The following is a 55992-nucleotide window of genomic DNA, read 5'->3' as shown; positions in this document are numbered from 1 at the left end:
CGGTCGTCGTGCGCTCGATCCGCTCGCGGTTCACGGTGATGAGCCGCTTCGCGAGCGCGATGGTGCGCACGAGGTCGCCGCTCCCGCCGACCGGGCGCGTGGGCAGCACGCCGCGCAGGAAGCACAGCTCGGCGCGGTAGACGTTGCCGAGTCCGGCCATGATCCGCTGGTCGAGCAGCGCGAGCCCGATCGGCCGCTCCGGATCGGCGGACAGGCGTCGCAGCGCCTCGTCCACGTCCCAGTCGGCGCCGAGCAGATCGGGGCCGAGATAGCCGACCACGTCCTCCTCGGCCGAGCGCGGGACGATCTCGAGGAGCCCGAGCTCGAAGCCGACCGCCTGCCAGTCCTCGGTCTCGAGGACGATCCGGGCCTGGAACGCCGGCCGGTGCCACTTCGGCCGCTCGCCCTCGCCGCGGGCGTAGAGGTGCCAGCTCCCCTCCATCTTGAGGTGGGAGTGGATCAGCGCGTCGCCGACCCGCATCAGCAGGTGCTTGCCGCGGGGGACGACCTCGTCGATCGTCTCGCCGGTGAGGTCGACCGTCGCGTACTTCGGCACGCGGACGTCGCACCGGGTCAGGACCTCGCCGTCCAGCGCCTCGGCGAGGTTGTGGGCGGATCGGTAGACGGTGTCACCCTCGGGCACGCGGGCTCCCTCCGGCGCTCACGAGCGCATCCTCAGGCCGCGCGGATTCGCGACGAAGCCGGCGGCGACGAGGGCGTCGCCGAAGGGCGTGCCGAGCGCGAAGACGCCGTCGATCTTCTCGACGGTCAGCTTCTCGACCCCGCGGGAGCGGACGAGCTGCGAGAGGGCGCCGGCCGCGTCGGCGAGGGCCGCCTCCTCGGCGGTGAAGGTGAGGGCGGTCTTGCCGCCGCGCTCGAGGTAGACCGCGAGCGCTCCGTCGACGACGGCGACCAGCGCGCCGGCCTTCCGACCGGGGCGGTGCCCCTCGCCCTGCGGCCACGGCAGAGCGGCGCCGAACGGATTGGCGGGGTCGGTCGCCGCCAGCGCGAGCACCGGTCGTGAGCGCTCCTGCGCCTCGTCCTGCGGGGCGAACGTGCGGAGCCGGTCGACGCTGCCGGCGGTGCCGAACTGTGCTGCTCCCAGCTTCTCGATGAAGTAGCCCCTCCGGGCGCGGCCCTGCTGCTCGAAGCCGCTCAGCACCTTGTAGGCGAGGGCGAAGCCGCCCAGGACGCCCTCGGCCTGCACGGAGCCGCGGGTGACGATCCCGTACCGCTCGAGCAGCGTCTCGCCGAGCGCGTGCCCGCGGATCGTCGCGTCCGACTCCGCGAGCGGCACGATCGACCAGCGGCCGCCGGCGGTCGGCGGCCCCACGCGGGTGGCCATCGTGGGGCGGGCGGTCATCCGGCCCCGGGGCGCGCGGGCGCGGGCGGGGGCGCGCGGCTGGCGGTGGGCGCCGCCGGTCGAGCCGACGAGGGTGCGCAGCGGCGCCAGGGTGTCGTTCGTGACGAGCCCGGCCCAGACCAGCTCCCACAGGGCCTCGACGAGGCCCGCGTCGTCGGTGGAGCCGACCGCGTCGGAGAGCTGGCGGAAGAAGTAGCCGCCGCCCGAGCCGAGCACGCCGACGATCTCCTGCTGGAGCTCGGTCAGGGTCACGGACTCGGCGGCGGGGACGGGGAGGGTCAGCCCTGCCGTGTCGGCGAGGTGGAGGCTCACCCAGCCGTCGTTGCCGGGGAGGGTGCCCGCGCCGGCCCAGAGGACCTCGCCGGTCGCGGTGAGCTCGTCGAGCATCGCGGGGGAGTAGTCGCGCACCCGGGCGGGCAGGATCAGCGACTCCCAGGCGGACGCGGGGATGGGCGCGCCGGCCAGCTGGTCGATCACGGAGGCCACGCCGTCGATACCGCGGAGCGAGCCGCCGACGTGCTGCCAGGCGGGGAGGAAGCGGGCGTACGCGGCCGCGTCCACCGGCTCCACCTCCTTGCGGAGCGCGGCGAGAGAGCGGCTGCGCAGGCGGCGCAGCACCTCGGCATCGCACCACTCGGTCCCGGTGCCGGTGGGGCGGAACTCGCCCTCCGAGACGCGGCGCTCGCCCGCGAGGCGGCGCAGGGTGTCGGTGACGACCGCGACTCCGAGGCCCAGGCGGGTGGCGACGGCGGCGGCGGTGAAGGGGCCGTGGGTGCGCGCGTAGCGGGCGACGAGGTCGCCGAGCGGATCGCGGACCGGGTCGATGAAGGCGACGGGGACGCCGATCGGCAGGGGCACGCCGAGAGCGTCGCGGAGCCGGGAGGCGTCCTCCATCGCGGCGTACCGCTGCTCACCGCCGAGGCCCACGGGCAGGACGCGCTTGGCCTTCACGAGCGCGGCCACGTCGGCCTCGAGCACCGCGCGCTCGATCGCGGGCGCCTTCGCGACGTCCGCCGAGGCGACCGACTCGTCGACCAGGCGCTCCCCGAGCTCGTCGAGCGTCAGCGGGCCGAGCAGCCGGAGCAGGTCGGCGGCGCCCTCGAGCCCGCGGAGGCGGCGCTCGGGCTCGACGCGCTGCAGCTCGCGCTCGATCTGCGCGAGGACGGCCGGGTCGAGCAGCTCGCGCAGCTCCGCCCGGCCGAGCAGCTCGCCGAGGAGCGTCGCGTCGACCGAGAGCGCCGCCGCGCGGCGCTCGGCGAGCGGGCTGTCGCCCTCGTACATGAAGGCAGCGACGTAGCCGAAGAGCATGGACCGCGCGAACGGACTGGCGGTCGGCGTCTCGACCTCGAGGATCCGCAGCTCGCGCCCGTCCAGCCGTGCGGCGAGCCGGAGCAGGGCGGGCAGGTCGTAGACGTCCTGGAGGCACTCGCGGACGGTCTCGAGGATGATCGGGAAGGTCGGGTAGGTGCGGGCGACGTCGAGGAGCTGCGCCGCCCGCTGCCGCTGCTGCCAGAGCGGGGAGCGCTTGCCCGGGTTGTACCTCGGGAGCAGGAGCGCCCGCGCCGCGCACTCGCGGAACCGGGCGGCGAAGAGGGCGGAGCCGCCGACCTCGCTCGTGACCAGCTGCTCCAGCTCCTCGCGCTCGAACAGGAACAGCTCGGAGCCCGGCGGCTCCGACTCGGTGTCGGGGATCCGCACGACGATGCCGTCGTCCCCGGCCATCGCCGCTCCGTCGACGCCGTGCCGCTCGCGGACGCGGGCGCCGATGGCGAGCGCCCACGGCGAGTGCACCTGCATCCCGTACGGGGAGTGCAGCACCAGCCGCCAGTCGCCCAGCTCGTCGCGGAAGCGCTCGAGCACGAGGGTGCGGTCGTCCGGGATCTGCCCGGTGGCCAGGCGCTGCTCGTCGAGGAAGGAGAGGAGGTTGTTGGTCGCGTACTCGTCGAGCCCGGCCGCCGTGCAGCGCTCGCGCGCCGTCTCGGGGGCGGCGGCGCCCACCTCGCGGGTGAACGCCCCGATCGCCTCGCCGAGCTCGGCGGGGCGCCCCTGCGAGTCGCCCTTCCAGAACGGGAGGCGCCCGGGCTCGCCGAACGCCGGCGTCACGATCACGCGGTCGTAGGTGATCTCCTGGATGCGCCAGCTGGTGGCTCCGAGCGCGAAGACGTCGCCGACGCGGGACTCGTAGACCATCTCCTCGTCGAGCTCTCCGACGCGGTTGCCGGTCGAGCCCGGCTCGCCGACCATGAACACGCCGAAGAGCCCGCGGTCGGGGATGGTGCCGCCGCTGGTGACGGCGAGGCGCTGGGCGCCGGGCCGGCCGGTGAGCGTGTTCGCGTCGCGGTCCCAGACGAGGCGCGGCCGCAGCTCCGCGAACTGGTCGGAGGGGTAGCGGCCCGAGAGGAGGTCGAGGGTCGCCTCGTAGGCGGAGCGGGGCAGGGACACGAAGGGGGCGCTGCGGCGGACGGTGTCGAACCAGTCGTCCACGTCGAGGCTCTCGAGGGCGGTCGCGGCGACGGTCTGCTGCGCGAGGATGTCGAGCGGGTTCGCGGGGACGGCGATCGCCTCGATCAGGCCCGAGCGCATCCGCTCCGTCGTCACGGCGGAGTGGAGAAGGTCGGCCCGGTGCTTGGGGTAGAAGGACCCGCGCGAGACCTCGCCGACCTGGTGGCCGGCTCGACCCACGCGCTGCAGGGCGCTCGCGACCGAGGGCGGCGTCTCGACCTGGACGACGAGGTCGACGGCGCCCATGTCGATCCCCAGCTCGAGGCTCGAGGTCGCGACCACGCAGCGCAGGCGGCCGGACTTCAGGTCGTCCTCGATGATCGCGCGCTGCTCCTTGCTCACCGAGCCGTGGTGGGCGCGGGCGAGCAGCGGCTCCTCGTCGGGCGCGGACTGCCCGCTGCCGCTCGTGCCCCCGGCCGCTCCCATCGCCTCGGCCGGGGAGCGGCGGACGGAGGAGGAGGCCGCCTCGGCGAGCAGGGCCCCGACGGCGACGGGCTCGCCCGCCTCGCGCGCCCGCTCCGCGGCGAGCTCGCGGCGCTCGGCGTAGATCTCGTTGAGCCGGGCGGTCAGCCGCTCGGCGAGACGGCGGGAGTTCGCGAAGACGATGGAGGAGGTGTGCGCGAGGACCCGGTCGACGATCGACTCCTCGACGTGCGGCCAGATCGACCCGCTCTGCGGACCGGTGGCCCCCATCGTCGATCCGTCCTGCGGAGCCGCCGTCCCCAGCTCGGACATGTCCTCGACCGGGACGACGACGCTGAGGTCCCACTGCTTCTCGGACGCCGGAGCCACGATCGCGACCGGGGAGCGGCCGGCGAGGAACCGGGCCACCTCCTCGCGCGGGCGCACCGTCGCCGAGAGGCCGATGCGCTGCACCGGCTTCGGGAGCAGGGCGTCGAGCCGCTCGAGGGAGACGGCGAGGTGCGCCCCGCGCTTGGTCGACGCGACCGCGTGGACCTCGTCGACGATGACCGTCTCGACGCCGCGGAGCGACTCGCGCGCCGCCGAGGTGAGCATGAGGTAGAGCGACTCGGGGGTCGTGATCAGGATGTCCGGCGGCGTCTTCTGCAGCACGCGCCGCTCGGCGGCGGGCGTGTCTCCCGACCGCACCCCGACGGTGACCGTGGCCGGCGCGCTGCCGATGCCCTCGGCGCTCAGCCGCAGCGCCGTCTGGGTGACGCCGACGAGCGGCGAGCGGAGGTTTCGCTCGACGTCGACGCCGAGAGCCTTCAGCGGCGAGACGTAGAGCACGCGCGTGCGGTGCTGCGGATCCTCCGGCGGCGGGCCCTGCACGAGCCGGTCGATCGCCCAGAGGAAGGCCGAGAGCGTCTTGCCGGAGCCGGTGGGAGCGACCACGAGGGCGTGCGCTCCACTCGAGATGGCCGACCAGGCGCCCTCCTGGGCGGCGGTCGGCGCCGGGAACGCGCCCTCGAACCACGCGCGCGTGGCGGGGGAGAAGCGCTCGAGGACGTCCGGCATGCATCCATCCTCCCTGCCACCTCCGACATTGCCGGGGCCGCGGCCCGGGGGCGAGCCCTTGACGCGGGGGAGCCCGCCCGTCAGGCGAAGCCGAGACGCACGAACGTGCCGATGTCGGCGAGCTCGGCCTGCCCGACTCCGTGGGCGACGCCCTCGTAGACCCGGGCGTCGAGCGCCGTGTGCTCCGGGAACCAGGCCGCCGCGTCCCGCACGAGCTCCTCCGGGATCACCGTGTCGAGCGTCCCGCGGCCCCAGAACACCGGCGGACGCTCGCGGGCGAGCCGCTCGTCCGCGTCGTCGCCCTCGGCGAGCGGGACCACGAACCCGGACAGGGCGACCGCGAAGGCGAAGCGGCCAGGCGCGCGCCGCAGCAGCTGCACCGCCAGCGCGGCGCCCTGGGAGAAGCCCAGCAGCCCCACCGGACCCGGGTGCTCCAAAGCGTCGAGCCACTCGATCACACCCGCCGCCGCCGCCTCGACGGCCTCGGGATCGGCCCGCGGCTCGTCAGGCACCAGCGGCACCCGGAGGGGCCACCACGCGTTCGCCCCGCCGCCCAGGGCGAGAGGCGCCCGGAGGGACGCGAGGACCGGCTCCAGCGGCAGGTAGGCGCCGAGCGAGAACAGGTCCCCCTCGTGCGAGCCGTAGCCGTGCAGCAGCACCAGGAGGGGCCTGCCGACGCGGTCGCGCTCGGAGGAGGACCACAGCACCGCGTTCGCGTCGATTCCCATCGCACCATCATCCCCCTGAGTGCGGGATCGCCGCCGCCGGTCGGAACACCAGCCGCGAAGGGTGAGAATGGCTGCATGAGCGTGCGCACCCCTGACCCGAACTCCGGGTGGCTGTCCGACGACGAACTCGCCGAGATCCGCCGGCGGCTCCCGCTGCTGTACGTGGAGGCCGTGCCCGTCCGGGTCGACGGGCTCGGGCAGGTCACCGAGGTCGGCGTGCTCCTGCGCGCGACCCCCTCCGGCCAGATCACCCGCACGATCGTCTCGGGCCGCGTGATGTACGGCGAGACGCTGCGCGACGCGCTGTTCCGCCACCTCGAGAAGGATCTCGGTCCCATGGCCTTCCCCCTCCTCCCGGCGAGTCCGCTCCCCTTCCACGTCGCCGAGTACTTCCCGATGCCCGGCATGGGACCGTTCACCGACGACCGCCAGCACGCGGTCTCCCTCGCCTACGTCGTCCCCGTCACCGGCACCTGCGACCCCCGCCAGGACGCCCTCGAGCTCACCTGGATGACCCCCGACGAGGCCTGCTCCGACGCGATCTCCGCCGAGATGGAGGGCGGGCGGGGCGCGCTGATCCGCGCCGCGCTCGCTTCCGTCGGCCGCCTGTCCTAGCGGCGCGGATCGGCCGCGGTGCTTCCTGCGCCGATAGCGGCGCGCCGCGGTCGGCTCGCAGGGACAGCAGGCCGGCTGGAGCATCGTGCGTCCGCCTGGACCGATTCGCCGGCACGCGACTCGGCCGTTCGGCTCGTGGATCCGGCATCCACGGGACCTCTGTGACCGGGCGAGGAGAGGCGGCGCCCCTGCCCGACGACGGCGCAGCAGGGGATCGCCTGATCAGGACGCGGTGAGGACTTCCGGAGCTCCCTGCGCGGGACTCCGCTCGAAGAGGTGAAGCGTGAACGACGAAGGGCCGGGGCCCGCGACCAGTAGTCGCGGGCCCCGGCCCTTCGTGATGTCGGCGTCCTGATCAGGACGAGCGTTGACGTGCGATCACCGAACGCTCAGCCCCCGGACCAGCCGCTCCCCGCGAGGCGAACGGTCGATCCGCGTGCGAGCGGATCGGCCTAGCCGGTCGCGACACGCTCTGCGCGTCGCGACCATGCTTGAAGCCGACCGCGGTGCGCCGTTCCGCGGCTGCCCGCGAGGCGAATGGTCGATCCGCGTGCGAGCGGATCGGCCTAGCCGGTCGCGACACGCTCTGCGCGTCGCGACCGTGCTTGAAGCCGACCGCGGTGCGCCGTTCCGCGGCTGCCCGCGAGGCGAACGGTCGATCCGCGTGCGAGCGGATCGGCCTAGCCGGTCGCGACACGCTCTGCGCGCCGCGACCATGCTTGAAGCCGACCGCGGTGCGCCGCTCCGCGGCTGCCCACGAGGCGAACGGTCGATCCGCGTGCGAGCGGATCGGCCTAGCCGGTCGCGACACGCTCTGCGCGCCGCGACCGTCCTTGAAGCCGACCGCGGTGCGCCGCTCCGCGGCGCACAATCGGACTCAGCCCTGCGCGCGGCGGCCGCCGCGGCGGGCGCCGCCGCCGGCGGACTCGCGGGCGGGAGCGGCCGAGGCCGCTCCGCCGGTCGCGGTGCTGTAGAACGAGCGCGATCCGCCCGAGGTCGAGGGGGCGCCGGCGGCCGAGCGGCTGCGGCCTCCGCGGGCGCCGCCGCGGGCGGGTCCCTCGGCGGCGGTGCGGTCGCGGCGGGGGCGGTCGCCTCCGCCGGTCGCGGCACCCGTCGAGCGTCCGCCGCGGGGTGCGGCGGTGCCCTCGGTGCGGGCCGCGCGCTTGCGCTGCGCGTTGGCGCCCTGCGAGCGTCCGCCCTGCGACTGGCCGCGGACGGGCTCGACGGCGGCGCTGGGGGTGACGTACGGAGCGACGTCGCCGACGAGCTTCGCGACGGCGGCCGAGTCGGCCGTCACCTGCTGGGGCGCGACCTGGATCGCGGCCTTGCGGAGGAGGGTCTTCACGTCGCTGCGCTGCGTGGGCAGGACGACGGTGACGACGTCTCCCTCGCTGCCGGCGCGGGCGGTGCGGCCCGAGCGGTGCAGGTACGCCTTGTGCTCCATCGGCGGGTCGACGTGGATGACGAGCTCGACGTCGTCGACGTGCACACCGCGGGCGGCGACGTCGGTGGCGACGAGGACCTTGACGGTGCCGGCGCCGAACGCGGCGAGGTTCCGGTCGCGGGCGACCTGCGAGAGGTTGCCGTGCAGGTCGACCGCGGGGATGCCCTGGCCGGTGAGCTGCTTGGCGAGCTTCTTCGCGTGGTGCTTGGTGCGCATGAAGAGGATGCGGCGGCCGGTGCCGGACGCGAGCGTCTTCACGAGAGCGTTCTTGGCGTCGAGGCCGTCGACCTCGAACACGTGGTGGGTCATCAGCGCGACCGGCGAGTTGGCCTCGTCGACCGAGTGGAGCACCTCGTTCTGGAGGTACTTCTTGACCAGCTTGTCCACGCCGTTGTCGAGCGTCGCGGAGAACAGCAGGCGCTGCCCGCCGCGGGGGGTCTTGTCGAGGATGCGCGTGACGACCGGCAGGAAGCCGAGGTCGGCCATGTGGTCGGCCTCGTCGAGGACGGTGATCTCGACGGCGTCGAGGTTCACGAAGCCCTGCTTCATCAGGTCCTCGAGGCGGCCCGGGCAGGCCACGACGATGTCGACGCCCTGCTTGAGCGCGGCGACCTGGCGCTGCTGCGAGACGCCTCCGAAGATCGTGGTGGTGACGATGCCGTAGGCGTCGGCGAGGGGCTGCATCGCGGCGGTGATCTGCGTGGCGAGCTCGCGGGTCGGCGCGAGGACGAGTCCGAGCGGGCGGCCGGGGCGGCGGCGTCCGCCGGCGAGCGAGCCGCCGAGTCGGGCGATCATCGGGATGGAGAAGGCGAGGGTCTTGCCGGAGCCGGTCTTGCCGCGGCCGAGGACGTCGCGTCCGCCGAGGGTGTCGGGCAGCGTGTCGACCTGGATCGGGAAGGGCTCGGTGATGCCGCTCGCGGTGAGCGCGGCCACGAGGGGGGCCGGCACGCCGAGGGCGCTGAAGGAGAGGGGGGTGTTCGACATGGAGTGGTGCCTTTCGGGGGCATCATGCCGATCGAGGACGCGCGGGCGGTGGCCGGGGCGCGGGTGATCGGCGTTCGGGCGAAGGTGACGGTGGTCACATCCGTTCGCCGTACGATTCGGTGCGCGCGGCCGGGGGCCTCATGCACGTGCGCCAGATGGTCGGGACGGATCCTCGACGGTCAGAGTCCTAGGGGACAAGGGGCGTTCTACGACGCGGGGGAGCGCAGTCGCTGCGCTCGCACCATCCCACTCTAGTGGATGCCGATCCATCCGCGCATCGCGGCCTGCACGCGGGAGCCGTCGCGGTCGCTCAGCTTGGTCCCGACGAAGTCGCCCGCCCAGTCCGAGGTCTGCACGCGGAAGGCCGGCTCCGGGTCGCGCAGGGTCTTCAGGATGACGGCGGCGACGTCGGACGGGTCCTGCGCGTGGGTCGAGGAGAAGGACGACGCGGCGCGGTCGAGGTAGGCGCCGAGCGCCGGCGAGTAGGGGCCGGCTTGCGCGAGCATCGCCGCCGCGTCGATGCCGACGTTCTCGACGAAGCTGCTGCGGACCGCTCCCGGCTCGATCAGCGACACGTGGACGCCGACGGAGGCGGCGACCGGGGCGAGCGCCTCGAAGAACCCCTCGACCGCGAACTTCGCCGCGCAGTAGTCCTCGTTGAACGGCTGCCCGATCGCGCCGCCGACGCTCGAGACGGTGACGATGCGACCGCGGGACGAGCGCAGCATCGGCATCGCGGCGCGGGTGACCGCGACGGTGCCGAAGAAGTTGACCTCCATCACGCGGCGCAGCTCCTCCGGATCCTCCAGCTCGAGGGTGCCGAGGTGGCCGGCTCCGGCGTTGTTCACGAGGGCGTCGAGACCGCCGAGCTCCTCCTCCACGGCGCGGAGGCAGCCGGCGACGGAGTCCGCGTCGGTCAGGTCGAGCGCCCGCAGGTCGAGCTCGACGCGGGCCTCGGCGGCGGCGGCGTGCAGGCCCTCCGCCCGCTCCGGATCCCGCACGGTGGCGACCACCCGCCAGCCCGCGCGCGCGGCCTCGATCGCTGTGGCGCGGCCGATGCCGGTGGAGGTTCCGGTGACGAGGAGGACGGGACGGGGCATGCGGCTTTCCTGCTTTCCGGCGCACGACGGCGCCGCCCGGAGGCTATCGGCCGCCCCTCCGAGAACGTCCAGGGTCGGTGTCAGCCCCGGTAGCGCTCGCCGACCGGCACCTCGACCGGCAGCCGGTTGCCCGCCTGGGCGAGCGGGCAGGCCCAGGCCGGGTCGTAGGCGCAGGAGGGGTTGTAGGCGAAGTTGAAGTCGAGCACCAGCGTCCCCGGGGCGGAGCCCGGGCCGAGGTCGGCGCCCTTCACGGTGTCCAGGAGGTAGCGGCCGCCGCCGTAGGTGCCGCCGGGTGTCCCCGCGAGGGCGTCCTTGACCGGCAGGAACAGGCCTCCGCCGTAGGACGCCAGGCGCCAGACGTCGAGGCTGCCGGTGTCCGGCACCTCGACCGTGCCGATCAGCTCGAAGGGCACGGTGCCGTCGGTGCCGGTCTCCACGTCCATCCGCCGCGCCTCCTCGGCCGGGGCCACCTCGAGCTCGAAGCGCCAGGCCGCGTCGTAGGGCGCGATCGGCAGCGAGCGGAAGTGCGCGCGGTCGGCCGGGAGGAGGGGGGTGGAGGGGTGCTGCGCGAAGAGCGCGTTGCGCCCGCGGATCCAGGACGCGTGCGCGGCGAGCAGGTCCACGTTCGAGAGCCGGCGCACCTCCGCGTAGAGGGCCTGGACGTGGCGGCGCCAGTCCGACACCTCGACCGCCGTCGTGAGGCGGCGGCGGGGCGAGACGCCGTCGTCGTCCTGCTCCTCCTCGTCGGCGGAGGGCCACTGGAGGCGCAGGAGCTCCGAGCGCGACAGCTCGGTCTCCTCCTCGGCGACGCCGTCGGGGCTCATGCGGCGGACTCCCCGCGCGGGCGGGTGTCGGCACCGAGATCGTGGCGCCAGGACGGGGCGAGGGAGCGGATGCGGATGCCGCGCCACTGCCAGAACGCCCACATCGAAGGCCAGAGCGCGGCCGAGGCGAGACCCGCCGAGAACTCGAGGCGGTCGCGGAAGAGCGTGCGCCCGTCAGGGAGCGGGGCCACGGCCATGCGGTGGTCCCACGCGGTGATGAGGCGGAGGGAGCCCGTGAGGGGCCCGCCGCTGTCGCGCAGGATCCGCACGTCGGGCATCGAGGGGACGCGGCGGTAGGAGAGGTCGATCTCCTGTGCGCCCATCGGCACGATCCCGAGGGCGTCCATCGCGACCTCGTGGGAGCCGAGCCCCCAGGTCGGGCGGAAGCCGCCCTCGTCCAGCGACGCGGCGGTCAGGAGCGGGGACATCACCTCCCGGAACACGGCCGGACTCTGCAGGGCGCGCCAGGCGGAGTCGGCGTCGGTGTCGAGCACGTGCTTGAGCATCACCTTCACGAGGGACATCCTCCTCCGCCCGCCCCTGCGCGGGAACCGGGTGCGCGCGGAGCCCCGGACGTGTATGCGCCTCCGGTGCTCGCTACCGTGTCAGGGTGACCGCTCCCGCCGCCTCCGTCGACCAGTCGACCTACCAGATCCGCTTCGAGTGGGGGGCCCGCGCCCTCCGTGTGCTCGCCCCCGCCCACGTCACGGTGCTCGTCGACGCTCTGCCCGGAGGCGAGAGCCCCGACCTCGGGGGAGTGGAGGGCCGCGTCGTCCGCGCGGGCCTGGCCGACCGCTCGGCCGTCGCCCGCTGGATCCTGGAGCGCCAGCACGAGAACGGCGGGCGCACCAGCGTCAACGTGATCGCCCTCGGCGACATCGATGACAGCGGAGCGGCGCGGTTCGCGATGGAGGACCAGCTGGCGGCCGGCGCCGTCGTCGACGCGCTCATCGGGCTGGGCATCGACCACGTCTCGCCCGAGGCCGCGGTGGCCTGCGCGTCCTACGAGGGCCTGCGCCGGGCGTGCGCGCATCTGCTCACCGCGTCCGAGTCCGGCCGCCTGCTCGCCGCCGAGGGGCGGGCGGACGAGGTCCGGGCCGCTGCCCGGGTCGACACCGTCGACGAGGTGGCGGTCCTCCGCTGACCCGCCGCTCCGGCGGGCGCGGCCTCCGAGAGGTGCAGGGCGTCCGCGGAGCGCACAAGCCCCTGCGGATCCGAGCCGCCGCCTCGACCACTCGCCCGCCCCCGGCGTAGCGTTCGGCGGAGGCGGTCCCTCCGCCCCCCCGCCCCGACCGAAAGCTGGCCCGCATGAAAGCCGTCCTCAACGACGTCGTCCTCGCCGACGCCCCCGACTCCGACCTGATCTCGATCGAGGGCAACTGGTACTTCCCGCCGTCGAGCATCGCCGAGGGCGTGCTCGTCGAGAGCCCCACGCCCTACACCTGCCCGTGGAAGGGCGAGTGCCAGTACTTCTCGGTGCAGACCGGCGACGGCCTGCAGAAGGACAAGGCCTGGTCGTACCCGCACCCCTACCCGACGGCGTTCGACCGCGTCGGCAAGGACTTCTCGGGCTACGTCGCCTTCGACCGCTCGGTCCGCGTCTCCGACTGACCCGTCCCGCCGCGGCGCCGCTCCCGGTGCCGCGGCGGTGCGTCAGCCGCGCGGGGCGGCGGCGCGCGCCCGGTACGCCCGGACCTTCGACCGGTTCCCGCAGCGCTGCATCGAGCACCAGCGCCGCGAGCCGGCGCGGGACGTGTCGAGGTAGAGCATCCGGCACTCCGGATCCGCGCAGCGCCTCAGCCGTCCGGCCACGGCCGGGCCCAGCAGCCCCACGGCCTCCCGGGCGATGGACGCGAGCGCCTGCCTGCCCGCCGCGTGGAGCCGTCCTGCCTGCCGCGACCCTCCGCCCAGCACCGGTGGGATGTCGGGCATCGCCGCGACCAGGTTGACCACGTCGACGTCGCGCGGGTCGAGCGCGGTGCCCGCCTCGGCCGCGACGGCCAGCCGGGCGATCGCGCCTCGGAGCATCAGCGCGTCGTCGAGGCGCGCGTCCCGGCTCTCGGGGACGACCGCCTCGAAGCGCTCGGCGAGCCAGGCGGCCAGGGCGGCATCGGAGTCGAGGTGCTCGGCCGCTCCCGGAGGCAGTGCTCCGGTCGTGGCGAAGTCGAGTGCGAGGCTTCCGGAGTCGAACCACCAGCGCCGGCCGTCGGCCTCGGGGAGCCACTGCCCGGTGACCGGCGTGCGGCCGCCGTGAGAGGCCTCGTCCGGGGTCACGGCGCCGGGACCGGTCGGCGCCGCCACTGGATCGCGTTCGCGGCCTCGAACCGGCGCGCGCAGCGGCCGCAGGCCAGGGGCCGGGTGGGCCGGCGATGGCGGTAGAAGAGGTGTCCGCCCGGGCAGGTGCCGACCCACGGCGCGAGCTCGTCCGCGGTCGGGTTGCTGTGGGTGCGCGATCCCGTGTAGCCGAGCCGCGCCGCGATCCGCCGCCACTGCGGTCCGTGCCCGGCGTCGGGCCCCGCGAGCGCGTGAGCGACCTCGTGCAGGAGTGTCTGCCGGACCTCCTCGTCGCTCCAGCGGGCGGCGAGGTGGCGCGAGACCGTGATCCGGCGGCGCGTCCAGTGGCAGGCGCCGCCGCGGGTGCGCGCGTGGTCGAGCGCGAAGGACCAGGAGGGGTCGAGGTGCTCCTCGATCAGCGCGTCGGCCCAGCGGGCCACGTCCTCGAGGTCGGCCACCGGTGGCGCTTCCTAGGACTCGTCGCCGTCGCCGTCGGCGCGGCGGCGGCCGCGGGCGGTGCCGTCGGTGCGGGCTTCGCGGTCGGTCCCGTCCTGGAACTCGGAGGCGGCGGCGTAGCCCAGGCGCGCGACCTCGAGCTCCTCCTCGGGGACCCCGACGCGCTCGCCGAGCGCGGTCGCGGCGTCGAAGTCGCGCATCGCCCGGCCGTACTCGCCCAGCTCGAAGAAGGTGAGGCCGCGGTGCTTGAGCGCGAAGGAGTGCTCGAGGTGCCACTCGTGCGTGCGCGCCTCCTCGACGCAGAGCGCGAGCTCCGAGAGGGCCTCGTCGGTGCGGCCCCGCAGCTGCATGAGGCGGGCGCGGCGGACGCGGGCGGTGAGCAGCTCGGCGCGGTCGCCGGAGAAGCGGGTGCGGCGGACGGCCTCGTTCGCGAGGTCCCACGCCTCGTCGACGCGCCCGAGCAGGCGCAGCAGCTCCGCCTTCTCGGTGAGCGCGGCGAGGCTGCGCAGCGCGCCGATCTCCTCCAGGCGCTCCTGGGCGGCGTCGACGTCGATCTCCTCGTGGAGGGTCGCGGGGTCGTGGCGGATGATGATGCTCAGGGCGATGCTTCCTCGTGGAGTGCGGATCCGGATCGTCGCGCGCGGCGGACGAGAGGACGGTCGGGGTCGCTGACCCCGGCGTCGAGTGTACCGGCGGGTCCCCGGACGGCGCCCCGACGCGCGGCCCGGGTCAGCCCCGTCGCACCTGGAAGATGCTCCGCGCCGGCAGCGGCGACGGGGTGGCGGTCTCGTCCGTGACGACGAGGGCGCCGGCGATGAAGTTCTCGAGCTCCCGCCCCTGCACCAGCTTGGAGGGCGCGGGGTCGGAGGCGAGGCGCCGCGGCAGGCCGTCGAGCGGCAGCGGATCGGCCGAGGCGAGCATCACCACGTTCCCGAAGCGCTTGGCCTTGAGCATCTGGGTGTCGGTCATGATCGCGGTGTGCGCGAAGACGGAGGCGAGCGTCGCGGCCTGGCCGCGGGCGAAGGCGAGCGCGCCGCCGTCGGCCACGTTCACCGCGACCAGGCCGCCGGGGGCGAGCAGCGGCGCGATCGCCCCGTAGAACTCGGCGCTGGTCACGTGCGCGGGAGTGCGCGCGCCCGAGAAGATGTCGACGACGACCACGTCGACCGTGCCGCGCAGCCCGGGCGGCAGCTTGCCGAGCACCTCGCGGGCGTCGCCCGGGCGGATGCGGATCTGCGCCCCGCGGGGGAGCGGGAGCGCCTCGCGCACCAGCTCGACCAGAGCGCCCTCGATCTCGACGACCTGCTGGCGCGAGCCCGGCCGGGTCGCGGCGACGTAGCGGGGGAGGGTCAGCGCTCCGGCGCCCAGGTGGAGCGCCGTGACGCTCTCGCCCTCGGGGGCGACGAGGTCGATCGCGTGGCCGATCCGGCGGACGTACTCGAACGAGAGGTGCGTCGGATCCGCGAGGTCGACGTGCGACTGCGGAGTGCCGTCGACGACCAGGGTCGCCGCCTCGGGCGAGTGGCGGTCGGGCTCGATCCGCGCGGTGTACCCGCTGGCGAGCACGGCGCGGGGGTGCTCGGAGTCGTCTCCGCGTCGGCGGCCGGTGCGTTCCTGCATCCGACCAGTCTGCCGCGGCGGCGGGACGGCGGGGCTCCGCGCCCGGCCCGGTCGGATCGATCCGGGAGGCCGTGGCCTCGTATACCGGACCCCGCGGGGCGGCGCAAGCATCCGCACTTGCGCGGCGTGGCGCGATGCGGCTATATTCGTACTTTGCGCTCCCGAGTACCCATGCCCTCATATCGCGGTCGGCAGGTCACCGGAACCCGGCATCAGATGGTGGATGCCGTTGCCACACTCTAGCCCCGCCCCCAAGACCGAGTCGCCTCGGTCCGCACGGCGTGCGGGCAGGGGTGGCGGCCCGTCCGGCGGGAGCCCACTCCACACATCCCACAGATTGAGACCCGCGAGGGTCTACGGAGGTTCCTTCCTTGGCTGCTGCGTCCACCGCGACCACCACCTCACCCAAGAACGGACGCGGAGCTTCGCGTCTCTCGTTCGCCAAGATCAGCGACACCCTGACCGTTCCGGATCTGCTCGCGCTGCAGACCGAGAGCTTCGACTGGCTCGTCGGCTCGGAGGCGTGGAAGACCCGCGTCGCCGAGGCGAAGGCCGCCGGCCGGGAGGACCTCCCCGCCAACTCCGGCCTCGACGAGATCTTCGAGGAGATCTCCCCGATCGAGGACCTCAGCGAGACGATGCAGCTGAGCTTCACGAACCCGTACCTCGAGCCCGAGAAGTACACGATCGAGGAGTGCAAGGAGCGCGGCAAGACCTACGCCGCTCCGCTGTACGTCGAGGCCGAGTTCATGAACCACCTCACGGGTGAGATCAAGACCCAGACGGTCTTCATGGGCGACTTCCCGCTGATGACCGAGAAGGGCACGTTCATCATCAACGGCACCGAGCGTGTCGTCGTGTCCCAGCTCGTGCGCAGCCCCGGCGTCTACTTCGAGCGCCAGCAGGAGAAGACGTCCGACAAGGACATCTACTCCGCCCGCGTCATCCCGAGCCGCGGCGCCTGGCTCGAGTTCGAGATCGACAAGCGCGACCAGGTCGGCGTGCGCATCGACCGCAAGCGCAAGCAGTCGGTCACCGTGTTCCTCAAGGCCCTCGGCCTGACGAGCGAGGAGATCCTCGAGCAGTTCGCCGGCTACGAGTCGATCGAGCTGACCCTCGAGAAGGACAACATCCTCACCAAGGAGGACGCCCTCCGCGACATCTACCGCAAGCTCCGTCCGGGCGAGCAGGTCGCCGCCGAGGCCGCCCGCGCGCTGCTGGACAACTTCTACTTCAACTCCAAGCGCTACGACCTCGCGAAGGTCGGCCGCTACAAGATCAACCGCAAGCTCGGCATCGACAAGGCGCTGTCCGACTCGGTGCTCACGGTCGAGGACATCATCGCGACCATCAAGTACCTGGTCGCCCTGCACGACGGTCGCACCGCCCTCCCCGGCGTGCGCGACGGCGAGCCGGTCGAGCTGCGTCTCGACGTCGACGACATCGACCACTTCGGCAACCGCCGCATCCGCGCGGTCGGCGAGCTGATCCAGAACCAGGTCCGCACCGGACTGTCCCGCATGGAGCGCGTCGTCCGCGAGCGCATGACCACGCAGGACATCGAGGCGATCACCCCGCAGACCCTGATCAACGTGCGCCCCGTCGTCGCCGCGATCAAGGAGTTCTTCGGCACCAGCCAGCTGTCGCAGTTCATGGACCAGAACAACCCGCTCGCGGGTCTGACCCACAAGCGCCGCCTGTCGGCGCTCGGCCCCGGCGGACTCTCCCGCGAGCGCGCCGGCGTCGAGGTCCGCGACGTCCACCCCTCGCACTACGGCCGCATGTGCCCGATCGAGACCCCGGAAGGCCCGAACATCGGCCTGATCGGATCGCTCGCGTCCTTCGCGCGCATCAACTCGTTCGGCTTCATCGAGACCCCGTACCGCAAGGTCGTCGACGGCACCGTCACCTCGCAGATCGACTACCTCACCGCGTCCGAGGAGGACGAGTACCTGGTCGCCCAGGCGAACGCCCCCCTCACGAAGGACTTCCGCTTCGCGGAGGGCAAGGTCCTGGTCCGCCCCAAGGGCGGAGAGGTCGAGCTCGTCGACGCCGAGCGCGTCCACTACATGGACGTCTCGCCGCGCCAGATGGTCTCGGTCGCGACCTCGCTGATCCCGTTCCTCGAGCACGACGACGCGAACCGCGCGCTCATGGGCGCGAACATGCAGCGTCAGGCCGTCCCGCTGCTGCGCAGCGAGTCGCCCGTCGTCGGAACCGGCATGGAGGGCTTCGCGGCCATCGACGCCGGCGACGTCATCACCGCCGACAAGGCCGGTGTCGTCCAGGAGGTCTCCGCCGACTCCGTCACCGTCCAGCTGGACGAGGGCGGCACGCAGACCTACTTCCTCCGCAAGTTCGACCGCTCCAACCAGGGCACCTCGTACAACAACCGCGTGGTCGTCTCGGCCGGCGAGCGCATCGAGGTCGGCGAGGTCGTCGCCGACGGCCCCGCCACCGAGAACGGCGAGCTCGCGCTGGGCAAGAACCTGCTCGTCGCGTTCATGCCGTGGGAGGGCCACAACTTCGAGGACGCGATCATCCTCAGCCAGAACCTGGTGAAGGACGACGTCCTCTCCTCGATCCACATCGAGGAGTACGAGGTCGACGCCCGCGACACCAAGCTCGGCAAGGAGGAGATCACCCGCGACCTCCCCAACGTCAGCCCGGAGCTCCTGGCCGACCTGGACGAGCGCGGCATCATCCGCATCGGCGCCGAGGTCCGCCCCGGCGACATCCTCGTCGGCAAGGTCACGCCCAAGGGCGAGACCGAGCTCTCGGCCGAGGAGCGCCTGCTCCGCGCGATCTTCAACGAGAAGAGCCGCGAGGTCCGCGACACGTCGCTGAAGGTGCCCCACGGCGAGCAGGGCACGATCATCGGCGTCAAGGTGTTCGACGCGCAGGACGGCGACGACGAGCTCGGCTCGGGCGTCAACCAGCGCGTGGTCGTCTACATCGCCCAGAAGCGCAAGATCACCGAGGGCGACAAGCTCGCCGGCCGCCACGGCAACAAGGGCGTCATCTCGAAGATCCTGCCGGTCGAGGACATGCCGTTCCTCGCCGACGGCACCCCGGTCGACATCGTCCTCAACCCGCTCGGCGTCCCCGGCCGCATGAACTTCGGCCAGGTCCTCGAGATCCACCTCGGGTGGATCGCGAAGCAGGGCTGGAAGGTCGAGGGTCAGCCGGAGTGGGCCGCGCGCCTGCCCGAGCACGCCCGCGAGGCGGCGCCCGGCACCAAGGTCGCGACCCCCGTCTTCGACGGTGCGGCGGAGGAGGAGCTCGCAGGGCTCCTCGACTCCACCACCCCGACGCGCGACGGAGAGCGCCTGATCGGCTCGTCCGGCAAGACGCAGCTGTTCGACGGCCGCTCCGGGGAGCCCTTCCCGGACCCGGTCTCGGTCGGCTACATGTACATCCTGAAGCTGCACCACCTCGTCGACGACAAGATCCACGCGCGCTCGACGGGCCCGTACTCGATGATCACCCAGCAGCCGCTCGGTGGTAAGGCGCAGTTCGGCGGACAGCGCTTCGGCGAGATGGAGGTGTGGGCCCTCGAGGCCTACGGCGCCGCCTACGCCCTCCAGGAGCTCCTCACCATCAAGTCGGACGACATCCTCGGCCGCGTGAAGGTGTACGAGGCCATCGTCAAGGGCGAGAACATCCAGGAGCCCGGCATCCCGGAGTCCTTCAAGGTCCTCATCAAGGAGATGCAGTCCCTGTGCCTGAACGTCGAGGTCCTCTCGGCCGACGGCACCGCGGTCAGCCTGCGCGACACCGATGACGAGGTCTACCGCGCCGCGGAAGAGCTCGGCATCAACATCTCCTCCCGGTTCGAGTCGTCCTCCGTCGACGACATCTGATCCGCGCCAGCATCTGACGACCTCCCGTCTCTGACGAGACACCCTGTTTTCCGACAAGGAGAAAACATTGCTCGACGTAACCACTTTCGATGAGCTGCGCATCGGCCTCGCAACGGCCGATGACATCCGTCGCTGGTCGCACGGTGAAGTGAAGAAGCCCGAGACCATCAACTACCGCACCCTGAAGCCCGAGAAGGACGGCCTGTTCGGCGAGCAGATCTTCGGACCCTCTCGCGACTGGGAGTGCTCCTGCGGCAAGTACAAGCGAGTCCGCTTCAAGGGCATCGTCTGCGAGCGCTGCGGCGTCGAGGTCACCAAGTCCTCGGTCCGCCGCGAGCGGATGGGCCACATCGAGCTCGCCGCCCCCGTCACCCACATCTGGTACTTCAAGGGCGTCCCCTCGCGCCTCGGATACCTGCTGGACATGGCGCCCAAGGACCTCGAGAAGGTCATCTACTTCGCGGCGTACATGATCATCGACGTGGACGACGACGGCCGTCACGCCGACATGCCCGGGCTCGAGAACGAGCTCCGGCTCGAGATCAAGACCCTCTCGGACCAGCGCGACTCCCGCATCGCGGACCGCCTGGCGCGCCTGGAGACCGACCTCGCCGCCCTGGAGGCGGAGGGCGCCAAGAGCGACCAGAAGCGCCGCACCAAGGACGGCGCCGAGAAGGAGATGGGCCAGATCCGCAAGTCCTTCGACGAGGACATCGCGCGGCTCGAGAGCGTGTGGGAGCAGTTCCGCACCCTCAAGGTCGGCGACCTCAAGCCCGAGGACGCGGTCTTCAACGAGCTCGTCGACCGGTACGGCGTCTACTTCGAGGCCTACATGGGCGCCGAGGCGATCAAGAAGCGCCTCGAGCAGTTCGACCTCCAGGCCGAGGCCGAGACGCTGCACCTGCAGATCGCCGAGGGCAAGGGTCAGAAGAAGATCCGCGCCATCAAGCGCCTGCGCGTCGTCAACTCGTTCCTCGCCACCGGCAACTCGCCGGCCGCGATGGTCCTCGACGTCGTCCCGGTCATCCCGCCGGAGCTGCGCCCGATGGTGCAGCTCGACGGAGGCCGGTTCGCGACCAGCGACCTGAACGACCTCTACCGTCGCGTGATCAACCGCAACAACCGACTCCGCCGCCTGCTCGACCTCGGTGCCCCCGAGATCATCGTGAACAACGAGAAGCGCATGCTCCAGGAGGCGGTCGACGCCCTCTTCGACAACGGCCGCCGCGGCCGCCCCGTCACCGGAACCGGCAACCGCGCCCTCAAGTCCCTGAGCGACATGCTCAAGGGAAAGCAGGGTCGCTTCCGCCAGAACCTGCTGGGCAAGCGCGTCGACTACTCGGGCCGCTCGGTCATCATCGTCGGCCCGCAGCTCAAGCTGCACCAGTGCGGTCTGCCCAAGCAGATGGCGCTGGAGCTGTTCAAGCCGTTCGTGATCAAGCGCCTGATCGACCTGTCGCACGCGCAGAACATCAAGGCCGCCAAGCGCATGGTGGAGCGCTCGCGCCCGCAGGTGTGGGACGTGCTCGAGGAGATCATCCGCGAGCGCCCCGTCCTGCTGAACCGCGCGCCCACGCTGCACCGTCTCGGCATCCAGGCCTTCGAGCCCCAGCTGGTCGAGGGCAAGGCGATCCAGCTGCACCCGCTCGTCTGCGCCGCGTTCAACGCGGACTTCGACGGCGACCAGATGGCTGTCCACCTGCCGCTGTCCGTCGAGGCCCAGGCCGAGGCGCGCATCCTGATGCTCGCGTCGAACAACATCCTCAAGCCCTCGGACGGCCGTCCGGTCACCCTGCCCACGCAGGACATGATCATCGGCCTCCACCACCTGACGACGATCCGCGAGGGCGCCGCCGGCGAGGGCCGCGCGTTCTCCTCCGTCTCGGAGGCGATCCTCGCGAAGGACCAGGGCTCGCTGCACCTGAACTCGAAGGTCAGGATCCGCATGTCGGACGTGTACTTCGCGCAGGGTCAGGCACCCGAGGGCGTCGAGATCGACGAGAACGGCAAGGTCACCGCGCCGGTCCTCCTCGAGACCACGCTCGGCCGCGCCCTCTTCAACGAGGCGCTGCCGGTCGACTACCCCTACTTCGAGCAGGTCGCCGACAAGACGACCATCTCCGGGATCGTCAACGACCTCGCGGAGCGCTACCCGAAGGTGGAGGTCGCCGCCTCCCTCGACCGGATCAAGGACGCCGGCTTCTACTGGGCCACCCGCTCGGGTGTCACCGTGGCGCTGTCCGACATCCTCACGCCTCCGTCGAAGCCCGAGATCATCGCGGGCTACGAGAAGAAGGCTGCGAAGGTCGAGTCCGAGTACGACAAGGGTCTGACCACTCAGGCCGAGCGCCGCCAGGAGCTCGTGAAGATCTGGACCGAGGCGACCGACGAGGTCGCCAAGGCCATGCGCGCGAACTTCCCGACGGACAACACCATCAACCGCATGGTCACCTCCGGTGCCCGCGGCAACTGGCTGCAGGTGCGCAACATCGCCGGCATGCGAGGCCTGGTGAACAACCCGAAGGGCGAGATCATCGCCCGACCGATCATCTCCTCGTACCGCGAGGGCCTGTCGGTCGCCGAGTACTTCATCGCCACGCACGGTGCCCGCAAGGGCCTGGCCGACACCGCGCTCCGCACCGCGGACTCGGGCTACCTGACGCGTCGACTCGTCGACGTCTCGCAGGACGTCATCATCCGCGAGGAGGACTGCGGCACCTCGAAGGGCCTCGACCTGCCGATCATGCTCCAGGACGCCACCGGCGCCTGGATCAAGGACTCCAACGTCGAGAACTCCGTCTACGCCCGTTCGCTCGCCACCCCGGCGTCGAACGAGGCCGGCGAGCTCGTCGCCGAGGCCGGCGAGGACGTGGGCGACGTGCTCATCGAGAAGCTGGTCGGAGCGGGCGTGCGCCACATCAAGGTGCGCTCCGTCCTGACCTGCGAGTCCGCCGTCGGCGTCTGCGCGGCCTGCTACGGCCGCTCGCTCGCCACCGGCAAGCTCGTCGACATCGGAGAGGCCGTCGGCATCATCGCGGCCCAGTCGATCGGCGAGCCCGGCACGCAGCTCACGATGCGCACCTTCCACACCGGTGGATCGGCCTCGGCCGACGACATCACGCAGGGTCTTCCCCGCGTGCAGGAGCTCTTCGAGGCCCGCACCCCCAAGGGCGCGTCGCCGATCGCGGAGGCCGCCGGCCGGATCACCATCGAGGACACCGACCGTGCCCGCCGCGTCATCCTCCAGCCGGACAACGGCGACGAGGCGGTCATCTACCCGGTGCTCAAGCGCTCGCAGCTCCTCATCGAGGACGGCCAGCACGTCGAGCTCGGGCAGCAGCTGCACGTCGGAACGGTCGACCCCAAGGAGGTCCTGCGCGTGCTGGGCGTCCGCGAGGTCCAGAAGCACCTGGTGGGCGGCGTCCAGGGCGTCTACCGCTCGCAGGGTGTGCCGATCCACGACAAGCACATCGAGGTCATCGTGCGTCAGATGCTCCGCAAGGTCACCGTGGTCGACCACGGCGACACGGAGCTGCTGCCGGGCGAGCTCGTCGACCGCTCGCGCTACAGCGAGGTCAACCGTGCGGCTCTGACCGAGGGCAAGCGGACCGCGTCCGCCCGCCAGGAGGTCATGGGCATCACCAAGGCCTCGCTCGCGACCGAGTCGTGGCTGTCGGCCGCGTCCTTCCAGGAGACCACCCGCGTCCTGACGCAGGCGGCCATGGAGGGCAAGCGCGACCCGCTGATGGGCCTGAAGGAGAACGTGATCATCGGAAAGCTGATCCCGGCGGGAACCGGTCTGCCCAAGTACCGGAACGTGTCGGTCGAGGCGACCGAGGAGGCGAAGGCCGAGCGGTACCCCAACCGCATCTTCGCCGACGACGCCGCGTTCAGCGACGCCGACCTCTCGTTCGTCGACTTCGACTCGTTCTCGAGCGACGGCTACGAGCCGGGCAACTACAGCTGATCCAGGTGAGCTGAACGATCGAAGGCCCCGTCGGGACACCGGCGGGGCCTTCGTCGTCCCCGACCCGCGGTCACCCGCACGGGGGGCCGCCCGTTCGCGACGAGCGGCCTTCCCCGCAGGAGCGGGGTGATTGACTCGATGGGTGCTCGTCGGGTCGAGCCTGTACCCGTTCCCCGTCCTGGTCGCGGCACGTGAGGAAACGCGCGGATGAGACTCGTGATCGTCGTGCTGGCCGCACTGCTCGTGGTGGTCGGCGTCGTCGTGGTGCCCGCGGGGCGGGCGGAGGCGGCAGAGGCGGTCGCACCCTCGTCCTGCGGCGTCGCGGAGCTGGCTCCCGTGCTCGCGGGCGACGACGTCCGGCCGCGCTCCGCCGCCGCGCTGGTCCCCATCGTGATGCTGCACGGCTGGCTGGGCACGGCGACGCACGACGCCGACCGCACAGGGGCCTTCTCCCATCTCGTCGACATGGTGTCGTCGGAGTCGGCGACCGCTCCGCTCGACGCTCCCGAGCCGTCCCTCCTCGGCCGGCTGCAGCAGATCGACGGCGCCGCGGTCTACACCTTCGACTACCGCCGGCTCGCCGCGCGCTGGGTCACCGACCCGGGGATCAGCGACGCGCTCGCCTCCTCGATCGCCTGCCTCGTCTCCGCGACCGGGCACCGCGCCGTCGTCGTCGCGCACTCGATGGGAGGGCTCGCCGCCCGCCAGGCGCTGAGCGGCTCGGTCGACGGGACCGCCGTCGCCTCGATGGTCTCGTCCGTCCTCACCTTCGGCACCCCGAACACGGGATCCGACGTCGCGGAGCGCCTCGGACGAATGGTCGACGACTCCGGCCAGGTCAGCCCCGCGGTGATCGCAGGACTGGACCCGCAGAGCCGGCTGAGCGTCTCGGCGATGCTCGCCTCCTGCGGGGACGCCGTCTCGGAGGACGCCGAGCACGCGGGGGAGTGCACGGGAGTGCCGATGATCGACGCCCTCGCCTCGGCGGCGGGCAAGGGCCTGCGGACGGGATCGACCGAGCTCGGCTCCCTGCCGCCCTGGCCCGCCGGCGTGCACGTGACGGCACTGGTGGGTGACATCCAGGTGACCGCCGCGGTGGCGCTCGGCCTCGCCACCGCGCCGGTCGACCTCGGCGACATCATGGTCGCGACCGGATCGGCGACGGCCGGAGTCGACGACTACGTGGTCTCGACCTGCCGCTACACCTACCTCGCCGCGGCGGACGTGCCGTCCCTCGTCGCCGAGCTCTCGCCGTTCGCGCGGCTCGGCGATGCTCTGCGCTTCGCGAAGCTCGTGGTCGACGTCGACGCGAGCCCGTGCCACCACGCGCGGCTGACCCGGAACGTCGACCTCGTCGAGCACGCCACCGGCGTCGTGTCGGACGTCGTCACGGGCGAGCTGTCCGCTCCGCACGCCTCTCGAGCGCAGACCGCGGGGAGGGCGCTCCCGGCGGCGGAGGAGTCCCGGAGGCGGTCCTCGTGACCGGTCGGCGGACACCGCCGAGGAGACACCATGTCGCGTCAGTTGACGGACGTCTGTCGGGAAGCATACGGTCGGACCGGCCCATGGGGAGGCCGCCTGGGGGACAGGCAGCGCGGCCCGCGCGGCACCCGAGCCGCATGCGCGGGCCGCGCCCGTCCCGATCTCCTCTCACGTTCCGCGCTCCCTCCGGGTACGCTCGGCTGGACAGTAGATGTCGGAGGCTGCTCAGTGCATCCCGGCGCCGGAGGCCTGATGAGCGACGACCCCCTCGATGCGGAGGAGCCGGCGCGTCCTCCCCGCCTGACCCGCGAGCAGGTCCGCACCCGCCTGCTGGACGCCGCTCTCGCGGTCGTCCGCGCCGAGGGCCTGCGCGTCGGAGTCGCCCACCTGCCCCTCGAGGACGTCATCCGCTCGGCGGGTGTTCCGCGTAGCACCGTGTACCGGATCTGGCCCACTCGCCAGTCGTTCTACGACGAGCTGATCGCCGCGATCCCGGAGCGGGTCCTCGCCACCCGCCTCGACCAGCCGTCCCTGCGGGCCGGGAACTCCCACCTCCACCGAAGCCTCGACCCCGAGCCGACCCCGGCGCAGCGCCGCGAGGCCCTGATCGCCTCCGTCCGGGTCGCCGTCGACGCGAACGTCGACAACATCTTCTCGTCGCAGCACTGGCGCAACTTCATCGCTCTCGCCGGCGCGGTGGGCTCGCACGAGGAGCCGGCGCGGACCGCCATCGGATCCGCTCTGCGGTCCCGCCAGCTGCACTTCATCGACAACATGGCGAAGTACTACGAGCACACCCTCGCCGAGGCGGGGCTCCGGCTGCGCCCGGACCGCGGCGCCGCCGCTCTCGCCTCCGCCGTCTCGGCCCTGATCGAGGGTCTGTGCATCGCGCGGATCGCGGCACCGGAGCTGGTGACCGGCCCGCTCGACCCGGCCGATCCCGAGGGGCCGTCACTGGCGGTGGTGTCGGTGCTGCTGCTGATCGACGGGTTCACCGAACCGGACGAGTGATCCGGGTCGCGGGGTCCGCTCAGTCCTCCGCGACCGGCTCCAGCATCCCGTCGACGATCGAGCGGATCGTCCAGGCCGCCAGGGTCCACTCGACCGGCTCGCCGTCGAGGCCGGGGGCGGTCACCGGAGCGTCGAGGTCGTCGTCGAGGAGCCGGCCGCGGTGGGCGAGCCCGTCGATCACGATCGCGGTGAGGTGGGCGAGCTGGAGCGTCGTGAATCCCGGGCGCATCGTCCCGCCGAAGACCTGCAGCGTCTCCTCGTAGAAGTCGCGCATCCGGCGCGTGAGCATGCCCTCGATCCGCTTCGCCGTGGCGCGCACGGCGTCGCGTGCAGGCCCCTCCTCCATCGAGAAGGTGCAGGCGAGCAGCGCGTTGTACGACGACCAGTCGGCGGAGCGGCGGAGCGATTCGGCATTGGCCCGCGCGCCGATGCGGATGGTCTCCCAGGCGACCCGGCGGCGGCCGGCGGCCGTGGAGAGCAGATCGGTGGAGCGCTCGTAGACTTCGCGCATCTCCTGCTGGGCCTCGGGATCGGCGCCCTCCGCGTACCGGTCCCGCACGAAGACCTCGCCGACCAGGTCGGCCACGAACTCCTCGCGCGTGCTCCAGATCCGGTAGACGGAGCTGCGCGGCACGCCGGCCAGGCGGATGTACTCCTCCATGGGCAGGTGCGCGAAGCTCACCGTGAGGCCGTGGTTCGAGACGACGTCGCGCGCCGTGGCGATCATGCGGCTGCGGACCTGCTCCGCGGGGATCCTCCGGGCCCGCCGGGAGCCCTCTGCGCTGTCGTCCATGGAGAGGGACACTAGCCGGAGACGGTGCCGCGGGTGGTCCTCCACGCGCTCCGTGAGCCGACCCGGAGTGCTCTGGGGCGTCCTCCCACTGAGACGGAATGTCCCATCACGTGCACGACGACGTCGCGGACCGCTACGGTGCAGCCGGGGCGGACCCGAACCTGCCCCTGCTAGGGGACCCCCGTGACCGGATTCGATCGGTTCACGCTGGCCGTCGTCGACGGACCAGCGATCGAGCGTGCCGCGCTGCAGGCGCTGCTCGCGCAGCTGCTGCCGCAGTTCTCGCACGACGAGGAGGGCGTCGACCGCATCGCGGTCCTCGACCTGGACGGCGTGCCCGGCGAGGAGGTGGCCGACGCCCTCGAGCGTGCGGCGGCTTGGACCGTCGGCCTCGTCGTGCTCTCCTCCTCCGACTCCCTGGAGCCGGTGCGGGCCGTGCTGCGACGGGAGAGAGCGGCGTACGTCTGGAAGGGCGACGACCCCAGCGAGCTCGCGGCGGCGGTCGTCTCGGTCGCCTCCGGCCGCACCTGGATCTCGGACACCGCCCGCCACCGGCTCGTGCACGGGCGCGAGGAGCGCCGCCCGGTGCTGAGCCCGCAGGAGAGCCGGGTGATGCGCGCCTACGGAGCGGGTGCCGCGGTCCGCACCGTCGCGGTCGACCTCAGCGTCGCCGAGCACACCGTCCGCACCTACATCAAGCGGATCCGCGCCAAGTACCTCGAGACCGGCGTCACTCTCGACTCACGGGTCGACTTCTACCGCCACCTCGGCGACCACGACGTCGCCATCCGCCGCGGCGGAGACCGGGTGCGGGCCGGCGCGCAGCAGGCGGCCGGCGACGTCGTCGGCGAGCGCCGAGCCTGAGGCGAGCAGGATCGCGTTCCCGCCGGTGCGCCCCTCGACGAAGGCCGTCGATCCGACCGCTGCGGTGACCGGGAGCAGCTCCCGGACGACCCCGCGCAGGCGGTCCAGCCTCCGGTGGTCGGCGTCGTCGGCGACGTTGACCGCGAGGAGCCCGTCGGCGCCGACGCGGGCGGCGAGCGGAGCGAGGACGGACGCGCGGTAGAACGCCTCCGGGATCTCGTCCCCGTCGTAGACGTCGAGCACGACGAGGTCGGCGCTCCAGGGCGGCAGGGGCCCTGCGGCGTCGGCCGTGAGGAACCGGACGCGCGCGCCGCGGGGGAGCGGCGCGTGCTCGAGCACGAACTCCACGAGTCCCGCCGCGCTCTCCACCGCGAGCTGCTCGGAGCCCGGCCGGGTCGCGGCGACGTACCGGGCCAGGGCCAGGGCTCCGGCTCCGAGGTGCAGCACGCGCAGCGGCTCGCCGGGCGGGGCGGCGGCGTCGACCACCGCGCCGAGGCGCGCGAGGTACTCGAGGTGCAGAGCCCGGGGATCGCCCGGATCGATCAGCGACTGCTCCGCGCCGTCGACCGTGAGCAGCAGCGCCTCCGGCCGCACGGGATCCGGCCCCAGCACGGCTGTGCGGCCTCCCGGCAGCAGGAGGGACGGAGGCATCCCGTCACGCTAGCGCTCCTCGCGCGATCCGCCCCGCCGCCGCTACGGTGACAGGCATGGCCGCCCTGATCCTGCTCGACGTCGACGGCGTCCTGAACCCCTCCGTCCGCAGCGATCGCGCCTCGGGCTCGCACCGCCTGGAGCTCGAGCCGGAGCGGGCGGCGCTCGTCGCCCGCCTGGCCGCGGTCGGCACGATCGTGTGGGCCACGACCTGGCCGCCGCGCTTGACGCGGGTCCTCGCCCAGGACCTCGGGCTGCCGGCGGGCACGGAGGCGATCGTCTTCGACGGCGGCCTCCCGCGCGACCCGCGGTTCCCGGGCCGGACGGGCAAGCTCCAGCCCGTCGCGGTGTGGCTGGAGGCGGCCGCCGAGCGCGGCGCGATCGACGCCGTGGTGTGGATCGACGACAACCTCCACGAGGACGCCTACGACTGGGCCCGCGAGCAGAGCACCCCCTTCCACCTGGTGCGTCCGGAGTCGGCGACGGGCCTCACGAGCGACGAGGTCGCCGGTGCCGAGCACTTCCTGGCCGGACTCCCGGCGTCACACGGCGACATCCGGGAATAGGGCCGCCCCCTCCACTGGTTATCGTCACTCCGGGCGGTTCCGCCGAGCAGCGGTCCGCCCCGGGACGACCCGTCCCCTCGTCGATCCCCGCGCCGCATCCGGCGCAGCGGGACCGCCACGACTCCGTGATGCACCGAAGGACAACACCGTGACCCTCTCCGCCCGCACCTCCCTGCGCGTCCTGCTCGGCACGACCGCCGCCGCCGCCGCCCTGGTCCTCGCCGGCTGCGCGCCCGCCTCGACCGACGACGTGGTCTCCGGCTCGAGCGGCGAGGGCACTGCCTCCGCGAGCTCCGGCCTGACCCTGGCCGAGGTCGAGGACTCGGGGAAGCTCACCATCGGCACCGAGGGCACCTACCCGCCCTTCTCCTTCCACGCCGACGGCGGGACCGGAGCCCTCACCGGCTACGACGTCGACGTGATCACCGCCGTGGCCGAGAAGCTGGGCGTCGAGCCCGACTTCCAGGAGACGCAGTGGGACGCGATGTTCGCGGGCCTGGACGGAGCGCGCTTCGACGTGATCGCGAACCAGGTCTCGATCAACGACGAGCGCGAGGCGAAGTACGACTTCTCGGAGCCGTACTCGGTCAGCCCCGGCGTCGTGATCGTCCCCTCGAGCGACACCTCGATCACCGACCTCGCCGGCCTCTCCGGCAAGACCACTGCGCAGTCGCTCTCGAGCAACTGGTACACCGTCGCGCAGGAGAACGGCGCCGAGGTCGAGGGCGTCGAGGGCTGGGCGCAGGCCATCGCCCTCGTCGAGCAGGGCCGCGTCGACGCGACCGTGAACGACCGCCTCACCTGGCTCGACTGGTCCACGACCTACCCCGACCAGGCCGCGGGCCTCAAGGTCGCCGTCACCACCGACGACACCTCCGAGAGCGCCTTCACCTTCCCGAAGGGCTCGGACGACCTCGTCGAGGCCGTCGACTCCGCCCTCGACGAGCTGCGCGAGGACGGCACCCTCGCCTCCATCTCCGAGCGCTACTTCGGAGCCGACGTCTCCCAGTAGCCCCACCCCGAGGCGGCTCCTCCCCTTCCGGGAGGGGCCGTCTCGTGCGTGAGCGGCTCCGGCGCGGGGGAGCGGCGGAGCGGCTCAGGCAGCGGGTCCGCCCGCAAGGGCGCCCGCCCCGGCGCGAAGCGTGCCAGCATTCCCCAGGAGGCGGAGACGATCCGCCCCCGACGCCACCACCCGATCGAGCCGACCGCGGATCCTCCCGCGAAGGCGGGAGAACACAATGGACCTCGTCCTCCGGTCGTTCTGGCCGATCCTCTCCGGGGGCATCGTCGGGACGATCCCGCTCGCGCTGGCGAGCTTCGCCATCGGGCTCGTGCTCGCGCTGGCGGTCGCCCTGATGAGGCTCTCCCGGGTGCGGATCCTCTCCTGGATCGCGCGTGCCTACATCTCCGTCATCCGGGGCACGCCGCTCCTGGTGCAGCTGTTCGTGATCTTCTACGGGCTGCCGAGCCTCGGACTGAAGATCGACCCCTGGCCCAGCGCCACCATCGCGTTCGCCCTCAACGTGGGCGGCTACGCGGCGGAGGTGATCCGCGCGGCGATCCTCAGCGTCCCGAAGGGGCAGTGGGAGGCGGCGCACACGATCGGCATGAGCCGCTCGCTCTCGCTGCGGCGCATCATCCTCCCGCAGGCCGCGCGCGTCTCCGTCCCCCCGCTGTCGAACACCTTCATCTCGCTGGTGAAGGACACCTCGCTGGCCTCCCTCATCCTGGTGACCGAGCTCTTCCGGCAGGCGCAGAAGATCGCCACCGCGTCGAGCGAGTTCATGCTCCTCTACCTCGAGGCCGCTCTGATCTACTGGCTCATCTGCCTGGTGCTCTCCAGCGGCCAGGGCCTGCTCGAGAAGCGATTGGACCGCTATGTCGCCCGCTGACACTCCGACCGACGCCCGGCCCGTGCTCACGGCCCGCGGCCTCCGCAAGTCGTTCGGCGGGGTGGAGGTGCTGCGCGGCATCGACCTGGAGGTCCACCGCGGCGAGGTCGTCGCCCTGATCGGGCCGTCCGGCTCGGGCAAGACCACCGTCCTGCGCTCGCTGAACAGCCTCGAGGTGCCGGACGGCGGGGTGGTCGAGCTCGCCGACGGCAGTGTCCTCGACTTCGACCGCGGCGTCGGACGGAAGGCGCTGACCGGGCTGCGCGACCACTCCGCGATGGTCTTCCAGCACTTCAACCTCTTCCCGCACCTGACCGTCCTCCAGAACGTGACGGAGGGGCCGCTGCGAGTGCAGCGCCGTCCCGCGTCCGAGGTGGTCCCGGAGGCGGAGCGCCTGCTCGAGCGCGTCGGCCTCGGCGGCCGGGGGAGCGCCTACCCCTTCGAGCTCTCCGGCGGTCAGCAGCAGCGCGTGGGCATCGTCCGGGCGCTCGCGCTGCGGCCCGATCTGCTCCTCTTCGACGAGCCCACCTCGGCGCTGGACCCGGAGCTGGTCGGCGACGTGCTCTCGCTGATGCGGGAGCTGGCGGGGGAGGGCTGGACCATGCTCGTCGTGACGCACGAGCTCGAGTTCGCCCGGCAGGTGGCCTCGGAGGTCGTCTTCATGGCCGACGGCGTGGTCGTCGAGCGGGGCGCCCCTGCGGAGATCCTCCGGGAGCCGCGCGAGCCGCGCACACGGCAGTTCCTGCACCGCCTCCTCCACCCGCTCGAGTAGACGGTCGGCGCTGTCCCCCGTCGACGGGGAGCCGCGCGGCGCACCGGGCGCGGCGGAAGGCGTGCCTATGCTGTCCGGGTGACCTGGAGCAGCGACGCCGAGACCACGCGGATCCCCTCCGCGACCGAGACGTCCGGCGGAACCGGACCCCAGCCGACCCGGGAGTACGTCTGGCCCGAACCCGTGACGGGTCGGCAGCCGACCGTCGAGCCCGCCGCCCCGGCCGCCGCGGCGTCCGCCCCCAGCGCCCTCGGGCCGGTCGAGGCCGAGCCCGAGCCGGTCCGGCGCTCCGGCAACCGCCTCGCGGGCCTCGCGCTCGCCCTCCTGACGACCGCGGTCTTCGCCGTCCTGTACCTCGTCGCCCTGACGGCGATCCGCCTCCTCGTCGACCGCGTCGGCGGCGACCCGGTCGCCCTCGCGCTCGACGCTGCGCCGACCGCGCTCTTCCTCGCCCCGGTGGCCGCGTTCCTCGTCGGCCTGGCGCTGATCGTGCTGGTCGTGAACCGCGCGGGCTGGTGGGCCTACGTCCTCGGCGGCTTCCTCGTCGCCCTCCTCACGGCCGCGGCCGCGCTGGTCGGCGGCTGGAGCGCCGTCGGACCGCTCGCCCTGCCGATCGACCGCTCCCTCGCGCTCGACTACGTCCGCGATCCCGCCGTCCTCGCGGCGGTCCTCGCCGCCGGCGTCCTCGGCCGGGAGGCGAGCGTCTGGGGCGGCGCCGCGATCGCGGGCCGCGCCCGGGGCGTCAAGCGCCGCAACGCCGAGCGCGAAGCGGCCGCGCAGTCGTGACTCCGGAGGGGCAGGGGCAGGGCCGCGGAGCCGGCCTGGGCTACGGCCTCGCGCTGGCCGGCTTCGCCGCGTTCCTCTACCTCGCCCTGGTCGTCTGCGCGTTCGGGGTCCTCAGCCTCCTGCTGGACCAGGACGTCGTGCCCGAGCGCGACGCCGGTCCGCTGCTGGGGCCGGTGTCGGTGGCGGTCTGCGTCGTCGCCGTGCTGGTCGCGATGGTGACCCTCGCCGCCCGTCCCGCCGTCCACCGCGTCCTCGGCCCGTCGCTGCTGACCGGGGTCGTCGTCTACCTGCTCTTCCTCCTCACCGGCGGAGCGCTCTACGGGCTCGGCCGCCAGGAGCCGGGGGAGATCCTCGGCTGGATCCTCGACCACGCCCCCACTGTCTTCGCGATCGCGACCGGCGTGCTCGCGGCCGCCGTCCAGCTCGTGTTCCTCCTGCTCCTGGCCCGTCGCGACGCCGGCGGCCGCAGCCCCCACTGGGGCTGGGAGGGCGACGAGCGGGAGTGACGGCGGAGTCCTGGCGCGGCTCGTCGCGGCGCTGCGGCATCTCCCAGGGCGAACGCCGCTCGGTTGACCGGCCCCGTCACTCCCCGTAATATTCTTCGGGTGTGCGCTTTGCCGTGCGCTCGTGTCGTGCCTCCGGGTCGATGCGGTCGCCGCACTTCGCTCCACCGGGTCCGCGAGGATCCGCGGGTTCGTCCGATCGGGCGGCCCCCACGGCATACCCCTCACCCTCCCGGTCCCGCTCGCGGGGCCGCGGGGTGCGTCGGGTCCAGATGAACTCGGCCGTTCCCGGAGACGGGAGGGCCGAATGTCGACCATCGATCCGCTGTCACCGTGCAGCATTCAAGGAGCAAAACCAGTGCCAACGATTCAGCAGTTGGTCCGCAAGGGACGCACGCCGAAGGTCACCAAGACCAAGGCGCCCGCCCTGAAGGCCAACCCCCAGCAGCGCGGCGTCTGCACGCGCGTCTACACGACCACGCCCAAGAAGCCGAACTCGGCCCTCCGCAAGGTGGCCCGCGTGAAGCTCTCCAACGGCACCGAGGTCACCGCCTACATCCCCGGCGAGGGCCACAACCTGCAGGAGCACTCGATGGTGCTCGTGCGCGGCGGTCGCGTCAAGGACCTCCCCGGTGTCCGCTACAAGATCGTTCGCGGCGCCCTGGACACCCAGGCCGTCAAGAACCGCAAGCAGGCTCGCAGCCGGTACGGCGCGAAGATGGAGAAGAAGTAATGCCTCGTAAGGGCCCCGCTCCCAAGCGCCCCGTCGTCGCAGACCCCGTCTACGGCGCCCCCATCGTCAGCCAGCTCGTCAACAAGATCCTCCTGGACGGCAAGAAGGGCCTCGCCGAGCGGATCGTCTACGGTGCCCTCGAGGGCGTCGCCGGCAAGAACGGCCAGGACGCGGTCGTCACCCTCAAGAAGGCGCTCGACAACGTCCGCCCGACCCTCGAGGTCCGCAGCCGCCGCGTCGGCGGCTCGACCTACCAGGTCCCGGTCGAGGTCAAGCCCCACCGCGCCAACACCCTCGCGCTCCGCTGGCTCACCAGCTACGCGAAGGCCCGTCGCGAGAAGACGATGACCGAGCGTCTCATGAACGAGATCCTCGACGCGTCGAACGGTCTGGGCGCCGCTGTCAAGCGTCGCGAGGACACCCACAAGATGGCCGAGTCGAACAAGGCCTTCGCGCACTACCGCTGGTAGCGCACCCCGCGGCCGCCTCCGGGCGACCGCGACCACCGGGCCCGCGGCGTCACCGCTGCGGGCCCGGTCCCGGCGGCGGATCGCCCGATCCCCGCGACCGGGCGACCGCCACCACCAGAATCCCAGCCATTCGGCCATGAACCCGGTGCGCTGGCTCCATCACCTATCGGAGGAACTCCGTGGCACAAGATGTGCTCACCGACCTGAACAAGGTCCGCAACATCGGCATCATGGCCCACATCGATGCCGGCAAGACCACCACCACCGAGCGCATCCTGTTCTACACGGGTATCACGCACAAGATCGGCGAGGTCCACGACGGCGCCGCGACGATGGACTGGATGGCGCAGGAGCAGGAGCGCGGCATCACGATCACGTCCGCCGCGACGACCTGCTTCTGGAACAAGAACCAGATCAACATCATCGACACCCCCGGTCACGTCGACTTCACGGTCGAGGTCGAGCGCTCGCTCCGCGTCCTCGACGGCGCCGTCGCCGTCTTCGACGGCAAGGAGGGCGTCGAGCCCCAGTCCGAGACCGTCTGGCGTCAGGCCGACAAGTACGACGTCCCGCGCATCTGCTTCGTCAACAAGATGGACAAGCTCGGCGCCGACTTCTACTACACGGTCGACACGATCATCAAGCGCCTCGGCGCGAAGCCGCTGGTCATCCAGCTGCCCATCGGCGCGGAGTCCTCCTTCGAGGGCGTCGTCGACCTGGTCGAGATGCGCGCGCTCACGTGGCGCGGCGACTCGAAGGGCGACGTCGCGCTCGGCGCGAAGTACGAGATCGAGGAGATCCCGGCCGACCTCGCCGACAAGGCGGCGGAGTACCGCGAGAAGCTCCTCGAGACCGTCGCGGAGACCTCCGACGAGCTGCTCGAGAAGTACTTCGGCGGCGAGGAGCTCACCGTCGCGGAGATCAAGGGCGCCATCCGCAAGATGACCGTCAACTCCGAGATCTACCCGGTGCTCTGCGGCTCGGCGTTCAAGAACCGCGGCGTCCAGCCGATGCTCGACGCTGTCGTGGATTACCTGCCCTCCCCGCTCGACGTCCCCGCCATCGAGGCGCACGACGTCCGCGACGAGGAGAAGGTCATCATGCGCCACGCGGACTCGACCGAGCCCTTCTCGGCGCTCGCGTTCAAGGTCGCCGTGCACCCGTTCTTCGGCCGCCTGACCTACGTCCGCGTCTACTCGGGCAAGCTCGACTCCGGCGCCCAGGTCATCAACTCGACCAAGGGCAAGAAGGAGCGCATCGGCAAGATCTTCCAGATGCACTCCAACAAGGAGAACCCGGTCGACTCGGTCACCGCCGGCCACATCTACGCCGTCATCGGCCTCAAGGACACCACCACCGGTGACACCCTGAGCGACCCGGCCGCGCAGGTCGTGCTCGAGTCGATGACCTTCCCGGAGCCCGTCATCGAGGTCGCCATCGAGCCCAAGACGAAGGCGGACCAGGAGAAGCTCGGCACCGCGATCCAGAAGCTCGCGGAGGAGGACCCCACCTTCCGCACCGAGCAGAACCAGGAGACCGGTCAGACGGTCATCAAGGGAATGGGCGAGCTGCACCTCGACATCCTGGTCGACCGCATGAAGCGCGAGTTCAACGTCGAGGCCAACGTGGGCAAGCCCCAGGTCGCGTACCGCGAGACGATCCGCCGCACGGTCGAGAAGTACGACTACACCCACAAGAAGCAGACGGGTGGCTCCGGCCAGTTCGCGAAGGTCCAGATCACCATCGAGCCGATGGAGGTCGAGGCCGACAAGACCTACGAGTTCGTCAACGGCGTCACCGGTGGCCGCGTCCCGCGCGAGTACATCCCCTCCGTCGACGCGGGCATCCGCGACGCCATGCAGGTCGGCGTGCTCGCCGGCTACCCCATGGTCGGCGTGAAGGCGACCCTGGTCGACGGAGCGGCGCACGACGTCGACTCCTCCGAGATGGCGTTCAAGATCGCCGGCTCGATCGCGTTCAAGGAGGCCTCGCGCAAGGCGCAGCCGGTCCTCCTCGAGCCGCTCATGGCCGTCGAGGTCCGTACTCCCGAGGAGTACATGGGCGACGTCATCGGCGACATCAATTCGCGTCGCGGGATGATCCAGTCGATGGAGGACGCCACCGGCATCAAGGTCATCCGGGCCAACGTCCCGCTGTCCGAGATGTTCGGCTACATCGGAGACCTGCGCTCGAAGACCTCGGGCCGCGCCGTCTACTCGATGACGTTCGAGACCTACGCCGAGGTCCCCAAGGCCGTGGCCGAGGAGATCGTCCAGAAGAACAAGGGCGAGTAGCTCCGCCCCTGGGCCGTCGCCGTTCCCCGGAACGGCGACGGCCTGGTAGTGTCGTGCGGGTTTGCTGCCGAGTGCAGCGCGCCCCCTGTCGCAGCGGGACGGCCGCACGACCACTGCCGGTAACATACGTACACAAAACCCCCGCAAGTCCTCCTGTCCTCGTGCCGCCCCGTGCGGCCGCCCGGATGCGGATGCTTGCACCTAAGTCCTGAGGAGGACCCACAGTGGCTAAGGCCAAGTTCGAGCGGACCAAGCCGCACGTCAACATCGGAACCATCGGTCACGTCGACCACGGAAAGACCACGCTCACCGCGGCGATCTCGAAGGTTCTGGCGGACAAGTTCCCGTCCGCGACCAACGTCCAGCGTGACTTCGCGTCGATCGACTCCGCTCCCGAGGAGCGCCAGCGCGGCATCACGATCAACATCTCGCACGTCGAGTACGAGACGCCGAAGCGCCACTACGCGCACGTCGACGCCCCGGGTCACGCCGACTACATCAAGAACATGATCACCGGCGCGGCCCAGATGGACGGCGCGATCCTCGTGGTCGCCGCCACCGACGGCCCGATGGCTCAGACCCGTGAGCACGTCCTCCTCGCCAAGCAGGTCGGCGTCCCCTACCTCCTCGTCGCGCTGAACAAGGCCGACATGGTGGACGACGAGGAGATCCTGGAGCTCGTCGAGCTCGAGGTCCGCGAGCTCCTCTCGTCGCAGGGCTTCCCCGGCGACGACGCCCCCGTCGTGCGCGTCTCCGGCCTCAAGGCCCTCGAAGGCGACGACACCTGGACCCAGTCGATCCTCGACCTGATGGACGCGGTCGACGAGTCCATCCCGGACCCGGTGCGCGACAAGGACAAGCCGTTCCTCATGCCGATCGAGGACGTCTTCACGATCACCGGTCGTGGAACCGTCGTCACCGGCCGTGCGGAGCGTGGAACCCTCGCTCTGAACTCCGAGGTCGAGATCGTCGGCATTCGCCCGACGCAGAAGACCACGGTCACCGGAATCGAGATGTTCCACAAGCAGCTCGACGAGGCCTGGGCCGGCGAGAACTGCGGTCTGCTCCTCCGCGGCACCAAGCGCGAGGACGTCGAGCGCGGCCAGGTCGTCGTCAAGCCGGGTTCGGTCACGCCGCACACGGACTTCGAGGGCACCGCGTACATCCTGTCGAAGGATGAGGGTGGGCGTCACAACCCGTTCTACGCGAACTACCGTCCGCAGTTCTACTTCCGCACCACCGACGTCACCGGCGTCATCACGCTGCCCGAGGGCACCGAGATGGTCATGCCCGGCGACACCACCGACATGACGGTCGCGCTGATCCAGCCGATCGCCATGGAGGAGGGCCTCGGCTTCGCCATCCGTGAGGGTGGACGCACCGTGGGTGCCGGTACGGTCACCAAGATCATCAAGTAGGTCCGTCCTACTGATCTCTCGAGAGGGGTCGTCCGCTTCGGCGGGCGGCCCCTCTCGTCGTTCCCGGGGACGCCCGGCTAGCGTGGCGGCATGCCCTTCGTGAAGAGCGACCCCCGTGCCCTCCCGCAGTTCTTCGAGTGGGAGGCGGCCGGCCTGGACTGGCTGCGCGAGGCGGACGGCGGTGCGCGCTGTGTCGGGGTGGAGAGGGTGTCGCCCGGGCGCATCGAGCTGGAGGAGATCCGCTCCGCGCGACCCTCCGCCGAGTCGGCTCGGGCCTTCGGCGCCGCGCTCGCCCGGACGCACGACGCCGGAGCCGCGGCGTTCGGAGCGCCGCCCCCGGGATGGACCGGCCCCGCGTACATCGGCCGCCGCGGGATGCCGTGCCGCCCGGACGACTCGTGGGGGCGCTTCTACGCGGAGCAGCGGGTGCGGCCGTTCCTCGGCCCCGCCGTGGAGGCGGGCAACCTCACGGCAGCCGAGTCGCGGCTCGTCGAGCAGGCTCTGGGCCGGGTGGCGGCCGGAGCCTTCGACGACGGTGCGGGGCCCGCCCGGATCCACGGGGACCTCTGGACCGGCAACGTGCTCTGGACGGCGGACGGCGCCGTCCTGATCGACCCCGCCGCTCACGGGGGACACCGCGAGACCGATCTGGCGATGCTGGCCCTCTTCGGTGCTCCGCACCTCGACGCCGTCCTCGAGGGCTACCGCGAGCAGCATCCGCTGGGGGTCGGCTACGAGGAGCGGGTGCCACTCCACCAGCTGCACCCGCTCGCCGTCCACGCCGCCGGTCACGGTCCCTCCTACGGCCGCGCCCTGGCAGACGCGGCGGAGCAGGTGATCGCACTGGCCGGCTGACCGGCGCGCCCGCACCGTTCCCCCAGCCGGGAGCGCCACACTGAGGCACGCGCCGCCCTGTGCGCGTTTACAAGGAGGCATCATCGTGGATCTCGGGAAGCTCGGACGCCAGGCCGGCGAACTGCTCAACAGCCGGAAGGCCCAGGACGCGCTGCGGAGCGAGAAGGCCGAGCAGGTCTCCGACCAGACCCTCGAGAAGGCGGGCGAGATCGCCAGCCGCCTCACCAACGGCAAGTACGACGACCGCATCGAGGACCTGAAGCGCCAGGCCGACAAGCGGATCGGCAACGAGTAGCGGCTGCCGACCGACTGCTCGTCCCCGCCGTCAAGCGGGTGCGGGCCTCGGATCCGCCGTCCTATCGTCGGATCGATGGCTGACACTCGCGCGCAACGACTCCGCAGGACCGATTCGAGCGGGCGCGGCTACACCCGGGTGCGCGCGGGCTCCGGCTTCAGCTACCGCGACCCGAAGGGCGCGACCGTCGCCGACAAGGAGCTGCGCGCGCGCTTCGACCATCTCGGCATCCCGCCGGCCTGGACGGACGTCTGGATCGCCCCGTACCCCAACGGGCACATCCAGGCCACCGGCGTCGACTCCGCCGGCCGCCGCCAGTACATCTACCATCCGACCTGGCGCGAGCAGAAGGACCGGATCAAGTTCGACCGGGCGCTGCGGCTCGCGGAGGCCCTGCCCGGGGCGCGCCGGGCCGTGACCATCGCCCTCCGCTCGGACGGACCCAGCCGCGAGCGCGCGCTGGCCACCGCCTTCCGGATGCTCGACACCGGGTCGCTCCGCGTCGGCAGCGAGAGGTACGCGAAGGAGCACGGCAGCATCGGCCTCTCGACGCTCCTGTGCGCGCACGCCACGACCCACGGGGACCGGGTCGCCCTCGCCTTCCCCGGGAAGAGCCACCAGGCGTGGACGAGCGAGATCCTCGACCACGACCTCTCGCGCGTCGTCCGTGCACTCAAGCGTCGCGGGCCGAACGCCCGCCTGCTCGCCTGGAAGGACGGGCGGGAGTGGCGGCCGATCTCGGCACCCGAGATCAACGACTACGTGCGCGAGCGCGCCGGCGACGACTTCACGGCGAAGGACTTCCGCACTCTGCACGGCACGGTCGCGGCCGCGCTGAGCCTGGCGAAGTCGGGTCCGCAGGCCACGCAGCGCGCTCGGAACTCCGCGATCGCCCGGGCGATGCGCGATGCCTCCGACGTGCTCGGGAACACGCCGACGGTCGCCCGCGCCAGCTACGTCGACCCGCGGCTTCTGGACCACTTCCGCGCCGGCGAGACCATCGACGCGTCGCGCCCCGCGTCGGCCGAGACCGCCGTCCGGGCGCTGCTCTTCGAGTAGCGGGGGAGGCCCTCCGGCCCGCGCTGCTGCTCGGAGCGACCGGCTCCCAGGGGCCGTCACGACGTGCTCGCGAAGGAGCCCTCCGGCGCGACACGCCCGGGTTGCAGGGGTGGGGCATCTGTGGGAGACTCTTCTAGTTCAAAATTTCCTCTCGGGCGGCGTGCTGCTCGGAGGGGGACACTGCCAGGCAGTGCCGAGACGGCATCGCGGAGGCTCGACCCGAGAGGGCGGCCGCGCGGGTGCGACGTCGAGGCGGCGGGTAGCAGAACGACAACAACCGACATCTCAACGGGTTCTCCGTGCGTCGTGCGTTCTGCACGCCGATCGGAGCGCTCCGAGGGTGCGGTGCTTTTGACAGAAGAACACTGGTTGCACTTTTCCGGGTCACCGGAGTTCCTTCGCGAGCGCGTCCAATGCGAGACGAGTCCGGCTCCGGCCGGGGGAGTCGCGTACGACGCAATAACAAGAGAGTGAGAGATCACACATGGCGGGACAGAAGATCCGCATCCGACTGAAGTCGTACGACCACGAGGTCATCGACACGTCGGCGCGCAAGATCGTCGACACGGTCACCCGTGCCGGTGCAACGGTGGTCGGCCCCGTGCCGCTGCCGACCGAGAAGAACGTGGTCTGCGTGATCCGTTCTCCCCACAAGTACAAGGACAGCCGCGAGCACTTCGAGATGCGCACCCACAAGCGCCTCATCGACATCATCGACCCGACGCCCAAGGCCGTCGACTCGCTCATGCGCCTCGACCTGCCGGCCGACGTCAACATCGAGATCAAGCTCTAAGGAGGAGTGCCACCATGTCTGTCACTGTTTCCCCCACGCTGAAGACCAGCAAGGGCCTCCTCGGCACCAAGCTCGGAATGACCCAGGTCTGGGACGAGAACAACAAGCTCGTGCCGGTCACCGTCATCGAGATCAGCCCCAACGTCGTGACCCAGGTCCGCACGGAGGAGAAGGACGGCTACACCGCCGTCCAGCTCGCCGCCGGTGCGATCGACCCGCGCAAGGTGAACAAGCCCGCCGCCGGTCACTTCGACGCCGCGGGCGTCACCCCCCGCCGCCACCTCACCGAGGTCCGCACCTCCGACGCCGCCGACTACTCGGCCGGCCAGGAGCTGACCGTGGACGCCGTCTTCGAGGCCGGCACCAAGGTCGACGTCGTCGGCACCAGCAAGGGCAAGGGCTTCGCCGGTGTCATGAAGCGTCACAACTTCAAGGGCGTCTCGGCTTCGCACGGTTCGCACCGCAACCACCGCAAGCCCGGCTCCATCGGCGCCTCCTCGACCCCCAGCCGTGTCTTCAAGGGCATGCGCATGGCCGGTCGCATGGGTGGCGAGCGGGTCACCGTGCTCAACCTCAAGGTGCACTCCGTCGACGCCGAGAAGGGCCTGCTGCTCGTCAAGGGCGCCGTCCCCGGTGCCCGCGGTCGCCTCGTGTTCGTTCGCAACGCCGTGAAGGGAGCGTAGTTCCATGGCTACCTCTGTCGACATCATCGACGTCAAGGGCCAGAAGGCGGGCTCGGTCGAGCTCCCCGCCGCGCTCTTCGACGTCCAGACCAACATCCCCCTCATCCACCAGGTCGTCGTGGCCCAGCTCGCCGCGGCGCGCCAGGGAACCCACAAGACGAAGAACCGCGGTGAGGTCTCCGGAGCCGGTCGCAAGCCGTTCAAGCAGAAGGGAACCGGTCGCGCTCGTCAGGGCTCGATCCGCGCCCCGCACATGACCGGTGGTGGCGTGGTCCACGGACCGACCCCCCGCAGCTACGCGCAGCGCACCCCCAAGAAGATGATCGCCGCGGCTCTGCTCGGCGCTCTCTCGGACCGCGCCCGCGGTGCCCGCATCCACGTGGTCGAGTCCCTCGCCCTCGGCGACACCCCCCGGACCAAGGACGTCCTCGTCCTGCTCGACGCCCTCTCGGTGTCGCGCAACGTCCTCGTGGTGCTCGAGCGCGACGACTACATCGCCGAGCTCTCGCTCCGCAACGTGCCGTTCGTGCACATCCTGCCGGCCGACCAGCTCAACGCGTACGACGTGCTCGTCTCCGACGACATCGTGTTCTCGAAGGGCGCGCTCGACGCGTTCATCGCGGCCAAGTCGGGCGTCGAGTCCAACAAGGAAGAGGTGAACGCATGAGCCAGTCCGCCGCGTTCAACAAGGACCCCCGCGACGTCATCATCTCCCCGGTGGTCTCGGAGAAGTCCTACGGCCTGATCGACGAGGGCAAGTACACCTTCGTGGTCGACCCGCGTTCGAACAAGACCGAGATCAAGCTCGCCATCGAGAAGATCTTCGGCGTCGAGGTCGCGTCGATCAACACGCTGAACCGCCAGGGCAAGACCCGCCGCACGAAGTTCGGCACCGGCAAGCGCAAGGACACCAAGCGCGCGATCGTCACGCTGAAGTCCGGCTCCATCGACATCTTCACGAGCGTCGGCTGAGCCGAAGAAGCGTAGAGGAAACAGACAATGGCTATTCGTAAGTACAAGCCCACGACCCCCGGTCGCCGCGGCTCCAGCGTTGCCGACTTCGCCGAGATCACCCGCTCGACGCCCGAGAAGTCGCTCCTGCGCCCGCTGTCCAAGACCGGTGGCCGCAACAACTCCGGCCGCATCACGACGCGTCACATCGGTGGTGGCCACAAGCGCCAGTACCGTCTGATCGACTTCCGTCGCAACGACAAGGACGGCGTCAACGCCAAGGTCGCTCACATCGAGTACGACCCCAACCGCACGGCGCGCATCGCGCTGCTCCACTTCGTGGACGGCACCAAGCGCTACATCCTGGCCCCGAACAAGCTCTCGCAGGGCGACGTCGTGGAGTCGGGCGCCGGCGCCGACATCAAGCCCGGCAACAACCTGCCGCTGCGCAACATCCCGACCGGTACGGTCATCCACGCCATCGAGATCAAGCCGGGAGGCGGCGCCAAGCTCGCCCGCTCGGCCGGCACCTCGGTCCGCCTCGTCGCCAAGGACGGCCCCTACGCGCAGCTCCGCCTGCCGTCGGGCGAGATCCGCAACGTCGACGCGCGCTGCCGCGCCACGATCGGCGAGGTCGGCAACGCCGAGCAGTCGAACATCAACTGGGGCAAGGCCGGCCGCATGCGCTGGAAGGGCGTCCGCCCGACCGTCCGCGGTGTCGCGATGAACCCGGTCGACCACCCGCACGGTGGTGGAGAGGGCAAGACCTCCGGTGGACGCCACCCGGTCAGCCCGTGGGGTCAGTCCGAGGGACGCACCCGTCGCCCCAACAAGGAGAGCGACAAGCTCATCGTTCGCCGCCGCACCGCCGGTAAGAAGCGCAAGTAGGAGTTGTAGAAGATGCCTCGCAGTCTCAAGAAGGGCCCCTTCGTTGACGACCACCTGCTCCGCAAGGTGTTCACGGCCAACGAAGCCGGCAACAAGAACGTCATCAAGACCTGGTCGCGCCGTTCGATGATCATCCCGGCGATGCTGGGTCACACCATCGCGGTCCACGACGGTCGCAAGCACATCCCCGTGTTCGTGACCGAGACCATGGTCGGCCACAAGCTCGGCGAGTTCGCCCCCACTCGGACCTTCCGCGGTCACGAGAAGGACGACAAGAAGGGCCGTCGCCGCTGACGCGGCGACGAGAAGGAGGAGAGAAATGGTGGAGTCGATCGCACGCGTGCGACACATCCGCGTCACCCCCCAGAAGGCTCGCCGTGTCGTGAACCTGATCCGCGGGAAGCACGCTCAGGAGGCACTGGCCATCCTGAAGTTCGCGCCGCAGGGTGCGTCCGAGCCCGTCTACAAGCTCGTCGCCTCGGCGATGGCCAACGCTCGCGTCAAGGCCGATGCCTCGAACGAGTACCTCGACGACCAGGACCTGATCGTGTCCCGCGCCTTCGTCGATGAGGGAACCACCCTCAAGCGATTCCAGCCCCGTGCTCAGGGTCGTGCCTTCCGCATCAACAAGCGCACCAGCCACATCACCGTCGTGCTGGCCACTCCTGAGGAGGGGACCAAGTAATGGGTCAGAAAGTAAACCCCTACGGTTTCCGTCTGGGAATCACCACCGACCACGTGTCGCGCTGGTTCTCCGACAGCACCAAGAAGGGCCAGCGGTACAGCGACTACCTCGCCGAGGACGTCAAGATCCGCCGACTCCTCGCCACCCAGCTCGACCGTGCGGGCGTCGCCCGCATCGAGATCGAGCGCACCCGTGACCGCGTCCGCGTCGACATCCACACCGCCCGCCCGGGCATCGTGATCGGCCGCCGCGGCGCCGAGGCCGAGCGCATCCGCGCCGACCTCGAGAAGCTCACGGGCAAGCAGATCCAGCTGAACATCCTCGAGGTCAAGAACCCCGAGGCCGAGGCTCAGCTGGTCGCCCAGGGCATCGCCGAGCAGCTCTCCGCCCGCGTGGCCTTCCGCCGCGCGATGCGCAAGGGCCTGCAGGGCGCTCAGCGCGCCGGCGCCAAGGGCGTCCGCATCCAGGTCTCCGGCCGCCTCGGTGGCGCCGAGATGAGCCGCTCGGAGTTCTACCGCGAGGGACGCGTGCCGCTGCACACCCTCCGCGCGAACATCGACTACGGCTTCTACGAGGCGAAGACCACCTTCGGCCGCATCGGCGTGAAGGTCTGGATCTACAAGGGCGACATCACCAACAAGGAGCTCGCCCGCGAGCAGGCGAACAGCAAGTCGTCGCGCCCCGAGCGCAGCGACCGTCCGCGCCGTGCACCCCGCCAGCAGAGCGAGGCGCCCGTCGCAGCAGGAGTTGAGGCATAACCATGTTGATTCCGCGTCGAGTCAAGCACCGCAAGCAGCACCACCCGGGCCGGTCCGGCCAGGCCACCGGTGGCACCAAGGTGTCGTTCGGTGAGTTCGGCATCCAGGCCCTCACCCCCGCCTACGTGACCAACCGTCAGATCGAGTCCGCTCGTATCGCGATGACCCGGCACATCAAGCGCGGCGGAAAGGTGTGGATCAACATCTACCCCGACCGTCCGCTCACCAAGAAGCCCGCCGAGACCCGCATGGGTTCCGGTAAGGGCTCGCCGGAGTGGTGGGTCGCGAACGTCAAGCCGGGTCGCGTCCTCTTCGAGGTCGCCGGCGTCGACGAGCAGCTCGCTCGTGAGGCCATGACCCGTGCCATCCACAAGCTGCCCCTCAAGGCACGCATCATCAAGCGCGAGGAGGGAGACGCGTAATGGCGATCGGATCCAAGGAGCTCGCCCCCGCCGAGCTCGACACCTACGAGGACGAGCGTCTCGTCACCGAGCTGAAGAAGGCCAAGGAGGAGCTGTTCAACCTCCGCTTCCAGTCGGCCACCGGTCAGCTGGACACCAACGGCCGCCTGCGTGCCGTCAAGCGCGACATCGCCCGCATCTACACGGTCATCCGTGAGCGCGAGCTGGGCATCCGCGCCACCCCCGCACCCGTCGAGGCCCCGGCCAAGGCGGAGAAGAAGCCCAAGACCAAGAAGGCCGCCAAGGCCGAGGTCGAGGCGACCGAGTCGAACGAGGAGGCCAAGTAATGGCAACCGTCAATGACAGCGCCGGCCACGAGTCGGCCGCCCACGACGTGAAGGAGGCGGGCGCTCGCGGATACCGCAAGACCCGTCGCGGCTACGTCACCAGCGACAAGATGGACAAGACCATCGTCGTCGAGGTCGAGGACCGGGTGAAGCACCCGCTGTACGGCAAGGTCATCCGCCGTACGTCCAAGGTCAAGGTCCACGACGAGCTGAACTCCGCCGGCATCGGCGACTCCGTCGTCATCAGCGAGACCCGTCCCCTCAGCGCCACCAAGCGCTGGCGCCTGGTCGAGATCCTCGAGAAGGCCAAGTAGGCCGCGGCCTACTTGAGTTAGCAGGAGAGACACATGCTTCAGCAAGAATCCCGAGTCAAGGTCGCCGACAACACCGGCGCCAAGATGCTCCTCACCATCCGCGTCCTCGGAGGCTCCGGCCGCCGCTACGCGGGCCTCGGTGACATCATCGTCGCCACCGTCAAGGACGCGATCCCCGGTGGCAACGTGAAGAAGGGCGACGTGGTCAAGGCCGTCATCGTCCGCACCATCAAGCAGACCCGTCGCGCCGACGGCTCGTACATCAAGTTCGACGAGAACGCCGCCGTCATCCTCAAGAACGACGGGGACCCCCGTGGCACCCGCATCTTCGGACCGGTCGGTCGCGAGCTCCGCGACAAGAAGTTCATGAAGATCGTCTCGCTGGCACCGGAGGTTATCTAGTCATGGCCAAGATCAAGAAGGGTGACCTCGTCCAGGTCATCTCGGGCGCTACCCAGGCCCGCGGCGGAGACCGCGGCAAGCAGGGCAAGGTCCTCGAGGTGCTGGTCGAGCGCAACCGCGTCGTCGTCGAGGGCGTGAACTTCGTCAAGAAGCACGTCCGCGTCGGCCAGACGCAGCGCGGCTCGAAGGAGGGCGGCATCGAGACCGTCGAGGCCTCGATCCACATCTCCAACGTCGCGCTCGTCGACCCGAAGACCAAGAAGCCGACCCGGGTCGGCCACCGCAACGTGGCCGTCACCAAGGACGGCGTGACCAAGACCGTTCGCGTGCGCTACGCGAAGGCGTCGGGTGAGGAACTGTAATGACTGACACCACCGCAGTGGCTGCGAAGGTTCAGCCGCGGCTCAAGGCCAAGTACCAGGCCGACATCATCCCCGCTCTCAAGGAGCAGTTCGGCTTCGGCAACGTCCACCAGGTCCCCGGCCTGGTCAAGGTCGTCGTCAACACCGGTGTCGGTGAGGCGGCCCGCGACGGCAAGATCATCGACGGCGCGGTCAAGGACCTCACCGCCATCACCGGTCAGAAGCCGCAGGTCACCAAGGCCCGCAAGTCCATCGCGCAGTTCAAGCTGCGCGAGGGTCAGGCCATCGGCGCTCACGTCACCCTCCGGGGCGACCGCGCCTGGGAGTTCCTGGACCGCCTGCTCTCGGTGGCGCTGCCCCGCATCCGCGACTTCCGCGGGCTGTCGGACCGCCAGTTCGACGGCAACGGCAACTACACCTTCGGCATCACGGAGCAGTCGATCTTCCACGAGATCGACCAGGACCGCATCGACCGCGTCCGCGGCTTCGACGTGACCGTCGTGACCACCGCCAAGACCGACGACGAGGGTCGCGCGCTGCTCAAGCAGCTCGGCTTCCCGTTCAAGTCGTCGGACAACGCGTAAGCAGCAAGCCTCGAGGCCGGGGGACGGTGAGAACCGCCCTCCGGCCTCGTCGTGCGTCCGCCGCCGGACCGGTCCGTCCTGAGCCGGCGGCGGGCGCCACGCGGGATCCCCGGATCCCGTGCACGATCGGCCCTCGACCGCAGGACCTCGGCCATGTAGCATGGCTCGTTGGCCTGCGTTCGCGCGGCCGCATGGGCGTCGACGTCGTCGGCGCCGTCCCACACCACAGGTCGTCACTCTTGTAAAGGGTGCCGAAACCAGGCGAGAAAGGCACCATCAGCCATGACCATGACTGATCCGGTCGCAGATCTGCTGACCAGAATCCGTAACGCGAACTCCGCGCACCACGACTCCATCACCCTCCCGGGCTCGAAGCTCAAGGCGAACATCGCCGAGATCCTCAAGACCGAGGGCTACATCGCCGACTGGAAGGTCGAGGAGGCGCGCGTCGGCACGACGCTGTCCATCTCCCTCAAGTACGGCCCGAACCGCGAGCGCTCGATCGCCGGCATCAAGCGGGTCTCGAAGCCCGGACTCCGCGTGTACGCGAAGTCGGCCGAGATCCCCACCGTGCTCGGCGGCCTCGGCGTCGCCATCCTGTCCACCTCGAGCGGTCTCCTGACCGACCGCCAGGCCGAGAAGAAGGGCGTGGGTGGGGAAGTCCTCGCCTACGTGTGGTAACCCCTCATGTCGCGTATTGGAAGACTCCCCATCGAGATCCCGGCGGGCGTCGACGTCTCCGTCGCCGGATCCGCTGTGACCGTCAAGGGCCCCAAGGGCGAGCTGACCGTCTCGGTCGCCAGCCCCATCCAGGTGTCCGTCGAGAACGGCCAGGTGCTGGTCTCGCGTCCCGATGACGAGCGCGAGTCGCGCTCGCTCCACGGCCTCACCCGCACGCTCATCGCGAACGACATCATCGGTGTCACGCAGGGCTACTCCAAGGGCCTCGAGGTCGTCGGAACCGGTTACCGCGTGCTGGCGAAGGGCTCGGACATCGAGTTCGCGCTCGGCTTCTCGCACCCGGTCGTCGTCACCCCGCCCGCGGGCATCTCGTTCACGGTCGAGGGCAACAACAAGCTCACCGTGCACGGCATCTCGAAGCAGGCCGTCGGTGAGGTGGCCGCCAACATTCGTAAGATCCGCAAGCCCGAGCCCTACAAGGGCAAGGGCGTGCGCTACGCCGGCGAGGTCGTTCGCCGCAAGGCCGGAAAGAGCGGTAAGTGATCATGGGACTCGGAACCAGAGGAAAGAGCAAGTCCGCTGCGCGCGGTCGTCGTCACGACCGTCTGCGCAAGAAGGTCGTCGGATCCGCCGAGCGCCCCCGCCTCGTCGTCAACCGCTCGGCCCGCCACGTCTTCGTGCAGGTCGTCGACGACGCTCAGGGCCGCACCCTGGCGTCGGCGTCGACCCTCGAGGCCGACCTGCGCGTGTTCGACGGCGACAAGACCGCCAAGGCCCGCAAGGTCGGCGAGCTCGTCGCCGAGCGCGCCAAGAACGCCGGTGTCGAGGCGGTCGTCTTCGACCGCGGAGGCAACAAGTACGCCGGTCGCGTCGCCGCGATCGCCGATGGAGCACGAGAGGCAGGGCTCAACCTGTGAGCGCCGCAGAGAACAAGGAACCCGAGGTCGCCGCTGTGTCGGAGGCCCCCGTCGAGACCGCTGCGTCCACGCAGCCGCAGCAGGAGGCTCGTGAGCCCCGCCGCGGCGGCCGCGACCGCAACCAGGGTGGCCGCGACCGCGGTGGCCGTGACGCCGAGAAGAGCCAGTTCCTCGAGCGCGTCGTGACCATCAACCGGGTGTCGAAGGTCGTCAAGGGCGGTCGTCGCTTCAGCTTCACCGCGCTCGTGGTCGTCGGAGACGGCAACGGACTGGTGGGCGTCGGCTACGGCAAGGCCCGCGAGGTCCCGACCGCCATCTCCAAGGGCGTCGAGGAGGCGAAGAAGAACTTCTTCCGCGTCCCCCGCGTCGCCTCGACCATCCCGCACCCCGTCCAGGGTGAGGCCGCCGCCGGTGTGGTGCTCCTGCGCCCCGCCGCCGCGGGTACCGGTGTCATCGCCGGCGGTCCCGTCCGCGCCGTCCTCGAGTGCGCCGGCATCCACGACGTCCTGAGCAAGTCGCTCGGCTCGTCGAACACCATCAACATCGTCCACGCGACCGTCGAGGCTCTGAAGCAGCTCGAGGAGCCGCGCGCCGTCGCAGCTCGTCGTGGTCTCGACTTCGACCAGGTCGCGCCGGCACGTCTCGTCCGTGCCGAGGCCGACGCCCTCGCCGCCGCGTCCAACGCGAAGGCAGGTGCCTGATGGCCCAGCTCAAGGTGACCCAGATCAAGTCGAAGGTCAGCGAGAAGCAGTACCAGCGCGACACGCTGCGCTCGCTCGGCCTCAGGAAGATCGGTCAGAGCGTCGTCCGCGAGGACAACGCCCAGAACCGCGGATACGTGAAGACCGTCGCCCACCTGGTGAAGGTCGAGGAGATTGACTAATGGCTGAGACGAAGAAGGCCGCCGCCGCGGAGTCCACGACTCCCGCGCAGGCGACCACCACGAAGGGCGCGGCGGCGCCGGCGACCAAGGAGCACGTGCTCAAGGTCCACCACCTCCGCCCCGCTGCCGGAGCCAAGAAGGCCAAGACCCGCGTGGGTCGCGGTGAGGGCTCCAAGGGAAAGACCGCCGGTCGCGGCACCAAGGGCACCAAGGCCCGCTACCAGGTGCGCGTCGGCTTCGAGGGTGGGCAGATGCCGCTGCACATGCGCACCCCGAAGCTCCGCGGCTTCAAGAACCCGTTCCGGGTCGAGTACCAGGTCGTGAACCTGTCCGCTCTCGCGGAGCTCTACCCCCAGGGCGGCGACGTCACCATCGGCGACCTGGTCGCCAAGGGTGCTGTCCGCAAGAACGAGAAGGTCAAAGTCCTCGGGGACGGCGACATTGCGGTTAAGCTGAACGTCGCGGTCGACAAGGTCTCCAGCTCTGCCGAGCAGAAGATCGTCGCTGCGGGCGGATCCATCAAGTAGCACCAGCAGCTTGTCGGTCGAGCTTGTCACGCCGACTCCCTCCGGGAGCGCGTGGCAAGCTCGACCTGTATCCCGCACCACAGAATTGAGCAGGAGACCTTAGGTAGTGTTTGGCGCCGTTGCGCGGATCTTCCGCACCCCCGACCTCCGCCGCAAGATCGGCTTCACCCTCGCGATCGTGGCGATCTTCCGGCTGGGATCCTTCATCCCTGCTCCGTTCGTCGACTTCAGCGCCGTGCAGGCCTGTCTCGCCGGCAACCAGGGCACCTCGGGTCTCTACGAGCTCGTGAACCTCTTCAGCGGTGGAGCACTGCTCCAGCTGTCGATCTTCGCGCTCGGGATCATGCCGTACATCACGGCGTCGATCATCGTGCAGCTGCTGCGCGTGGTCATCCCTCACTTCGAGACCCTGTACAAGGAGGGGCAGTCCGGTCAGGGCAAGCTCACCCAGTACACGCGGTACCTCACCATCGCGCTCGGCGTCCTCCAGTCGACGACGCTGATCACCGTCGCCCGCTCGGGCGCCCTCTTCGGCAACTCCGGCGTCCCGGAGTGCTCGGCGCTCATCATCACCGACGAGTGGTACTCCATCCTCCTCATGGTCATCACCATGACCGCGGGCACCGGCATCATCATGTGGATGGGCGAGCTCATCACCGAGCGCGGCATCGGCAACGGCATGTCGTTGCTGATCTTCACCTCGATCGCCGCCCAGTTCCCCACCTCCCTGTGGTCGATCGCGCAGTCGCGCGGCTTCGAGACCTTCCTCCTCGTCCTCGGCGTGGGCCTCGTGCTCGTGGTCGCCGTGGTCTTCGTGGAGCAGTCGCAGCGGCGGATCCCCGTGCAGTACGCCAAGCGGATGGTCGGCCGCCGCACCTACGGCGGCAACAACACCTACATCCCGATCAAGGTCAACATGGCCGGCGTCGTGCCCGTCATCTTCGCCTCGTCGCTGCTGTACCTGCCCGCGCTCATCGCGCAGTTCAACCAGCCCGCCGCTGGCCAGGAGGCCCCGGTCTGGGTCACCTGGATCACGAACTACCTCACCAAGGGCGATCACCCGCTCTACATGGCGCTGTACTTCCTCCTGATCGTGGGCTTCACCTACTTCTACGTCGCGATCACCTTCAACCCGGACGAGGTCGCCGACAACATGAAGCGCTACGGCGGCTTCATCCCCGGCATCCGCGCCGGCCGCCCGACCGCCGAGTACCTCAACTACGTGCTCACCCGGGTGACGCTGCCCGGATCGGTCTACCTCGGCCTCATCGCGCTCGTGCCCCTCGTGGCCCTCGCGCTGGTCGGTGCGAACCAGAACTTCCCCTTCGGCGGCACGTCCATCCTGATCATCGTCGGAGTCGGCCTGGAGACGGTGAAGCAGATCGACTCCCAGCTGCAGCAGCGCCACTACGAAGGACTCCTCCGATGACGTCGCACCCGATCGGCTTCCGTCTCCTGCTGATCGGCCCTCCCGGCGCAGGCAAGGGGACCCAGGCCGCTCGGCTGAGCGACATCCTCCGGGTGCCCGCCATCTCGACCGGGGACATCTTCCGCGCGAACGTCGCCAACGAGACCGAGCTCGGTCTCCAGGCGAAGGCTTACCTCGACAACGGGCGCTACGTGCCGGACGAGCTGACCAACGCGATCGTGCACGACCGCCTCCAGGAGGCGGACGCGTCGACCGGGTTCCTGCTCGACGGCTACCCGCGCACCACGGAGCAGGTCGACGAGCTCGACCGCATCCTCGCCGCGGACGACAACCGGCTCGACGCGGTCGTCCAGCTGACGGCCGATCCCGACGAGGTCGTCGGCCGCCTGCTCAAGCGCTCGCTCGAGCAGGGGCGCAGCGACGACACCGAGGACGTCATCCGGCGCCGACTCGCGCTCTACGAGGAGCAGACCGCTCCGCTCATCGACGTCTACGCGGCCCGCGGGCTCGTGGTCGTGGTCGACGGCCTCGGGCCGGTCGACGAGGTGACCGAGCGGATCGTCGTCGCCCTCGAGGGCCACCGCGTGGGCCGCCTCGACACCCCGGCCGCCTGAGCCGTGGCGTTCCGCTCCTCGCTCTACAAGACGCCCGCGCAGCTGCGGTCGATGCTCGCTCCGGGCCTCGCCACGGCCGCCTCGCTCGACGCGGTCCGCGCGGCGGTCCGCCCGGGCGTCACCACGCTCGAGCTCGACGCGATCGCCGAGGCGGCGATCGTCGCGCTCGGCGGCCACTCGAACTTCCAGCTCGTCCCGGGCTACCGGCACACGATCTGCGCCTCGGTCAACGACGAAGTGGTCCACGGCATCCCCGGCGGGCGCGTGCTCGAGCCGGGCGACCTGGTCTCCATCGACAGCGGCGCCGAGATCGACGGCTGGAACGGCGACTCCGCGATGACGGTGGTCCTGCCCGATCCCTCCCGCCCGGAGGAGGTCGCGGCACGCGCCGAGCTCTCGCGGGTGACCGAGGGATCCCTGTGGCGGGGGATCGCCGCCCTCGCCTCCGCCCGCCATCTCAACGAGGTCGGCGCGGCGATCGAGGAGTACATCGAGGACGAGGCCGAGCGCTCGGGCCGCGTCTACGGCATCCTCACCGACTACATCGGCCACGGCATCGGGCGCACCATGCACGAGGCTCCGCCGGTCTTCAACTACCGGGTGCGCCAGCGCGGCCCCGAGGTGAAGCCGGGACTCGTCGTCGCGATCGAGCCGATGGTCACCGCGGGCAGCGCCGAGACCTTCGTCCGCGAGGACGAGTGGACGGTCGCGACCGAGGACAGCAGCATGGCCGCCCACTGGGAGCACTCCGTCGCCGTGCACCACGACGGCATCTGGGTCACCACGCTCGCCGACGGCGGCGCGGCCGGCCTCGCCCCCTACGGGATCGTGCCGACGCCCTTCGCCTAGAGGCCCCAACGCGGAGCTCCTCCGATCCGATGCGGAGGAGGCTCCTCGTGGCCTCTCGCGCCCGGCGGGGGTCCGTCGGGCGCCCACGAAGCGCGGGAGCGGGAGGACGACAGCGCCCTCCGGCTCCACCCGGAGTGCGGGTGTCGGCTAGCTGTCGATCACCCGCACCAGCTCCTCGATGAAGCCGCCGAAGTCCGTGGAGCGCCGGATGAGGCGCTGCACCTCCGCCCGGTCGGCGAACACCTCGACGAACTGGTCGAACACCGACTGGAAGGTGCTGCGGCCGGCCGAGGCGAACGCGATCATCGCGATCACGTTCACCCGCTGCTCGCCCCACTCCATCGCGGTGTCGTTCACGACGATCGCGATGGAGGTGCGGCGGGCGCTCATCGCCATCGCGTGCGGGACCGCGAGGTTGTCGGTGAACGCCGTGGAGCTCATCCGCTCGCGCTCGATGGCGCCGTCGACGTAGTCCTCGTCGATGATGCCGCCGGCGATCATCCGCTCGCCCAGCATCCGGATCATCGCCGCCTCGTCGCGCGCGTGCACGTTGCGGAAGAACAGCTCCTCGTCGAAGAACTGCAGCAGCTCGTCCTTGATCTGCGCGCGGCGGCGGTGCCGGCGGACGCGGGCGATGGCCCGGCGCACCGTCTCGACGTCGTGGTCGGTGAGGAACGGCTGCACGACCACGACGTCATCGGACGCGGGGCGCTCGTCGATCGTGGTGATCACGAGGTCGGCGGTGAGCCGGTCCCAGTCGACGTCGCTCCGCGTGATCAGCGAGCGCACCTCCACCTCGGTGCCGAGCGAGCGCTCGACGCGCAGGCGCAGCATGTGAGCGAGGTCGTAGTAGTTGGGGCAGACGATCACGCAGGACAGACGCTCCTCCCGCCGGGACACCCGCTCGAGGAACGAGCCGACGTGGAGGGCGATGTAGGCGATCTCGTCCTCGTTGACCACGACGCCCCGCCGGCGCTGCAGCCCGCTCGCCAGGAACACGGCGATCTCGTAGGTCATCGGGTAGCTGGTCTTGATCGAGCGGGTGAGCGGGTTGCGGGAGTAGCCGCCCTCGGCGGCCCGGGCGATCAGGTTCCGCACGTGCAGGGCGAGGCGGACGATGAAGCCCTCGTCGTCGAGGTCGACCAGGTACTCGCGGTTGACGTCGGCGACGAGCTCGCGGACGACGGCGAGGTCCTCCGGGTCGAGGTAGTTCTCGACCACGGCGGCGACCGGCTCGTTCTGCCCGGGCGTCGCCACCCGCGTCGTCATCAGGATCGCGAGCTGGGCGAGCTCGGCGTCGGTCAGGCGCGTCGCGAAGTGCCGTTCCACCAGCTCCGCCAGCAGGGCCGCGAGCTCGCCGTGGATCGCGGGGGAGGGGCGGGAGCCGGAGGGGTCCCCGATGCCCCGGGCGACGCGGTCGACGGCGATCGCGATGTGGAGGAGGACGCTGTTCACGCCGTAGTCGTTGATGTAGTAGCCGCGGGTCTCGAGCTCGGCCAGCAGCTCGGTCTTGAAGGCGCCGAGGCCGGGGGAGGCGAACTCGCGCTGGACGTCGTCGAGCGTGAAGACGCCCTGCGCGCTCTCGTCGCGGAACATCCGCGAGATCAGGCGGCGGCGGGCCTCCTCGCTGCCCTCGAGGCGCACCGACGGGCCGCGCCGGACCAGCCCGAGGCCGGCCTCGTCGGCGAGGGCCTTCACCCGGCGCAGATCGGCGTCGACGGTCGACTCGCTCACCGACAGCGCGTCAGCGAGGGCGAAGACGTCCAGGCCCTCGTCGGAGTCGACCAGGCGGCGGACGATGCTGTACAGCCGGTCGCGCGGGGTGTCGGGCTCGACGTCGCGGCTGCGCTGCGCCTCCAGGTAGGCCGCGTACGCCTCGCGCGCGAGCCGGTAGCCGTTCGCGGAGGACTCGACCGGCTCCAGCGGGGCGGCCTGCGCCTTCACCGCGGTGACGTAGCTCCGGACGCTGCGGGTGGTGACTCCGAGCCTGTCGGCGAGCTCGTGCGCCGTCACCCAGCCGTCGGCGCGGGAGAGGTACTCCAGCAGTCGTTCGCGGTTGTCAGGCATCAGGCTCCAGGCGTGCGGTCGGGGCGGGCGCCGGGAGCGCCACGACCCTGCCGCGGGCCCGCAGGACGCGGGCGGCGAGTCGTACGTCCCGTCAGTCAATCACCCCGGCGACGCGCCCGGGAGCCCCCGCGCCGCGGGTGGAAGGGGCCGTCTTCCGCCCCCGCGGAAGATTGTCTGCTGGAGGGTGCCGCCCCTCCGAGGGGATGCTTGGATGAATCACGACCCGGACGCGAGGAGGCGAACGAGGTGCGGAAGATCCTGATCGTCTGCGGTGCAGGCGCGTCGAGCACGTTCCTGGCCCACCGGCTGCGAGCGGGCGCGAAGGAGCGCGGCATGGATGCCGTGTTCCGCTCCGAGACCCTCACCGGTCTCGACCACTCCCTCCCCGAGGCCGACGTCCTCCTCGTGGGGCCGCACCTCGAGTCGCAGTTCGACGGACTCCGCCACCGTGCGGAGCTCGTGGGAGCCGCGGCCGCCCTCCTCCCGCCCGATGTCTTCGGAGCGCACGGTGCCGATGCCGTGCTCGAGACCCTGCCCGTCCTCTTCGCCGCTCGCGCGGTCGTCGCAGGCGCGGACGGGGACTCCTCCACCCGCCCGGTCCGTCCGGGCGAGCCCGACTCCGGGCACCACTGATGCAGTCGCGACTGCAGGATCAAGGAGAAACGTTCATGGTCGAGCGCACCGTGCAGGTTGCATCGTCGAAGGGCCTCCACGCCCGCCCCGCCTCGCTCTTCAGCCAGGCCGCGGCGAAGTCGGGTCAGAAGGTCCTCGTCGCCAAGGGCGACGCGACCCCGGTCAACGCCGCGTCGATCCTCGGGATCATCTCGCTCGGCATCGAGCACGGCGACGAGCTCACCGTCAGCGTCGAGGGCGACAACGAGCAGGCCGTGCTCGAGGAGCTCGCGACCTTCCTCACCACCGACCACGACGCGTGACGCGGAGCGTCACGCAAGGCGGCCGGCCCCGGCGCCCACGGCGCCGGTAGCCGCGGCAGCCCCTGGAGCGTGACGGCGACCCTCACCGGGTCGCATCAGGCGCCTGCGAGACCCGGCCCCGCCGGCCCCACGCCGCCGCGCGCAGATCAAGGACGAGCTGCTGCAGTTCTTCGACGAGGAGCTGTTCTTCCGCAACGTGCACGCGCGCGACGAGGCGGCGATCATCCGCTCGCCCAGCATCCGGATCATCGCCGGCGGC

At 71.1% G+C, this 55992-nt stretch carries 59 protein-coding genes (1 of these 59 only partly in view); 46 read left to right on the top strand and 13 right to left on the bottom strand.

The annotated features are described in order from the left end of the window. The 3 genes from C5C74_RS05725 to C5C74_RS05715 form a co-directional block, all read right to left on the bottom strand. Positions 1-643: the 5' portion of a DNA-formamidopyrimidine glycosylase family protein gene (locus C5C74_RS05725; protein ID WP_104351131.1), read on the bottom strand. Its footprint begins 149 nt before the window's first position; only the first 643 of its 792 coding nucleotides appear in the window; the start codon lies at positions 641-643; the stop codon falls past the left edge of the window. A gap of 18 nt (positions 644-661) precedes the next feature. Continuing rightward, entirely contained in the window at positions 662-5344 is a 4683-nt protein-coding gene (locus tag C5C74_RS05720) for an ATP-dependent helicase (protein WP_104351130.1), read from the bottom strand. 80 nt (positions 5345-5424) lie between these two features. Beyond that, entirely contained in the window at positions 5425-6072 is a 648-nt protein-coding gene (locus C5C74_RS05715) for an alpha/beta hydrolase (RefSeq protein ID WP_104250889.1), read from the bottom strand. Between the two features lie 75 nt (positions 6073-6147). Between C5C74_RS05715 and C5C74_RS05710 the strand changes: the two genes are divergently transcribed. Further along, the gene (locus C5C74_RS05710; RefSeq protein ID WP_104225113.1) at positions 6148-6687 is read left to right on the top strand and encodes an NUDIX hydrolase family protein; all 540 of its coding nucleotides are present in this window, start codon (positions 6148-6150) and stop codon (positions 6685-6687) included. A gap of 877 nt (positions 6688-7564) precedes the next feature. Here the strand turns inward: C5C74_RS05710 and C5C74_RS05705 are convergent. The 4 genes from C5C74_RS05705 to C5C74_RS05690 form a co-directional block, all read right to left on the bottom strand. Continuing rightward, positions 7565-9115: a DEAD/DEAH box helicase gene (locus C5C74_RS05705; RefSeq protein WP_104309789.1), complete on the bottom strand. Its 1551-nt coding sequence runs from the start codon at positions 9113-9115 to the stop codon at positions 7565-7567. A gap of 251 nt (positions 9116-9366) precedes the next feature. Then, positions 9367-10215 carry an SDR family oxidoreductase gene (locus C5C74_RS05700; protein WP_104351129.1) on the bottom strand — a complete coding sequence of 283 codons (849 nt, stop codon included), beginning with the start codon at positions 10213-10215 and terminating at the stop codon, positions 9367-9369. Between the two features lie 80 nt (positions 10216-10295). Then, positions 10296-11039 carry a DUF1684 domain-containing protein gene (locus C5C74_RS05695; protein WP_104226769.1) on the bottom strand — a complete coding sequence of 248 codons (744 nt, stop codon included), beginning with the start codon at positions 11037-11039 and terminating at the stop codon, positions 10296-10298. After that, the gene (locus tag C5C74_RS05690; protein ID WP_244248113.1) at positions 11036-11563 is read right to left on the bottom strand and encodes a hypothetical protein; all 528 of its coding nucleotides are present in this window, start codon (positions 11561-11563) and stop codon (positions 11036-11038) included. Before C5C74_RS05690 ends, C5C74_RS05695 begins: the two co-directional genes overlap by 4 nt. An 86-nt stretch (positions 11564-11649) precedes the next feature. On the opposite strand from C5C74_RS05690, the gene C5C74_RS05685 reads away from it, so the two are divergent. Both C5C74_RS05685 and C5C74_RS05680 read left to right on the top strand, forming a co-directional pair. After that, positions 11650-12183: a 2-phosphosulfolactate phosphatase gene (locus C5C74_RS05685; protein ID WP_104292493.1), complete on the top strand. Its 534-nt coding sequence runs from the start codon at positions 11650-11652 to the stop codon at positions 12181-12183. Positions 12184-12347: 164 nt separating this feature from the next. Beyond that, complete coding sequence (locus tag C5C74_RS05680) at positions 12348-12650, top strand: DUF427 domain-containing protein (protein ID WP_104224584.1); 303 nt, start codon at positions 12348-12350, stop codon at positions 12648-12650. Positions 12651-12692: 42 nt separating this feature from the next. Here C5C74_RS05680 and C5C74_RS05675 read toward each other — a convergent pair whose 3' ends face one another. From C5C74_RS05675 to C5C74_RS05660, 4 genes are all read right to left on the bottom strand, one after another. Then, positions 12693-13313 carry a CGNR zinc finger domain-containing protein gene (locus tag C5C74_RS05675; protein WP_104351139.1) on the bottom strand — a complete coding sequence of 207 codons (621 nt, stop codon included), beginning with the start codon at positions 13311-13313 and terminating at the stop codon, positions 12693-12695. Beyond that, positions 13310-13771: a SprT-like domain-containing protein gene (locus tag C5C74_RS05670; RefSeq protein ID WP_104263210.1), complete on the bottom strand. Its 462-nt coding sequence runs from the start codon at positions 13769-13771 to the stop codon at positions 13310-13312. Before C5C74_RS05670 ends, C5C74_RS05675 begins: the two co-directional genes overlap by 4 nt. Positions 13772-13783: 12 nt before the next feature. Next, positions 13784-14119 (bottom strand): hypothetical protein, encoded by a 336-nt coding sequence (locus C5C74_RS17310; RefSeq protein ID WP_181134650.1) that lies wholly within the window; start codon positions 14117-14119, stop codon positions 13784-13786. Positions 14120-14498: 379 nt separating this feature from the next. Continuing rightward, positions 14499-15389, bottom strand: coding sequence for a spermidine synthase (locus C5C74_RS05660; protein ID WP_104351128.1), 891 nt, complete (start codon positions 15387-15389; stop codon positions 14499-14501). Between the two features lie 371 nt (positions 15390-15760). Here C5C74_RS05660 and rpoB point away from each other — a divergent pair, with 371 nt between their 5' ends. From rpoB to C5C74_RS05640, 4 genes are all read left to right on the top strand, one after another. Continuing rightward, positions 15761-19252, top strand: coding sequence for a DNA-directed RNA polymerase subunit beta (rpoB, locus tag C5C74_RS05655; RefSeq protein ID WP_104224581.1), 3492 nt, complete (start codon positions 15761-15763; stop codon positions 19250-19252). Positions 19253-19319: 67 nt separating this feature from the next. After that, complete coding sequence (locus tag C5C74_RS05650) at positions 19320-23219, top strand: DNA-directed RNA polymerase subunit beta' (RefSeq protein WP_104224580.1); 3900 nt, start codon at positions 19320-19322, stop codon at positions 23217-23219. Positions 23220-23426: 207 nt separating this feature from the next. Continuing rightward, positions 23427-24701 carry a triacylglycerol lipase gene (locus C5C74_RS05645; RefSeq protein ID WP_104351127.1) on the top strand — a complete coding sequence of 425 codons (1275 nt, stop codon included), beginning with the start codon at positions 23427-23429 and terminating at the stop codon, positions 24699-24701. Between the two features lie 252 nt (positions 24702-24953). Then, complete coding sequence (locus C5C74_RS05640) at positions 24954-25712, top strand: TetR/AcrR family transcriptional regulator (RefSeq protein WP_104308450.1); 759 nt, start codon at positions 24954-24956, stop codon at positions 25710-25712. Positions 25713-25731: 19 nt separating this feature from the next. Here the strand turns inward: C5C74_RS05640 and C5C74_RS05635 are convergent, their stop codons facing one another. Further along, positions 25732-26505 carry a hypothetical protein gene (locus tag C5C74_RS05635; protein ID WP_146076607.1) on the bottom strand — a complete coding sequence of 258 codons (774 nt, stop codon included), beginning with the start codon at positions 26503-26505 and terminating at the stop codon, positions 25732-25734. Positions 26506-26688: 183 nt separating this feature from the next. Between C5C74_RS05635 and C5C74_RS05630 the strand changes: the two genes are divergently transcribed. The 37 genes from C5C74_RS05630 (at position 26689) to map (ending at position 52731) form a co-directional block, all read left to right on the top strand. Continuing rightward, positions 26689-27369: a LuxR C-terminal-related transcriptional regulator gene (locus tag C5C74_RS05630; RefSeq protein ID WP_104247592.1), complete on the top strand. Its 681-nt coding sequence runs from the start codon at positions 26689-26691 to the stop codon at positions 27367-27369. 707 nt (positions 27370-28076) lie between these two features. After that, entirely contained in the window at positions 28077-28586 is a 510-nt protein-coding gene (locus C5C74_RS05625; RefSeq protein WP_104224575.1) for an HAD domain-containing protein, read from the top strand. A gap of 148 nt (positions 28587-28734) precedes the next feature. Beyond that, complete coding sequence (locus tag C5C74_RS05620; RefSeq protein ID WP_374953121.1) at positions 28735-29598, top strand: amino acid ABC transporter substrate-binding protein; 864 nt, start codon at positions 28735-28737, stop codon at positions 29596-29598. 226 nt (positions 29599-29824) lie between these two features. After that, positions 29825-30478: an amino acid ABC transporter permease gene (locus C5C74_RS05615; protein WP_104224574.1), complete on the top strand. Its 654-nt coding sequence runs from the start codon at positions 29825-29827 to the stop codon at positions 30476-30478. Beyond that, positions 30465-31250: an amino acid ABC transporter ATP-binding protein gene (locus C5C74_RS05610; protein WP_104269386.1), complete on the top strand. Its 786-nt coding sequence runs from the start codon at positions 30465-30467 to the stop codon at positions 31248-31250. Before C5C74_RS05615 ends, C5C74_RS05610 begins: the two co-directional genes overlap by 14 nt. Positions 31251-31328: 78 nt before the next feature. After that, positions 31329-32036, top strand: coding sequence for a hypothetical protein (locus C5C74_RS17305; RefSeq protein WP_104260912.1), 708 nt, complete (start codon positions 31329-31331; stop codon positions 32034-32036). Further along, positions 32033-32542: a DUF6121 family protein gene (locus tag C5C74_RS05600; protein WP_104233922.1), complete on the top strand. Its 510-nt coding sequence runs from the start codon at positions 32033-32035 to the stop codon at positions 32540-32542. Before C5C74_RS17305 ends, C5C74_RS05600 begins: the two co-directional genes overlap by 4 nt. A gap of 355 nt (positions 32543-32897) precedes the next feature. Beyond that, positions 32898-33272 carry a 30S ribosomal protein S12 gene (rpsL, locus tag C5C74_RS05595; protein WP_011186743.1) on the top strand — a complete coding sequence of 125 codons (375 nt, stop codon included), beginning with the start codon at positions 32898-32900 and terminating at the stop codon, positions 33270-33272. After that, positions 33272-33742: a 30S ribosomal protein S7 gene (gene rpsG, locus C5C74_RS05590; protein WP_068251443.1), complete on the top strand. Its 471-nt coding sequence runs from the start codon at positions 33272-33274 to the stop codon at positions 33740-33742. Before rpsL ends, rpsG begins: the two co-directional genes overlap by 1 nt. A 179-nt stretch (positions 33743-33921) precedes the next feature. Next, positions 33922-36036 carry an elongation factor G gene (gene fusA, locus C5C74_RS05585; RefSeq protein ID WP_104224571.1) on the top strand — a complete coding sequence of 705 codons (2115 nt, stop codon included), beginning with the start codon at positions 33922-33924 and terminating at the stop codon, positions 36034-36036. A gap of 224 nt (positions 36037-36260) precedes the next feature. After that, a complete protein-coding gene (gene tuf / locus C5C74_RS05580; protein ID WP_104224570.1) occupies positions 36261-37454 on the top strand; it encodes an elongation factor Tu in 1194 nt (397 codons plus the stop codon). Between the two features lie 90 nt (positions 37455-37544). Then, on the top strand, positions 37545-38309 hold the full coding sequence (locus C5C74_RS05575) for a fructosamine kinase family protein (protein ID WP_104351126.1): 765 nt from the start codon (positions 37545-37547) through the stop codon (positions 38307-38309). A gap of 85 nt (positions 38310-38394) precedes the next feature. Continuing rightward, positions 38395-38604: an antitoxin gene (locus C5C74_RS05570; RefSeq protein ID WP_159939075.1), complete on the top strand. Its 210-nt coding sequence runs from the start codon at positions 38395-38397 to the stop codon at positions 38602-38604. Between the two features lie 75 nt (positions 38605-38679). Continuing rightward, complete coding sequence (locus C5C74_RS05565; protein WP_104351125.1) at positions 38680-39663, top strand: DNA topoisomerase IB; 984 nt, start codon at positions 38680-38682, stop codon at positions 39661-39663. A 484-nt stretch (positions 39664-40147) separates the two neighbouring features. Next, on the top strand, positions 40148-40456 hold the full coding sequence (gene rpsJ, locus C5C74_RS05560; protein WP_005050520.1) for a 30S ribosomal protein S10: 309 nt from the start codon (positions 40148-40150) through the stop codon (positions 40454-40456). A 14-nt stretch (positions 40457-40470) separates the two neighbouring features. Further along, positions 40471-41139, top strand: coding sequence for a 50S ribosomal protein L3 (gene rplC / locus C5C74_RS05555; protein WP_104224566.1), 669 nt, complete (start codon positions 40471-40473; stop codon positions 41137-41139). A gap of 4 nt (positions 41140-41143) precedes the next feature. Then, a complete protein-coding gene (gene rplD, locus C5C74_RS05550) occupies positions 41144-41806 on the top strand; it encodes a 50S ribosomal protein L4 (protein WP_104224565.1) in 663 nt (220 codons plus the stop codon). Further along, positions 41803-42111 (top strand): 50S ribosomal protein L23, encoded by a 309-nt coding sequence (gene rplW, locus C5C74_RS05545; protein ID WP_068209445.1) that lies wholly within the window; start codon positions 41803-41805, stop codon positions 42109-42111. The genes rplD and rplW overlap by 4 nt, the downstream gene beginning before the upstream one ends. Positions 42112-42138: 27 nt before the next feature. After that, complete coding sequence (rplB, locus tag C5C74_RS05540) at positions 42139-42978, top strand: 50S ribosomal protein L2 (RefSeq protein WP_068251462.1); 840 nt, start codon at positions 42139-42141, stop codon at positions 42976-42978. Positions 42979-42990: 12 nt separating this feature from the next. Then, a complete protein-coding gene (gene rpsS, locus C5C74_RS05535; protein WP_055787078.1) occupies positions 42991-43272 on the top strand; it encodes a 30S ribosomal protein S19 in 282 nt (93 codons plus the stop codon). Positions 43273-43297: 25 nt separating this feature from the next. Beyond that, a complete protein-coding gene (rplV, locus tag C5C74_RS05530) occupies positions 43298-43663 on the top strand; it encodes a 50S ribosomal protein L22 (protein ID WP_104351124.1) in 366 nt (121 codons plus the stop codon). After that, the gene (rpsC, locus tag C5C74_RS05525) at positions 43663-44421 is read left to right on the top strand and encodes a 30S ribosomal protein S3 (RefSeq protein WP_068209439.1); all 759 of its coding nucleotides are present in this window, start codon (positions 43663-43665) and stop codon (positions 44419-44421) included. The genes rplV and rpsC overlap by 1 nt, the downstream gene beginning before the upstream one ends. Before the next feature lie 2 nt (positions 44422-44423). Then, on the top strand, positions 44424-44843 hold the full coding sequence (gene rplP / locus C5C74_RS05520) for a 50S ribosomal protein L16 (protein WP_068209436.1): 420 nt from the start codon (positions 44424-44426) through the stop codon (positions 44841-44843). After that, positions 44843-45169 carry a 50S ribosomal protein L29 gene (gene rpmC, locus C5C74_RS05515; protein ID WP_104224564.1) on the top strand — a complete coding sequence of 109 codons (327 nt, stop codon included), beginning with the start codon at positions 44843-44845 and terminating at the stop codon, positions 45167-45169. The genes rplP and rpmC overlap by 1 nt, the downstream gene beginning before the upstream one ends. Then, on the top strand, positions 45169-45483 hold the full coding sequence (gene rpsQ / locus C5C74_RS05510) for a 30S ribosomal protein S17 (protein ID WP_104224563.1): 315 nt from the start codon (positions 45169-45171) through the stop codon (positions 45481-45483). The genes rpmC and rpsQ overlap by 1 nt, the downstream gene beginning before the upstream one ends. Positions 45484-45516: 33 nt before the next feature. Continuing rightward, positions 45517-45885, top strand: coding sequence for a 50S ribosomal protein L14 (rplN, locus tag C5C74_RS05505; protein ID WP_104224562.1), 369 nt, complete (start codon positions 45517-45519; stop codon positions 45883-45885). Between the two features lie 2 nt (positions 45886-45887). After that, a complete protein-coding gene (gene rplX / locus C5C74_RS05500) occupies positions 45888-46247 on the top strand; it encodes a 50S ribosomal protein L24 (protein ID WP_104224561.1) in 360 nt (119 codons plus the stop codon). Continuing rightward, positions 46247-46831 (top strand): 50S ribosomal protein L5, encoded by a 585-nt coding sequence (gene rplE / locus C5C74_RS05495; RefSeq protein WP_068209425.1) that lies wholly within the window; start codon positions 46247-46249, stop codon positions 46829-46831. Before rplX ends, rplE begins: the two co-directional genes overlap by 1 nt. A gap of 282 nt (positions 46832-47113) precedes the next feature. Then, positions 47114-47512 carry a 30S ribosomal protein S8 gene (rpsH, locus tag C5C74_RS05490; RefSeq protein ID WP_068209423.1) on the top strand — a complete coding sequence of 133 codons (399 nt, stop codon included), beginning with the start codon at positions 47114-47116 and terminating at the stop codon, positions 47510-47512. 6 nt (positions 47513-47518) lie between these two features. After that, entirely contained in the window at positions 47519-48055 is a 537-nt protein-coding gene (gene rplF / locus C5C74_RS05485; protein ID WP_104224560.1) for a 50S ribosomal protein L6, read from the top strand. Between the two features lie 2 nt (positions 48056-48057). Further along, the gene (gene rplR / locus C5C74_RS05480; protein ID WP_056037296.1) at positions 48058-48429 is read left to right on the top strand and encodes a 50S ribosomal protein L18; all 372 of its coding nucleotides are present in this window, start codon (positions 48058-48060) and stop codon (positions 48427-48429) included. Beyond that, on the top strand, positions 48426-49130 hold the full coding sequence (gene rpsE, locus C5C74_RS05475) for a 30S ribosomal protein S5 (protein WP_104224559.1): 705 nt from the start codon (positions 48426-48428) through the stop codon (positions 49128-49130). Before rplR ends, rpsE begins: the two co-directional genes overlap by 4 nt. Continuing rightward, positions 49130-49312, top strand: coding sequence for a 50S ribosomal protein L30 (gene rpmD, locus C5C74_RS05470; RefSeq protein ID WP_181024623.1), 183 nt, complete (start codon positions 49130-49132; stop codon positions 49310-49312). The genes rpsE and rpmD overlap by 1 nt, the downstream gene beginning before the upstream one ends. Further along, positions 49312-49839, top strand: coding sequence for a 50S ribosomal protein L15 (rplO, locus tag C5C74_RS05465; protein WP_104226755.1), 528 nt, complete (start codon positions 49312-49314; stop codon positions 49837-49839). Before rpmD ends, rplO begins: the two co-directional genes overlap by 1 nt. Before the next feature lie 106 nt (positions 49840-49945). Beyond that, entirely contained in the window at positions 49946-51268 is a 1323-nt protein-coding gene (gene secY, locus C5C74_RS05460; protein WP_104224557.1) for a preprotein translocase subunit SecY, read from the top strand. Further along, a complete protein-coding gene (locus C5C74_RS05455; RefSeq protein ID WP_181028829.1) occupies positions 51265-51882 on the top strand; it encodes an adenylate kinase in 618 nt (205 codons plus the stop codon). The genes secY and C5C74_RS05455 overlap by 4 nt, the downstream gene beginning before the upstream one ends. A gap of 3 nt (positions 51883-51885) precedes the next feature. Beyond that, complete coding sequence (gene map, locus C5C74_RS05450; RefSeq protein WP_104226753.1) at positions 51886-52731, top strand: type I methionyl aminopeptidase; 846 nt, start codon at positions 51886-51888, stop codon at positions 52729-52731. 147 nt (positions 52732-52878) lie between these two features. Here the strand turns inward: map and C5C74_RS05445 are convergent, their stop codons facing one another. Further along, positions 52879-54798: a BglG family transcription antiterminator gene (locus C5C74_RS05445; protein WP_104260916.1), complete on the bottom strand. Its 1920-nt coding sequence runs from the start codon at positions 54796-54798 to the stop codon at positions 52879-52881. 207 nt (positions 54799-55005) lie between these two features. On the opposite strand from C5C74_RS05445, the gene C5C74_RS05440 reads away from it, so the two are divergent. Together C5C74_RS05440 and C5C74_RS05435 are read left to right on the top strand one after the other, a co-directional pair. Beyond that, positions 55006-55431: a PTS sugar transporter subunit IIB gene (locus tag C5C74_RS05440; RefSeq protein WP_181065531.1), complete on the top strand. Its 426-nt coding sequence runs from the start codon at positions 55006-55008 to the stop codon at positions 55429-55431. Between the two features lie 35 nt (positions 55432-55466). Further along, positions 55467-55733 carry an HPr family phosphocarrier protein gene (locus C5C74_RS05435; RefSeq protein WP_104224553.1) on the top strand — a complete coding sequence of 89 codons (267 nt, stop codon included), beginning with the start codon at positions 55467-55469 and terminating at the stop codon, positions 55731-55733. Positions 55734-55992: the final 259 nt, after the last annotated feature.

The sequence above is a fragment of the Rathayibacter sp. AY1E8 genome (assembly GCF_002931415.1).
Taxonomy (GTDB): domain Bacteria; phylum Actinomycetota; class Actinomycetes; order Actinomycetales; family Microbacteriaceae; genus Rathayibacter.
Note: the sequence above shows the minus strand (reverse complement) of the source record. Positions and strands in the feature narration are given on the sequence as shown.

Coding starts and splice junctions, on each gene's coding strand:
- rplD (WP_104224565.1), top strand. CDS start 41,144: ATGGCTACCTCTGTCGACATCATCGACGTCAAGGGCCAGAAGGCGGGC.
- C5C74_RS05455 (WP_181028829.1), top strand. CDS start 51,265: ATGACGTCGCACCCGATCGGCTTCCGTCTCCTGCTGATCGGCCCTCCC.
- rplX (WP_104224561.1), top strand. CDS start 45,888: ATGGCCAAGATCAAGAAGGGTGACCTCGTCCAGGTCATCTCGGGCGCT.
- C5C74_RS05720 (WP_104351130.1), bottom strand. CDS start 5,344: ATGCCGGACGTCCTCGAGCGCTTCTCCCCCGCCACGCGCGCGTGGTTC.
- rplE (WP_068209425.1), top strand. CDS start 46,247: ATGACTGACACCACCGCAGTGGCTGCGAAGGTTCAGCCGCGGCTCAAG.
- C5C74_RS05660 (WP_104351128.1), bottom strand. CDS start 15,389: ATGCAGGAACGCACCGGCCGCCGACGCGGAGACGACTCCGAGCACCCC.
- C5C74_RS05575 (WP_104351126.1), top strand. CDS start 37,545: ATGCCCTTCGTGAAGAGCGACCCCCGTGCCCTCCCGCAGTTCTTCGAG.
- C5C74_RS05695 (WP_104226769.1), bottom strand. CDS start 11,039: ATGAGCCCCGACGGCGTCGCCGAGGAGGAGACCGAGCTGTCGCGCTCG.
- rpmC (WP_104224564.1), top strand. CDS start 44,843: ATGGCGATCGGATCCAAGGAGCTCGCCCCCGCCGAGCTCGACACCTAC.
- rplO (WP_104226755.1), top strand. CDS start 49,312: ATGGCTGAGACGAAGAAGGCCGCCGCCGCGGAGTCCACGACTCCCGCG.
- rplN (WP_104224562.1), top strand. CDS start 45,517: ATGCTTCAGCAAGAATCCCGAGTCAAGGTCGCCGACAACACCGGCGCC.
- rplC (WP_104224566.1), top strand. CDS start 40,471: ATGTCTGTCACTGTTTCCCCCACGCTGAAGACCAGCAAGGGCCTCCTC.
- C5C74_RS05565 (WP_104351125.1), top strand. CDS start 38,680: ATGGCTGACACTCGCGCGCAACGACTCCGCAGGACCGATTCGAGCGGG.
- C5C74_RS05690 (WP_244248113.1), bottom strand. CDS start 11,563: ATGTCCCTCGTGAAGGTGATGCTCAAGCACGTGCTCGACACCGACGCC.
- C5C74_RS05640 (WP_104308450.1), top strand. CDS start 24,954: ATGAGCGACGACCCCCTCGATGCGGAGGAGCCGGCGCGTCCTCCCCGC.
- rpsS (WP_055787078.1), top strand. CDS start 42,991: ATGCCTCGCAGTCTCAAGAAGGGCCCCTTCGTTGACGACCACCTGCTC.
- rpsG (WP_068251443.1), top strand. CDS start 33,272: ATGCCTCGTAAGGGCCCCGCTCCCAAGCGCCCCGTCGTCGCAGACCCC.
- rplF (WP_104224560.1), top strand. CDS start 47,519: ATGTCGCGTATTGGAAGACTCCCCATCGAGATCCCGGCGGGCGTCGAC.
- rplW (WP_068209445.1), top strand. CDS start 41,803: ATGAGCCAGTCCGCCGCGTTCAACAAGGACCCCCGCGACGTCATCATC.
- C5C74_RS05610 (WP_104269386.1), top strand. CDS start 30,465: ATGTCGCCCGCTGACACTCCGACCGACGCCCGGCCCGTGCTCACGGCC.
- C5C74_RS05700 (WP_104351129.1), bottom strand. CDS start 10,215: ATGCCCCGTCCCGTCCTCCTCGTCACCGGAACCTCCACCGGCATCGGC.
- C5C74_RS05705 (WP_104309789.1), bottom strand. CDS start 9,115: ATGTCGAACACCCCCCTCTCCTTCAGCGCCCTCGGCGTGCCGGCCCCC.
- C5C74_RS05435 (WP_104224553.1), top strand. CDS start 55,467: ATGGTCGAGCGCACCGTGCAGGTTGCATCGTCGAAGGGCCTCCACGCC.
- C5C74_RS17310 (WP_181134650.1), bottom strand. CDS start 14,119: ATGCAGCTGCGGGGCCGCACCGACGAGGCCCTCTCGGAGCTCGCGCTC.
- C5C74_RS05625 (WP_104224575.1), top strand. CDS start 28,077: ATGGCCGCCCTGATCCTGCTCGACGTCGACGGCGTCCTGAACCCCTCC.
- C5C74_RS05645 (WP_104351127.1), top strand. CDS start 23,427: ATGAGACTCGTGATCGTCGTGCTGGCCGCACTGCTCGTGGTGGTCGGC.
- C5C74_RS05615 (WP_104224574.1), top strand. CDS start 29,825: ATGGACCTCGTCCTCCGGTCGTTCTGGCCGATCCTCTCCGGGGGCATC.
- C5C74_RS05680 (WP_104224584.1), top strand. CDS start 12,348: ATGAAAGCCGTCCTCAACGACGTCGTCCTCGCCGACGCCCCCGACTCC.
- C5C74_RS05445 (WP_104260916.1), bottom strand. CDS start 54,798: ATGCCTGACAACCGCGAACGACTGCTGGAGTACCTCTCCCGCGCCGAC.
- rplB (WP_068251462.1), top strand. CDS start 42,139: ATGGCTATTCGTAAGTACAAGCCCACGACCCCCGGTCGCCGCGGCTCC.
- C5C74_RS05715 (WP_104250889.1), bottom strand. CDS start 6,072: ATGGGAATCGACGCGAACGCGGTGCTGTGGTCCTCCTCCGAGCGCGAC.
- rplP (WP_068209436.1), top strand. CDS start 44,424: ATGTTGATTCCGCGTCGAGTCAAGCACCGCAAGCAGCACCACCCGGGC.
- rpsQ (WP_104224563.1), top strand. CDS start 45,169: ATGGCAACCGTCAATGACAGCGCCGGCCACGAGTCGGCCGCCCACGAC.
- rpmD (WP_181024623.1), top strand. CDS start 49,130: ATGGCCCAGCTCAAGGTGACCCAGATCAAGTCGAAGGTCAGCGAGAAG.
- rplR (WP_056037296.1), top strand. CDS start 48,058: ATGGGACTCGGAACCAGAGGAAAGAGCAAGTCCGCTGCGCGCGGTCGT.
- rpsJ (WP_005050520.1), top strand. CDS start 40,148: ATGGCGGGACAGAAGATCCGCATCCGACTGAAGTCGTACGACCACGAG.
- rpsC (WP_068209439.1), top strand. CDS start 43,663: ATGGGTCAGAAAGTAAACCCCTACGGTTTCCGTCTGGGAATCACCACC.
- rpsH (WP_068209423.1), top strand. CDS start 47,114: ATGACCATGACTGATCCGGTCGCAGATCTGCTGACCAGAATCCGTAAC.
- C5C74_RS05635 (WP_146076607.1), bottom strand. CDS start 26,505: ATGGACGACAGCGCAGAGGGCTCCCGGCGGGCCCGGAGGATCCCCGCG.
- rplV (WP_104351124.1), top strand. CDS start 43,298: ATGGTGGAGTCGATCGCACGCGTGCGACACATCCGCGTCACCCCCCAG.
- C5C74_RS05710 (WP_104225113.1), top strand. CDS start 6,148: ATGAGCGTGCGCACCCCTGACCCGAACTCCGGGTGGCTGTCCGACGAC.